This window comes from Paracoccaceae bacterium (assembly GCA_033344815.1).
In the GTDB taxonomy this organism is placed as follows: Bacteria; Pseudomonadota; Alphaproteobacteria; order Rhodobacterales; family Rhodobacteraceae; genus Roseobacter.
Window position 1 is genome coordinate 749,730 of sequence record JAWPMR010000001.1, and the last position, 57,671, is coordinate 807,400.

Annotated in this window: 41 protein-coding genes, 1 tRNA gene, 5 pseudogenes and 1 other annotated feature (2 of these 48 cut by a window edge); of the genes and pseudogenes, 27 read left to right on the forward strand and 20 right to left on the reverse strand. The window is 54.0% G+C overall.

Features of this window, described 5'->3' with window-relative positions; translation table 11 throughout:
- From R8G34_03560 to mobC, 3 genes are all read left to right on the forward strand, one after another.
- Positions 1-348: the final stretch of a hypothetical protein gene (locus R8G34_03560; GenBank protein MDW3221954.1), read on the forward strand. It extends 357 nt beyond the left edge of the window; only the last 348 of its 705 coding nucleotides appear in the window; its start codon lies off the left edge, out of view; its stop codon occupies positions 346-348.
- Between the two features lie 538 nt (positions 349-886).
- Positions 887-1,573, forward strand: a complete 687-nt coding sequence (locus tag R8G34_03565; GenBank protein ID MDW3221955.1) for a hypothetical protein — start codon at positions 887-889, stop codon at positions 1,571-1,573.
- Positions 1,574-1,792: 219 nt separating this feature from the next.
- Positions 1,793-2,098, forward strand: a complete 306-nt coding sequence (mobC, locus tag R8G34_03570; protein ID MDW3221956.1) for a plasmid mobilization relaxosome protein MobC — start codon at positions 1,793-1,795, stop codon at positions 2,096-2,098.
- Here the strand turns inward: mobC and R8G34_03575 are convergent.
- Positions 2,071-2,709: a hypothetical protein gene (locus tag R8G34_03575; protein MDW3221957.1), complete on the reverse strand. Its 639-nt coding sequence runs from the start codon at positions 2,707-2,709 to the stop codon at positions 2,071-2,073. The genes mobC and R8G34_03575 overlap by 28 nt on opposite strands.
- 328 nt (positions 2,710-3,037) lie before the next feature.
- On the opposite strand from R8G34_03575, the gene R8G34_03580 reads away from it, so the two are divergent.
- A complete protein-coding gene (locus R8G34_03580; GenBank protein MDW3221958.1) occupies positions 3,038-3,439 on the forward strand; it encodes a hypothetical protein in 402 nt (133 codons plus the stop codon).
- Positions 3,440-3,733 (forward strand): hypothetical protein, encoded by a 294-nt coding sequence (locus tag R8G34_03585; GenBank protein MDW3221959.1) that lies wholly within the window; start codon positions 3,440-3,442, stop codon positions 3,731-3,733.
- A gap of 28 nt (positions 3,734-3,761) precedes the next feature.
- Here R8G34_03585 and R8G34_03590 read toward each other — a convergent pair whose 3' ends face one another.
- Together R8G34_03590 and R8G34_03595 are read right to left on the reverse strand one after the other, a co-directional pair.
- Complete coding sequence (locus tag R8G34_03590) at positions 3,762-5,486, reverse strand: hypothetical protein (protein ID MDW3221960.1); 1,725 nt, start codon at positions 5,484-5,486, stop codon at positions 3,762-3,764.
- A 527-nt stretch (positions 5,487-6,013) separates the two neighbouring features.
- On the reverse strand, positions 6,014-6,259 hold the full coding sequence (locus tag R8G34_03595; GenBank protein MDW3221961.1) for a helix-turn-helix transcriptional regulator: 246 nt from the start codon (positions 6,257-6,259) through the stop codon (positions 6,014-6,016).
- Positions 6,260-6,341: 82 nt separating this feature from the next.
- On the opposite strand from R8G34_03595, the gene R8G34_03600 reads away from it, so the two are divergent.
- The 11 genes from R8G34_03600 to R8G34_03650 all read left to right on the forward strand — a co-directional run bounded on the left by R8G34_03600 (position 6,342) and on the right by R8G34_03650 (position 21,810).
- Entirely contained in the window at positions 6,342-6,974 is a 633-nt protein-coding gene (locus R8G34_03600) for a hypothetical protein (GenBank protein MDW3221962.1), read from the forward strand.
- A 68-nt stretch (positions 6,975-7,042) separates the two neighbouring features.
- A complete protein-coding gene (locus R8G34_03605; protein MDW3221963.1) occupies positions 7,043-7,597 on the forward strand; it encodes a metallophosphoesterase in 555 nt (184 codons plus the stop codon).
- Between the two features lie 333 nt (positions 7,598-7,930).
- On the forward strand, positions 7,931-10,765 hold the full coding sequence (locus tag R8G34_03610) for a DEAD/DEAH box helicase family protein (GenBank protein ID MDW3221964.1): 2,835 nt from the start codon (positions 7,931-7,933) through the stop codon (positions 10,763-10,765).
- 42 nt (positions 10,766-10,807) lie between these two features.
- Complete coding sequence (locus R8G34_03615) at positions 10,808-12,661, forward strand: DUF262 domain-containing protein (GenBank protein MDW3221965.1); 1,854 nt, start codon at positions 10,808-10,810, stop codon at positions 12,659-12,661.
- On the forward strand, positions 12,658-15,699 hold the full coding sequence (locus tag R8G34_03620; protein ID MDW3221966.1) for a site-specific DNA-methyltransferase: 3,042 nt from the start codon (positions 12,658-12,660) through the stop codon (positions 15,697-15,699). The genes R8G34_03615 and R8G34_03620 overlap by 4 nt, the downstream gene beginning before the upstream one ends.
- Positions 15,700-15,702: 3 nt before the next feature.
- Positions 15,703-15,918 (forward strand): hypothetical protein, encoded by a 216-nt coding sequence (locus tag R8G34_03625; protein MDW3221967.1) that lies wholly within the window; start codon positions 15,703-15,705, stop codon positions 15,916-15,918.
- Positions 15,915-17,951 carry a 3'-5' exonuclease gene (locus R8G34_03630; protein ID MDW3221968.1) on the forward strand — a complete coding sequence of 679 codons (2,037 nt, stop codon included), beginning with the start codon at positions 15,915-15,917 and terminating at the stop codon, positions 17,949-17,951. Before R8G34_03625 ends, R8G34_03630 begins: the two co-directional genes overlap by 4 nt.
- Positions 17,948-19,369, forward strand: coding sequence for a tetratricopeptide repeat protein (locus R8G34_03635; protein ID MDW3221969.1), 1,422 nt, complete (start codon positions 17,948-17,950; stop codon positions 19,367-19,369). Before R8G34_03630 ends, R8G34_03635 begins: the two co-directional genes overlap by 4 nt.
- Positions 19,370-19,514: 145 nt before the next feature.
- On the forward strand, positions 19,515-20,345 hold the full coding sequence (locus R8G34_03640; protein MDW3221970.1) for a phage integrase SAM-like domain-containing protein: 831 nt from the start codon (positions 19,515-19,517) through the stop codon (positions 20,343-20,345).
- Positions 20,346-21,020 carry a tyrosine-type recombinase/integrase gene (locus R8G34_03645; GenBank protein MDW3221971.1) on the forward strand — a complete coding sequence of 225 codons (675 nt, stop codon included), beginning with the start codon at positions 20,346-20,348 and terminating at the stop codon, positions 21,018-21,020.
- Between the two features lie 277 nt (positions 21,021-21,297).
- A complete protein-coding gene (locus R8G34_03650) occupies positions 21,298-21,810 on the forward strand; it encodes a ParB N-terminal domain-containing protein (GenBank protein MDW3221972.1) in 513 nt (170 codons plus the stop codon).
- Positions 21,811-21,917: 107 nt separating this feature from the next.
- Here R8G34_03650 and R8G34_03655 read toward each other — a convergent pair whose 3' ends face one another.
- The 10 genes and pseudogenes from R8G34_03655 to R8G34_03700 all read right to left on the reverse strand — a co-directional run bounded on the left by R8G34_03655 (position 21,918) and on the right by R8G34_03700 (position 34,817).
- On the reverse strand, positions 21,918-22,319 hold the full coding sequence (locus tag R8G34_03655) for a hypothetical protein (protein MDW3221973.1): 402 nt from the start codon (positions 22,317-22,319) through the stop codon (positions 21,918-21,920).
- 374 nt (positions 22,320-22,693) lie between these two features.
- Positions 22,694-23,326, reverse strand: a pseudogene (locus R8G34_03660) (tyrosine-type recombinase/integrase).
- A gap of 194 nt (positions 23,327-23,520) precedes the next feature.
- The gene (locus tag R8G34_03665; protein MDW3221974.1) at positions 23,521-24,636 is read right to left on the reverse strand and encodes an ABC transporter permease; all 1,116 of its coding nucleotides are present in this window, start codon (positions 24,634-24,636) and stop codon (positions 23,521-23,523) included.
- Entirely contained in the window at positions 24,637-27,333 is a 2,697-nt protein-coding gene (gene rbbA / locus R8G34_03670) for a ribosome-associated ATPase/putative transporter RbbA (GenBank protein MDW3221975.1), read from the reverse strand.
- Positions 27,330-28,325 (reverse strand): HlyD family efflux transporter periplasmic adaptor subunit, encoded by a 996-nt coding sequence (locus R8G34_03675; protein ID MDW3221976.1) that lies wholly within the window; start codon positions 28,323-28,325, stop codon positions 27,330-27,332. The genes rbbA and R8G34_03675 overlap by 4 nt, the downstream gene beginning before the upstream one ends.
- Before the next feature lie 170 nt (positions 28,326-28,495).
- A pseudogene (locus tag R8G34_03680) lies at positions 28,496-29,618 on the reverse strand (IS3 family transposase).
- Positions 29,321-29,437 (reverse strand) — a sequence feature (AL1L pseudoknot). (Overlaps the previous pseudogene by 117 nt.)
- 860 nt (positions 29,619-30,478) lie before the next feature.
- Positions 30,479-31,768 carry a TRAP transporter large permease gene (locus R8G34_03685; protein ID MDW3221977.1) on the reverse strand — a complete coding sequence of 430 codons (1,290 nt, stop codon included), beginning with the start codon at positions 31,766-31,768 and terminating at the stop codon, positions 30,479-30,481.
- Positions 31,765-32,352 carry a TRAP transporter small permease gene (locus R8G34_03690; protein MDW3221978.1) on the reverse strand — a complete coding sequence of 196 codons (588 nt, stop codon included), beginning with the start codon at positions 32,350-32,352 and terminating at the stop codon, positions 31,765-31,767. The genes R8G34_03685 and R8G34_03690 overlap by 4 nt, the downstream gene beginning before the upstream one ends.
- Positions 32,353-32,452: 100 nt before the next feature.
- Complete coding sequence (locus R8G34_03695; protein MDW3221979.1) at positions 32,453-33,445, reverse strand: TRAP transporter substrate-binding protein; 993 nt, start codon at positions 33,443-33,445, stop codon at positions 32,453-32,455.
- Between the two features lie 94 nt (positions 33,446-33,539).
- Positions 33,540-34,817, reverse strand: a complete 1,278-nt coding sequence (locus R8G34_03700) for a hypothetical protein (GenBank protein MDW3221980.1) — start codon at positions 34,815-34,817, stop codon at positions 33,540-33,542.
- 1,005 nt (positions 34,818-35,822) lie between these two features.
- Between R8G34_03700 and R8G34_03705 the strand changes: the two genes are divergently transcribed.
- A complete protein-coding gene (locus tag R8G34_03705; GenBank protein MDW3221981.1) occupies positions 35,823-36,449 on the forward strand; it encodes a pyridoxamine 5'-phosphate oxidase family protein in 627 nt (208 codons plus the stop codon).
- 252 nt (positions 36,450-36,701) lie between these two features.
- On the opposite strand, the gene R8G34_03710 is transcribed toward R8G34_03705, so the two are convergent.
- Complete coding sequence (locus R8G34_03710; GenBank protein MDW3221982.1) at positions 36,702-37,499, reverse strand: methyltransferase domain-containing protein; 798 nt, start codon at positions 37,497-37,499, stop codon at positions 36,702-36,704.
- Between the two features lie 124 nt (positions 37,500-37,623).
- On the opposite strand from R8G34_03710, the gene R8G34_03715 reads away from it, so the two are divergent.
- Positions 37,624-39,258 (forward strand): hypothetical protein, encoded by a 1,635-nt coding sequence (locus R8G34_03715; GenBank protein ID MDW3221983.1) that lies wholly within the window; start codon positions 37,624-37,626, stop codon positions 39,256-39,258.
- Positions 39,259-40,500: 1,242 nt separating this feature from the next.
- Positions 40,501-42,252 (forward strand): annotated as a pseudogene (locus tag R8G34_03720) (DUF3604 domain-containing protein).
- A gap of 170 nt (positions 42,253-42,422) precedes the next feature.
- Here the strand turns inward: R8G34_03720 and R8G34_03725 are convergent.
- Positions 42,423-42,743: a hypothetical protein gene (locus R8G34_03725; protein MDW3221984.1), complete on the reverse strand. Its 321-nt coding sequence runs from the start codon at positions 42,741-42,743 to the stop codon at positions 42,423-42,425.
- 954 nt (positions 42,744-43,697) lie between these two features.
- Here R8G34_03725 and R8G34_03730 point away from each other — a divergent pair.
- The 3 genes and pseudogenes from R8G34_03730 to R8G34_03740 all read left to right on the forward strand — a co-directional run bounded on the left by R8G34_03730 (position 43,698) and on the right by R8G34_03740 (position 46,172).
- Positions 43,698-45,059: an amidohydrolase family protein gene (locus R8G34_03730; protein MDW3221985.1), complete on the forward strand. Its 1,362-nt coding sequence runs from the start codon at positions 43,698-43,700 to the stop codon at positions 45,057-45,059.
- A gap of 315 nt (positions 45,060-45,374) precedes the next feature.
- Positions 45,375-45,918, forward strand: a pseudogene (locus R8G34_03735) (YaeQ family protein).
- Positions 45,919-46,043: 125 nt separating this feature from the next.
- Complete coding sequence (locus R8G34_03740; GenBank protein ID MDW3221986.1) at positions 46,044-46,172, forward strand: hypothetical protein; 129 nt, start codon at positions 46,044-46,046, stop codon at positions 46,170-46,172.
- A 248-nt stretch (positions 46,173-46,420) separates the two neighbouring features.
- On the opposite strand, the gene R8G34_03745 is transcribed toward R8G34_03740, so the two are convergent.
- Complete coding sequence (locus R8G34_03745) at positions 46,421-46,954, reverse strand: hypothetical protein (GenBank protein MDW3221987.1); 534 nt, start codon at positions 46,952-46,954, stop codon at positions 46,421-46,423.
- Positions 46,955-47,759: 805 nt separating this feature from the next.
- On the opposite strand from R8G34_03745, the gene R8G34_03750 reads away from it, so the two are divergent.
- The gene (locus R8G34_03750) at positions 47,760-48,173 is read left to right on the forward strand and encodes a hypothetical protein (GenBank protein MDW3221988.1); all 414 of its coding nucleotides are present in this window, start codon (positions 47,760-47,762) and stop codon (positions 48,171-48,173) included.
- A 319-nt stretch (positions 48,174-48,492) separates the two neighbouring features.
- Here R8G34_03750 and R8G34_03755 read toward each other — a convergent pair whose 3' ends face one another.
- The gene (locus R8G34_03755) at positions 48,493-50,613 is read right to left on the reverse strand and encodes a TRAP transporter fused permease subunit (GenBank protein ID MDW3221989.1); all 2,121 of its coding nucleotides are present in this window, start codon (positions 50,611-50,613) and stop codon (positions 48,493-48,495) included.
- A gap of 82 nt (positions 50,614-50,695) precedes the next feature.
- Entirely contained in the window at positions 50,696-51,688 is a 993-nt protein-coding gene (locus tag R8G34_03760; GenBank protein ID MDW3221990.1) for a TAXI family TRAP transporter solute-binding subunit, read from the reverse strand.
- Between the two features lie 598 nt (positions 51,689-52,286).
- Here R8G34_03760 and R8G34_03765 point away from each other — a divergent pair.
- The 3 genes and pseudogenes from R8G34_03765 to R8G34_03775 all read left to right on the forward strand — a co-directional run bounded on the left by R8G34_03765 (position 52,287) and on the right by R8G34_03775 (position 54,319).
- Positions 52,287-53,465: a hypothetical protein gene (locus tag R8G34_03765; protein ID MDW3221991.1), complete on the forward strand. Its 1,179-nt coding sequence runs from the start codon at positions 52,287-52,289 to the stop codon at positions 53,463-53,465.
- A 343-nt stretch (positions 53,466-53,808) separates the two neighbouring features.
- Positions 53,809-54,171: pseudogene (locus R8G34_03770) on the forward strand (transposase).
- The gene (locus R8G34_03775; protein ID MDW3221992.1) at positions 54,140-54,319 is read left to right on the forward strand and encodes a hypothetical protein; all 180 of its coding nucleotides are present in this window, start codon (positions 54,140-54,142) and stop codon (positions 54,317-54,319) included. The pseudogene R8G34_03770 and the gene R8G34_03775 overlap by 32 nt, the downstream one beginning before the upstream one ends.
- A 436-nt stretch (positions 54,320-54,755) precedes the next feature.
- On the opposite strand, the gene R8G34_03780 is transcribed toward R8G34_03775, so the two are convergent.
- Both R8G34_03780 and R8G34_03785 read right to left on the reverse strand, forming a co-directional pair.
- Positions 54,756-54,831, reverse strand: a tRNA-Thr gene (locus tag R8G34_03780).
- A 1,112-nt stretch (positions 54,832-55,943) separates the two neighbouring features.
- Entirely contained in the window at positions 55,944-56,375 is a 432-nt protein-coding gene (locus R8G34_03785) for a YqaA family protein (GenBank protein ID MDW3221993.1), read from the reverse strand.
- A 447-nt stretch (positions 56,376-56,822) separates the two neighbouring features.
- Here R8G34_03785 and R8G34_03790 point away from each other — a divergent pair, with 447 nt between their 5' ends.
- A protein-coding gene (locus R8G34_03790; protein MDW3221994.1) for an alpha/beta hydrolase crosses the window boundary here: on the forward strand, positions 56,823-57,671 show its 5' portion. 621 nt of this gene lie beyond the right edge of the window; 849 of the gene's 1,470 nt are visible here — the first part of the coding sequence; its start codon is at positions 56,823-56,825; the stop codon falls past the right edge of the window.

The window sequence follows — 57,671 nt, forward strand, 5'->3', positions numbered from 1 at the left end:
GTGTCGGCTAGCCTGCAGCAACTCGACGCGATGAGGGCCGAGTTTCTAAGGGATCCTGAATTCAAAGAGGCCTTGCCACGAACTCTAAAGCAAACCAGACCGAGCAGACTGGAAGGGCTTTGGCGGCAATATGCAGACATTCTGCATTACGTCATTCTATGGCGAGCCGGTTATCAGCATGCCCGGCTGCGCAACGATCTTGAACCAGTGCAAGGCGAACAACGTGCCGTAGAGTTCTTGAAAGAGCGATTTGCCGCTCAGAAGAAGACGAACCCAATAAAACGGAAAGAGCCTTTGTACCCACGATTTGTCACGCCGTCCGGCCTGGCTGAAAAAATGGATTCCTGAAAGCTGTTTAAGGAATCCAAACAGCGCTGCATGTGCCAGCATTCGGTCAAATCCAATCTGTGTGGAGGCTCCGAATGCGACCTGACATCTTTGAGAACGACCGAATTTACGATGACAATGACGAAGAACTTGATGTCATCGCGCCACGCAATAAGCGGGCCCAATGGCGACATCGAAGGGTAGGCCCAAGTTTTTTGCGCTTTGAACGAAGAATAAAATACCATGGCGCTGACCTTAACGCATGGGTTCAACAAGCCCGTGTCGTAAACGAAATTCCGACGCCCTAGAACGAACAAAACCCCGCGCAAGCGAGGCTTCGTCCAATGGTTCTAGCACACCAAAGATATCGAAATCTCGCTCGCAAATCAAACCAAACTGACAGGCATATGTGTGGTTGTACGCCGTATGTTGCAGTACCAAGAGCGAAGGATGCAATCTTTCGGGACAGATGAAATTCGTTAAATCGAGAGCTGACATTCACAGATCGGATGGGATGGTTAGTCTAGGAAGTAACCATCCAGCAAGGACAGTCTATTGGATGTCGCGGGTCAATTCGAACTCCGTCTACCTTGGCTTCTATCGTTTTACCCGACGGGAAATGATCAATGATTGTCAGGTTTCAGAGGCCGAGTTGTCTCGGATATTCGACGTGCTCAAGGCCGCAAATTTGATTGACTACGATGATGAATCCGGCTTCGTTCGCGTAGTCGGGTGGTTCTATGAAGAGTACGCGCCAGAGAACAGGTCACAAGTCATCACGAGGTCACGGGAATATCTGACAAATCGGGTCCCTAGAGCAAAAATTACCGCTCGCTCAATAGCAGAATTCTTGTGTGGAAGTGCCGTGCGTGTCAGCGAATATGACCCGGAAAGCAAGCATGGCCCTGAAGTCATAGAAGAGCTCAGAAGGTTCATTGTTCAGGCAAAGCATAAGCATCCGGACCTCGATGCTGCGATGATTGATGACGTTCGCCGCCAGCGGCTCGAAGAGGTGCCGGAGATAAAAGACATTAGCTTTGGCTTGTTCGATTACAGCACGGTGCTCGCACGGTGCCCTCACGATAGCCCCACGGTACTGCCACAGGAAAGGAAAGCAGAGTCAGAAAAAGGAAAAGAAAAAGGAAATCGCGTCACACCAATTGATTTGGCGCAGTATCCGCCGAAATCCGAGACGCTTGATAGCTTGGTGGCGCGGCAGGCCCGAGCAGCTGGGAAAAGCCTATGAGTGGCTCGCCCGAAGACTGTAGTAACGACTTAGCCAGAGAAGCTGTGGACGTAGGGAGCAAGGTTACGCTTTTGCCTACGGCACCGCACCTTGTGGGGGAAAGGGTGTACCCCTTCCCCTCAACCCCAACCCATATCGTTCACGATGCAATGGGCAGGATACGGGATACGTAAAATGGTCATGTTAGCAGAACCTGAGAAACGGTCCCGCCTAGTTCGAGTGCGTTGTACGCCAGCGGAACTGGAGCGCTGGCAAGCGGTTGCCCATTCTCGCAATGAAACGTTGTCGGGTATCGTTCGTCGCCTCATGGACGGCACGCCTGAAAAAGTTCGTGCGCCGGTCCCTCCTGCCGATGCACGCTTACTCCGTCAAGTCGCCATGGTTGGCAACAACCTCAATCAGATCGCACAGGTCGTCAACGAGGCCCGGGTGATTGAGGCTCACGCCGACGCCCGAGACATCCTGGGCCATCTCGTGATCGTTGAACGTACGCTTCGTCAACTGGTGCAGGAGGCATCAGCATGATGATACGTTTGTTCAAACACGGTGACGGAAGTGGGCGTGCGGCCGTCCGATATCTGCTTGCCGAGGAGGTCGCCGCCTATGATGCAGACCGCAATCGCGTCGGGGGCAAGACCGAAGTCCGAACTGTGCCGCCTGAGGTCATGCGAGGCGACCCAGATCAAACCATCGCACTCATTGATAGCAACCACCGAAAGTTGCGGTACGTGAGTGGGGTAATCGCCTTCGCCGCCGAAGACCGACCAAGCCAAGACGAGCAAGCGGCCGTCATGGACGATTTTGAGCGTACGGCGTTCGCGGGGTTGGAAACAGACCAATACGATTGCCTCTGGGTCGAGCACAGACACAAAGGAAATGTTGAGCTGCACTTCATAGTGCCGCGCATCGAACTTTATGAAGGGGCCGCTTTCAACCCGGCACCACCGCGATCTGAGAGCTACTTCAATGCATTTCGCGACTACTGGAACACTGCCAAAGGCTGGGCTCGCCCCGATGACCCCAAGCGGCGGCGAACACTTAGGCACGTCTTTGAAAGCGATGACCGCGTGCAAATCCGTGAAGCAATCAGAGCGCACGTGATCCCAAAGATCGAATTGGACCAAATTCGAGATCACAAGGATGTCCTCGCCGCCCTGAGGGAACTGGAAGATGATGGCATGGAAATCAAACCGCCACGCCCGTCGAAGAGGCCCCCTAAGAAACCGGCATCTAAGGTTGTCATGCGGGCAATCGGTTCCGAGGGCACCTCCCAGACATATCGACTGACCGACAGAATTTTTCACGAGGATTGGACCTACGATGAATGGGTTGCTGCAAAGAATACAAGAGCGAACGGAACGGGAGGTGAAAGCGTCCGAAAACCGGATTTGACAAGAGCTGAACGACTTCGACGAAACCTTGAAAAGGCAGTTGCTCGCCGTGCAAGCCTTAACCGAGCGAGATATGAAAGAAGTCGCCGAGCGCACGCGCTCCGCCTTGAAGCTGCTTCAGAAGGACGTGCTAACCCAAGCCGAAGAAGTCCAACAGACGATGTGCGAGATGCAGGGCCGGCACCAGCTTTGGCGGAGCAAGGGGGAGTGGCGCTTCATCGTGACGCCCATGGGGATCGGCGCGGTAGCGATGCTGATTGGGTCGATGCTGGCCTTCGCGAACATGCCGATCCCAGTCCAAACACGGGTGGAAATTCAACCGCCGATCAACGGGCTGGAGAACTCGGTCCGAGTGATGGCCCTCGGCGGTGCTGGGACGGTCCTGGTCCTGCCGGAGGGGGTGGAGCAGAGACCATGCCCGCTGCGCGTGCCAGAGGGCCGCATCTGCGTCAGAACACCGAGAACGGAGGATTAAATGCCCAACCTGACACCTATGGAGCGCGAATTGCTGAAATCCGTCAATCAGTTGATCGAGCGCTCAGACAAATCAGCGAAGGATATCAGGCTTTCCGCCGACAGGATATCGATGGCCACAAGGCGCGACATGAAGTCTTTGAGCGAGTGCGTGAAGCTCTTGGCCGAGTGTCAGATGCGATTGGTGGATTGGTGTCGCGCCTCCGCCGAGGAAGCAGCAATCGATGGTTCTGCGACGCGCGCGTTGGCGGAAGTGCAGCAAGTGTTAAAGAGGCAAATAAACGAATTGGGATAGAGTCAAAGTCGAACGTTATCTCATTGAACTAACTGTCAGATTGACGCTCGTGGCCCGAACAAGCCTCTTCTTCAGGCCTCGGGAAGATGGGAAAGTGGCTGCTGTATCTCCAGCTTCTTGCCAGGTTATTTTTGCCTGCGATTGTTCTGTCCGAGACGTGTTCGGACCAAAGGGAAAGGAGGGTTCCGCGAGGACCTTCACCATTCGGCATCTCGATTTCGACAATCTTTCCAGTTTCATCCTTCCACATTGCGAAAGCTCTGCAGGGGTCAAACTTACCTAGTTCGTTGGTCCTATTGATAAGGCCATATGAAGTCATTGTCAGAACAGAGCTGCCGGGATCGTCTGCGAGATTTGAAGCATACTGCGCAGGCCATCTGCTCTTGATTTGTGGACCGTCTAAGAGAAGAGCAAAGATCAGGTTAGGCGCAACTGACCTAAGGATTTCGTGGCAAGGGTCAGACCTTGCAAGCTCCTCGCAAATCAAAACGGAAAATACCGAGCGTTTGCGGAAACGGTGAAAATGGACTGATCTTCTTCCTAGAGGGCAATTCTCCCACCAAAACTTGATCTTTGGATTTAAGGCTGTTGACAGGGCATATGTTTCGACTTGAGACCGATCCATTCGCCAACGATGGTGCTTGCGTCTACTAACTGTACGATAGAGGCCATCACCTTCGTCTCCGTACCAGACTTTGGTTAGCACGTGATTACCCGGCTCAGGCGGTCGACCTTCTGCCTCGCGACAATTGTCGCTGCTGCCGGAAATCACAAATTCAAGTTCGGGTTCGAGATGCTTCAATGCTCCACATAGCTCTTCGAAAAGCGCATAATCGAGTGCGAATTCTGGAAGCACAACGCCATTGACCCGCCTAGTCTGTTTTTTCGCCGACTTCAGAAGGCTTTCACATGCGGCAACGAAACTTTGGCGTTTCTCAGGTTCGGAAATCCAAGTCTGCTCAATATCAAAGTAGTCCCAATCCTTTTTCCAGTAGCGGAGTTGCTCGGGCGCGTCTTCGTTGTCAAGAGCAGGTTTAAACGAGTTGGCATCAATTAATGATGGCTCCGGAATGAGCAGGACATCAAGAGTCTCAGAATCTTCTTCTGGTTGTTCTTGCGGTAAATCGAACCAAGAACACCTGACCTCACCTCTTCCAGGTAGAAGGCTGAGGTTGCGTGATAGGTTGCGTAAGGTAGCGCCTACTGGAGAAACACGGACCTTGGGAAGAACGCAAACAACGGCGCGGTCAGCCAAAAGTGTGAGGGACGCGGGTGGCTGTGGGCCTTCGATATCCTCGTCAGAAGATAAGCTGAGTTCTTCGTTTGTTTGGCTCCTAAAAGGAGTCAGATACCAATCCTGAATCCAAGCCTCGAATGGGCTCTTTACATACTTACCAACCTCATCACGCAAAATCCGATTGCACGCCATATCTGCAATTACAGCAAGCGTAAGAGCTGTCTTCCACCATGGCTGCGCGGAAGAGTTTTCGTCAAGATACGTTCCCGGTGTGACGGACTTATCCCAATCAGAGATCAGCTTTCGCCAGAGGTCCTGAACCACTTTCGGTGGGTGTCCGTTGGGGTTTTTTTCGGCATCCCGCCACAAAACACCCGCATCATCTGCCGACTCCCGATCGCTTTGTGAAAGCACAAAATGTCCGCGAGCCAACGCGCTCTGGGATGCATACGGTGAAGGTTCGAAAAATGCGATTGCACCACCAAGCTTCAATAAGTAACCGGCTGTTGCAAACACGTCTGTCGGAAAAAGCGGACAGCTGATCCAATTATCTCTGGAACCATTCTGGGCGGAAGGAAGGCCGTCTAGTGAACCGTTGGGGAGAACAGACCGAATAACGGCACCAACTGATTGATCTTGCACTACAACGACCCCATATAACTGAAAGAGCAGGTAAACGTTGCGTCAACAGATTGTCAACGAAGTTGAGGTAAGCGGTCGTCAGCGCACTGGAAACAGTCGCGTACGCGCCATATTTACGCCTCGGTTGTCATGTGTTACTAGACCAGTGACGCGGCGGCAGCTGCAAACACGAAGCAAAAACAATCAGTCGCAGGTCATAACATGCCAAATAGGTTGTCGAAACCACTCCTGAACTTGCAACAGCGAAGAGCTGCGGCAGGCCAAGATCAGCATGTGAACGCTGTCACGGCCTACGTTGAGTACATCGCTGCTCAAGCGCGGGAGAACGGCACAGATGTGGATGCTGGCTTTTTGGAAAGGGCCCGTCAAGCTGCCGAAGAACGCTTCCTGGCGGCGGCTTCTTAGTTCGCGGCCTTAGTGAGCAGTCGGTCCAACAGGTCATTTGGCTTGGCACCGAGGCTCGATGACCACTCAATGAACTCGATAACATCTAACCTACGTTCGCCTGTCTCGACCTTCGCTATGTAGGACTGCGGTCGATCCAGTCGGTTGGCGAGATCTTGCTGCGTGATCCCTTTCGACTTTCTCGTTTCAACCAGCGCCTGCATCAACGCCTGGTGCCCTGGCGTTCGCAGACTTCTGGTCATGCGGCATCTTCATTCGGGCTAAGCCCTTGCCGCATAATCCTGTTCTGGTGTTATCCCATTATGGGATAACACGGAGAAAACCATGCCTGGTTCCCCAAATAGCAAACTGAGGATGCCGCCCGGATACAAAGTCATCCGTGGCAGTGTCGTAGACATCGTTGATCGTGTTGAGCGGGAGGTGAGCCGCCGAACCCGACGTGTCCAGCTTTCAAGGCAATGGCGTGAAATGACGCTTCGGGAAGCGGATGGGCGAGAGCACACATTTGTCGGCGAAGTGCTCGACCGCGCCCGACACGGCGATGATGTCGCCGTTGTCTTGACACCGGTGGGACGTGAACCAGTGGCGCTGGCGAACCTGACGGGTCAATGCCTTCAACTGCACGGGGCTGCTGATCCAGACACACCTGAAGGTAAAATGTCTGCAACATTTCTGGTTGCACTCATCGGCGCATTGCCTGGTATTTTGGTCTACTATGCGATCCTCGCCGTGCTTTTCCCCAACATGAGCGACAGCATGTCGGCGACGGCTTTGAAGTTCTATCCTTTCGCGCTGCTACCTGCTGCATGGTGGATCTCCACCAAGATCACTCGATGGGCACATGACCGCGCCGAGCGTGTCTCCAAGGAGGTCGAACAGGCGTTGGTGGCCGCTGGAATAACTTCGGACACCAAGGTTCGGGACATCCATGGCGTCAGACAGGTGGCGCTGGCCTAGCCAGAATAGACACTGGGTGCTAGATCGCAGACCCGCCCTTTAGCGCGTTGCAGGATTTGAGTTTAGCCATGAAGCATTGGTACACAGCCGACACGCATTTCGGGCATGACAACATCATCAAGCATTGTGCTCGCCCGTTCGAGACCGCGAGCCACATGGATGCTGTATTGCTCGAAAACTTGGCCTCGAAGGTCGGCCCGCAAGACGCGCTTTGGATCGTTGGAGACTTCGCCTTTGAGCCGAAGGCCAAAGATAGAAAATGGCTATCGAATCTATTTTCCCGCCTGCCGGGCGCTGAGCAGCATCTGGTCGTGGGAAACCATGACGGCGAGGCGACCCAAGCTTTGCCTTGGACCTCAGTCACCCATTTGACTGAGGTTGCAGATCATACGGGCGCGCCCTCCGTACTCTGCCACTATCCGATGATCACTTGGCACAGAGCGCGGAAGGGTGCGCTCCAATTGTTCGGACACGTTCACGATCAATGGATGGGTAGTAGGAATGCTGTGAATGTCGGTGTCGATGTATGGGGGTATGTGCCCGTGTCTTTGCGCGAGATCGAACAACGCGACATGGCTCTTCCAGAGAACAAGCATTGGTCGGATGTCGAGCGCAACCTATGAAGTACCAAAAAGGAAATCGCGCCTGCCTTTTGCGAAGCACAAGCCCTTACGGTTAGTCGCCTTAAGGCTGTGGGTCCAATTGAAAACAAACGAAAGAGGTTGTGGTGAGCTGAACTCGTTGATTTAATGATCCTAAAACAATGAGTTTTTAGGGCGAGCATGACATTTTTTGAAAAACCAATTTTGAACTCGCCTTATTTTGAACCGGGACGCCATTGGGAACTGGATACAGATGGCCGACCCACTGACCAGGTCATAGAGCGCCGTCGTCGCTCTGACCTCATATCTGCAATGCCTCCTGCAAAGAGCAAGAAGGGTGGCAAACAGAGCGAAATGGAACTCAGCGCCGAGGGGCTGTCGGGGCAAGACCTAAGTTACAACGTTACTGAATTCGTGAACGAATTACGCCGCGAGATTGATGTTTGGCGTGCATTACCCAATCCCACTCAATGGCAAGTGTCACCGGTCACTCAGCGGTTGTTGTCGCATTGGCGCGGAATCCAAAAAGACGAAAAACAAGTCATCAGGCCGTTTTTCTGCCAGCTTGAAGCCGTCGAAACCGCCATCTGGCTCGCCGAAGTCGCACCGAAATTGAAGGATCGTGGTAGACGCTTCCGGACGCGCCTTGAGGCTGCGAACGCCGAAGCCAACCCCGACCTGTTTCGGGTTGCGATGAAGTTGGCGACTGGGGCAGGAAAGACGACGGTTATGGCTATGTTGATAGCATGGCAGACACTGAACTCGGTTCGAAGTGAAAATTCAAAGACGTTTTCTCGCGGTTTTCTCATTGTTACGCCCGGCATCACTATCAAGGACCGTCTAAGGGTATTGCTGCCCAATGATGCTGAGAACTACTACCAAAAGATCAATTTGGTCCCTGCCGACATGATGCAAGATATGGAGCGGGCCAAGATCGTTCTGACGAACTATCATGCCTTTAAGTTGCGCGAGAAAGTGAAGCTCGCGACGGGCACACGCACAGCTCTTGAAGGACACGGCGAAGAGCTCAAGACACTCGAAACTGAAGGCCAGATGCTTCAAAGAGTGATGCCTAATCTTATGGGCATCGGGAAGATCAACGTCATCAATGACGAGGCCCACCACTGCTATCGTGAACGGGCTTTTTCTGAAACTGAACGTTTGACGGGGGACGAACTTCGCGAGGCTAAAGAAAACCAGGAAGCTGCGCGACTTTGGATATCGGGACTAGAAGCCGCGAAACGGAAAATCGGCCTTCAAATCGTCTACGATCTGTCTGCAACACCATTCTTTCTTGCAGGATCGGGTTGGGTGGAAGGAACACTTTTTCCATGGGTGGTATCAGATTTCTCACTGATGGACGCCATTGAATGTGGGATCGTTAAACTGCCTCGTGTTCCGGTAGCAGACAACGTGCCCGGCAAGCCTGAGCCTTTGTACCGCAATCTCTGGGCTGCAATTGGGAAGAAAATGCCCAAGAAGACGAAAGGCACTCCCCCAGATCCCCAGAAACTGCCTCTAGAACTGAAGACCGCTATCGACGCGCTCTATGGCCACTATGAAAAAACCTACAAGCTTTGGGAGACTGAAAAGGTTGGGATACCTCCAGTCTTCATCGTGGTTTGCAACAACACGACCAATTCCGAACTTCTGCGGGATTACATCGCCGGATACGAGCCAGAAAACCCAGACGGCAGGATTGAGACGGTTCACGGCAAGTGTGGCCTGTTTTCCAACTTCTCATCCGATGGCGAACGCCTGCCGCGACCTCGGTCGGTTCTGATTGACAGTGCCACGCTTGAGGCGGGAGGGGATATCGACAAGTCCTTCCGCGATGCGCATGCCTCCGAAATCGAGGCTTTCCGGCGGGAGCAGGCCGAACGCGGATTGGGTGGTGAAGACCTCAACGAGGCCGACATTCTTCGCGAGGTGATGAATACCGTCGGCAAGAAGGACAAACTGGGGGAGCAGGTCCGCTGTGTTGTCTCAGTGTCGATGTTGACCGAAGGGTGGGATGCCAACAACGTCACGCACATACTTGGTCTGCGCGCTTTTGGAACCCAGCTCATCTGCGAGCAGGTCGTAGGACGTGCGCTCAGACGCCTCTCCTACCAAATCGACGAAAATGGCCTGTTCCGAACCGAATATGCTGACATCATGGGCATTGATGGCCTGAACTTCTCCGACCAACCGCGCGTAGCGCCACCACAAAAGCCGCGAGATGTAATTCAGGTCCACGCAGTCTCACCAGCACGGGATCACCTGGAGATCACATTCCCACGGGTCCAAGGCTACATCGCAGACCTTCCGCCAGATCGACTAGATGCCGACTTCTCAGATATCGAACCTTATGTGCTTGACCCAGACAAGGTGAACGCGACGCGCGTAACCATGCAGGGCATCGTCGGCGAAAGCGAAACGCTGACAATGGACTACCTTAAGACCCTGCGAAATTCGACCATCGCCTATCACGTGGCCAAGCACATGGTGTTCGAAAAACTGCGCGACGCGAACGAAGCCCCGCGGCTGCATTTGATCCCTGCCGCCAAACGGATCGTGAACCAGTGGCTGAATGAGGGGCATCTCGTCTGCAAGGGCGGCACAGTACCCGCACAACTGCTTTATCGTGAACTGGCCGATGAAGTCTGCGAGCTCATTTCCGGGGCACTGATCGACAAGCCTGGCGGTGACAGTTTGATGCGTGCGGTGCTTGATCCCTACAATCCTGTAGGATCAACACTTGGCGTCAACTTCAACACGACCAAGGCGTCACGCTACGCACCGCGACCGGACAAATCGCACTTGAACTGGATCATCACTGACAGCGATTGGGAAGATAAACTCGCCGCGCGGATCGAACAACACCCAAAGGTAATGTCTTATGTCAAGAACCACAATCTCGGGTTTGAAGTGCCGTACTTGCTGGAGGCAGAGCCGAAGACGTATTTGCCCGACTTCCTGATCCGGCTCGATACACCTGAGCCAACGACACTGATCATCGAGGTCAAAGGCTTCCGTGGCCACGATGCGATGATCAAGGCTGACACCATTGCTAACAAATGGGTGCCCGCGATCAACCGCAACGGCAAATTCGGCCACTGGGGCTTTGCCGAGCTGCGCAGCGCCCATGACTTTGGACCAGACCTCGATGCCGCCATCGGCAAACTGCTGATCGGAGAGACGGCATGATTTCAGCTAACAGCTCGTTTTCAATAGAGAATTTTGCCAACAGTGTTTGACAGTACAAAAGACAACCTTAACCGACTTCTTGAGCAGGTGGACGACCAAAACCTCCAGCTTCCGGACTTTCAACGAGACTGGGTCTGGGACGAGGACGGCATACATGCGCTTTTGGTGAGCATTGTGCGCGGCTTCCCTGTGGGTGCCATTCTAACGCTTGAAGTCGGCGGTGAAGTGAATTTCAAGGCGCGACCGTTGGCAAATGCAAAGAGCAACGGACGCCTGCCAGCTGAATTTCTTTTGGACGGCCAACAGAGGCTGACCAGCCTCTATCAGTCGCTTTTACGCAAAGATGCAGTCAAAACGCGCACGGCAAAGGGTGCTTTGGCGGAGAGGCTCTTTTTCGTGGCTCTTGAAGCAGCGTCGCTTGAAGATAGCGATCCGGCTGACTGGATCATAATGACACGAGGGGATGGTCGCGAAACAAGCAATTTCGGTCGCGACATTGACCGTGACTATTCAACCGCTGAGAAACAGTTTGCGGCACATGCCTTTCCACTAAATCAAGTGTTTGCGCCATTCGATTGGCTGTTCGCGTACAAAAACTACTGGAACGAGCGCGGCGAAGACACGCATGATAAAGAACAGGCTTTGAACCTGAAGGTGGTTAAACCCGTTCAAGCCTATCAGATGCCGATCATTCGGTTGTCGAAGGGGAACAGTCGCGAGGCGATCTGCACGGTCTTTGAGAAGGTGAACACCGGCGGCAAAAAGCTTGACGCGTTTGAGCTTCTAACGGCTGTCTTTGCAGCCAGTGAGTTCAATCTGCGTGAAGACTGGTTGGGGGTGGAAGGAAAGCCCGGGCGGCTTGACCGGCTGCGTGGGCTTGACAAGACAAGGGACATCTACGCGAAGCTGGCCAGTACCGACTTCCTGCAAGCCTGCACTGCTCTCTCCACGATGGATCGACGCAATGAAGCTGTCAAAGCAGGTCGCACTGGTAAAGACCTTCCGCCAGTTACAGTTCGCCGCGATGCTATGCTGAATTTGTCAATCGAGGAATACAAGCGGCTGGCAGATTCCGTCGAGGAGGGGTTTGCTCAAGCGAAGAAGTTCTTCACGTCTCAGCGCATCATCTGGGTGAAGGACGTGCCTTACCCCTCGCAGTTGATCACCCTTGCTGCAGTTTTTGCGAGGCTGCCTGCAAAGGAACGTACTGCGGCTGCGCATGACAAGCTCGATCACTGGTATTGGAGCTGTGTCTTTGGCGAGCTTTATGCAGGGTCTGTCGAAACCCGTATTGCGCGTGACATTCCAGAGCTATTGGCTTGGATTCGTGAAGACGGCCCACAACCTGCGACCATCGGCGATGCGGTCTTCCAGATCGACCGGCTAGATACGCTCCGCACGCGATTGGCCGCCGCTTACAAAGGCGTCAACGCGCGCTTGATGCTCAGCGGCGCGCTGGACTTCATCAGTGGTGAGCCGTTCGAGATCATGACCTATTTTGACAGCCAGGTGGACATTCACCACATCTTCCCGCGCGACTGGTGCCACAAAAACGGCATCCCCGCGTCGCGCTACGATTCCATCATCAACAAGTCGCCGCTTTCCAAAATCAGCAACATTCGGATCGGAGGGCATGCGCCATCCGTCTATCTCAAGCGCATCGAAGAAACGGATGGTCCGACGCCCGAACAGCTGAACGACATCTTGCGCACGCACCTGATCGACCCAGAACCACTACGCGCCGATGATTTCGACGCCTTCTGGACCTCTCGCCAAAATGCGCTTGCCGATCTGATTGGCACAGCCATGCGCCGCGACGTGATCCGCAATTCCCCAGCCGAGCCGGACGTGCAGGCCCCCTACGACCCGAGCGAAGAAGATGAGGCGGCAGCATGACCGATAAGAAAACACCAATCGATCCGATCACCCATGACGACGAGCGGGTGAACATTCCGACGCCGGAACTGGCTCCGATGATGGACCCGGATGATGCCAAGCCGATCAAGGTCGCCTATCAGCAGCGCAACCCGGACCTTGACCCGCAGCTGATCTGGCGCGGCAAGGATATCGACCAAGAGGCGGTGACTGCCGATGCGCCCCCAATCTATTTGCAGGAACAGGTGCATCCCAAGGCGATTATCGAAGACCTGCGCGCAGGCGGCAAACGCAATGGCGAGGGCGGCGGCGCGGACCTGTTTGACCATTTCGGCGTTACGGACGATGACCGCGAGGCGGAGGTGGAGTTCTACAAGCACCACAAGAAATGGTCGAACCGGATGATCCTTGGCGACGGGCTGCAAGTGATGGCGTCACTGGCAGAGCGTGAGGGGCTGAAGGGCCAGGTGCAGGCGATCTATATCGACCCGCCCTATGGAATTAAATTCAACTCTAACTTCCAATGGTCCACGACCAGCCGCGATGTGAAGGACGGCAAGCTGGACCACCTGACGCGCGAGCCAGAGCAGGTGAAGGCCTTTCGCGACACATGGCGGGACGGGATACACTCCTATTTACAATATCTGCGCGACCGTCTGGTGGTGGCGCGGGAATTGCTGACCGAGAGCGGGTCCTGCTTTGTTCAGATCGGGGATGAGAACGTGCACCGCGTGCGGGCGTTGATGGATGAGGTTTTCGGGCAGGAAAACTTTGTAGTCCAAATCACCGTTGTGAAAACATCGGGTTTGTCCGCTTCAAGTCGTATCTCAGCCTCTACAGACTATGTGATTTGGTATGCAAAGTCAGCAGATTCAATTAAATACCGTCCACTTGCGCTAGAACGTGACATCGCTGGTCCTGCTGGTGTCAATTTCAGGTTGAGGCTAAATGAATTCGGTCAGCCTGAGCGAATTAAAGGAGGTGAAACCCCCGATCCAGAGGAAGCTTGTCGCCTAGTTCTTCTAACTAAACCGGGACCGGGCCGAAAGTTCGATTTCAACTTCGAAGGCACGACTTTTGACTCGGGCGTGCGGTGGTGGGGCACGACTGAAGAGAACTTAGGCAGAGTTAAGAACGCCGGGAGGATAGGTCGATCGGGCAGCAATATTGCATACTTGAGGGCATGGATAGACTATGCAGTTGCACCACTTGACAATGTCTGGACCGACACCGGTACCGGAGGTTTTCTCGAAGACAAGATTTACGTAGTTCAGACAATCCAAAAAATCATTCAGCGTTGCATCTTGTTGTCTACCGATCCCGGCGATCTTGTACTGGATCCAACATGTGGCTCCGGCACAACCGCAAATGTCGCCGAACAATGGGGCCGCCGCTGGATCACCATCGATACCTCACGTGTGGCGCTCGCTCTGGCCCGCGCGCGGATCATGGGGGCGAAATATCCGTGGTATCTGCTCCAAGACAGCAAAGACGGTCAGAAGAAAGAGGCAGAGGTCACGCGCTCCGCCCCTGCAACGGCAGACACCTACAACGACATCCGCCATGGCTTTGTCTACAACCGCGTCCCTCACATCACAATGAAATCTGTCGCCAACAACATTGAGATCGACGAGATCTGGGAACAGCGTCAACCCGCCGTCGAAGCCGCCCGCACAGCACTCAACGCCGCCCTGCAAGGCCAGACGGACCTCTTCCCCGTGGAAACAGGTGGCCGCAACGGCCAAAACATCGACTTTACCGCGTCAGGCGAGAATGAGATGCCCAGCGGAGAGATGGCCCCGGCCAACGGTTTCATGGAATGGGAAATCCCCCGTGAACCCGGCACGCCATGGCCCGTCGACCACCGCGCCGCCTACGCCGCCGCGCGCACCATGTCCGATGACCTGACCCCCGCCAAACGCCGCAAAGCCGAAGCGGGCCTGTCTGAGCTTAATGAGCTGCGCGGCACGTCATGGGATTTCGACACGCTCCCCGAACGCTCCGTCACGCCTTGGCCCAAAGCAGCCGAAGAGGCTCTGAAAACCTTCTGGGAGGCCCGCATCGCGCGCCAAACCGAGATCGACGCCTCCATCGCCGCGAAGGCAGATTTCGAATACCTCTACGACAAACCCTACGAGGATAAGAAACGCGTCCGCGTTGCAGGCCCCTTCACTGTTGAGTCCCTGTCGCCCCACCGGACCCAAGCCGTCAACGAACATGGCGAGATCATCGACGAAGTTGACGCTGCCTCCGGCCAACGCATGCGCGGCGCACAAGAGGCCGACAACTACCGCGAGGCGATGTTGGAAAACCTGCGCAAAGCGGGCGTGCAGCAATCTGGCAAAGAAGACGCAATCAAGTTCAGCTCTCTCGTCCCATGGCCCGGCGAATGGATCGCCGCCGAAGGCAAGTACATGGAAGGCGACCCGGACGCGAGCAGCGGGATCGAGCGCCGCGCCGGTGTGTTCATCGGCCCCGAATACGGCACCGTCCAACGCGCTGATCTGGTCGCCGCCGCGCGAGAGGCGGCCGATGCCGGTCTGGACATCGTAATCGCCTGCGCCTTCAACTTCGACGCCCACACTGCCGAGTTCCGCAAACTGGGCCGCGTGCCGATCCTGCAGGCGCGCATGAACCCCGATCTGCATATGGCGGGCGATTTGAAAGCCGGTGGCGGCAACCTGTTCGTTGTGTTCGGTGAGCCGGACATCAAGCTGGTTGAAGAGGATGGCGATTTCCGTGTCGAATTGCTTGGGGTCGATATCTTCAAGCCCTCAACTGGGCAGGTCATCTCCTCCGAGCCGGACGATATCGCCTGCTGGTTCATCGACACCGACTACAACGAAGAAAGCTTCTTCGTACGCCATGCCTACTTCCCAGGGGCAGACATCCCCTACAAACAACTGAAGACGACGCTGAAGGGAGAGGTCGATCAAGAGGCTTGGGACAGCCTGAAACGCACAGTATCGCGTCCGTTCGTACGGCCCAGGTCAGGGAGGATTGCGGTGAAGGTGATCAACCATCTGGGCGATGAAGTGATGAAGGTTTTGGGGGTTTAGACGATGACACTTGATGAAGCCGCGAGGCGCTTAGCTGAGATGTACCACGATCCTGCAACTGGCAAGGTGGTCTCTATCCATTTGTTTGGCATCACCCATGCAGACGCAATCGATGGGATGTCCTTAGAAGAAGTCGTAGTTAGAGCCGGGTTGAAGAAAAGTTATCAAACGGAAGTTCGCAAAGGGATGAACCTTGCCAGGTACGTATCGATAAAATGACCCATCGCATTGCCGATACGTTCTATGATGCCCTAGCAAGACTTACGTCGCAGGAACAGAAGGCTGTCAAAACCACAGTTTTTGACTTTCAAATGGACCCAAGTCTTCCAGGGCTTTCCATGCACCGCGTTGATCGGGCTCGGGACCCCGGCTTTTGGACAGCACGCGTCAATCGCGACATTCGGATGGTCATTCACAAACGTGATCAAGATACGCTTCTAGCTTGGGTTGGGCATCATGATGACGCCTACCGTTGGGCTGAAACTCGACGGATCGAAAGCCACCCCAAGACCGGCGCAATCCAGATTGTGGAGGCGCGGGAAACCGTCGAAGACATCGTGATCCCGAACTACGTCCAAGAAGACATTCCCATGCCGCGGCTCTTTGCGGATGAAACCGACGACACGTTGTTGTCCTGGGGCATCCCTACCGATTGGCTTGAAACGGTCCGTGCTGTCACCGAGGACACGATCCTAGAAATCGCAGGATATCTGCCAGCAGAGGCGGCGGAAGCGATTGTTCAGGCCGCCACCGGTGTTCGTCCCACGCCAGCCGAACCCATTGCTGCCAGTGCAGACCCTTGGAGCCATCCCGATGCAGAGCGTCGGTTTCGGGTTATGGACAATCTGGAAGAGCTCAAGGCGGCGCTCGACTCCCCATGGGAGAAATGGTCGGTCTTCCTGCATCCGGCACAGCGCGAGTTTGTTGATCGCGACTTCAACGGCCCAGCCCGGGTTATCGGTTCGGCTGGGACAGGAAAGACTGTGGTCGCGCTTCATAGGGCCGTGCGGCTGGCGAAATCTGAGAATGCGCGCGTAATGCTGGCAACCTTCAACGAAAATCTCGCACTCAGGCTCGCTGAAAAGGTACCATTGATTGCAAATCTGACGGTTGCGGGGCGGATCGAAGTTGCCGCTCTCCAAAAGACGATAAACCAGCAATATTTCGAACAATTTGGTAGTTTTGAGATCGCATCGGACGACGATCTGAAGCAGTTGTTGCAATTGGTAGCCGACAAACAGGGTAATCCGGTCGACCGAGATTTCCTCTTTGATGAGTGGTCTTTGATCGTTGACGCCTGGAACGTGCAGTCAGCTGATGAATATCGTGATCTGCCGAGGCTTGGTCGCAAGGTGCGCATGGCGGCATCAAGAAAGGATGAACTGTGGAAGGTCTTCCAGGCTGTCCGTTCAGGTTTGGCAGCGCTTGGCAAAAAAACCTCGGCTCAGCTTGCACACGAGCTAAGGAGGAACGGAACGTGGCCGTACACACATGTCCTCGTCGATGAGGCGCAGGACATTTCGGTGCCAGAACTTCTGTTGCTCGGTGAAAAGCTCGGCCACGCACAAAACGGATTGTTCTTCGCAGGTGATATCGGGCAGCGTATCTTTCGAGCGCCCTTCCCATGGAGTGCAACGCGGGTCCAGGTTAGAGGAAGATCGCGTAGCTTGAAAGTGAACTATCGTACTTCGCATCAAATCCGCATGGGAAGTGAAACGCTACTTCCAGAAACGCTCGTCGAGGCGGATGGCGCTGAGGAAAGTAGGCTGGGAGTGACCTCAGTCTTTGAAGGCCCGTGGCCCACGGTTCGGTCATTCAAAGACCGGTCCGACGAGATGCAAAGGGTATCCAGCTGGATCGCAGAATTGGTCGCGAGCGGTTTGGCCGAAGACGAGATTGCGGTGCTTGTCCGAACTGAGGCTTTGCTTGAAGAGTTGTCAGGTTCCTGGATGACCGATTTCCCAAAGTTGAATTGGCTGAGCATGCATGCTGCCAAAGGCTCTGAGTTTCAAGCAGTGGCGGTGGTATCGCTAGATCAATCAGTCTTCCCTGACGAGGAAAGGCTGCTTTCCGCGAAAGACGAGAGCCAATTGGATGAAGTGATGTCTACGGAGAGACACTTGCTCTACGTCGCGGCCACTCGGGCACGAGACCACTTGTGGCTCTCCGGTGTGGAACCGATTTCGGAGTTTGTAACAGATCTCAAGGCGCTGGCAGGTCCACTGGCGACCAATCAAAGGGTGGACAGATGAAAGACTACATCAGCGAGTACCGCAAAAACCGCCCCATCTATAAGGCATTGTGTTCAGTTGTGGCGCAAGTTATCGAAGCTTCGTTCGGGCAGGCCAATGTAAGGTTCCACTCGATTGATCCACGGGCGAAAGACGTCGAGAGTTTTGAACGGAAGGCGTGCAAAACGGACGACGCAGGTGCAGCGAAGTACCAAAACCCGCTCGAAGAGATTACAGATTTGGCGGGTGTGAGGGTGATTGTTTTCACCATCGACGACATCGCAATGGTGACAGAATTTGTTGATGAGAACTTTGAAATTATTGAGAAAAGAGACGTTGGCGAGGAACGTGTCGAAAAGGGTCAGTTTGGGTATCAGAGCATTCACTATTTGGTTCGACTAACCGAAGAGCGGTTGGCTCTCCCAGAATTTGCAGCCTATCGAAATTATGTGTGTGAAATTCAAGTGAGAACAGTTTTGCAGCACGCTTGGGCCGAAATGGAACATGATATCCAGTACAAGGGTAGCAAGAACATTCCTAAAACCGTGAGGCGCAAGTTTCTGTCCCTAGCGGGTCTGCTTGAAATCGCCGACCGCGAGTTTGCGTCAATTCAGAGGGCAGACCGAGAGCTCAAGAGGGGCATCCTTACCGATCTGCAGAAAGATTTAACTAAAGACGCCATAACCTCTCCTGGGGAACAGACGACTTACGGTGGCACAACTGCCAACGTTGAAAAAAATACCTCTGGAGTACAAGTTCGAGATTTGCTCTCCGAGGGGAGATATGCAGAAGCAATTGAATTATATAATAAAAAGATAGAAAGCGAGCCAACTAGCTATACCCTTTTCATAGGTAGAGCCCGAGCGCTGTTTTTGGTGGGAGAAACAGAAAAGGCGTTGAAGGATCTGGACAAGGTCGATGAGTTGCAAGCTGATAACCCACATGCAGCTTCGTTGAGATCAAAGATCGTCGGTGGCCGCGCCCCGCAAACTTTAGCGATCGAACGGACAAATCCGAATGCCGACATAAAGAGAGGGGACGATGCTCTAGCTGACGGAGATGCCGAAGCAGCCTTTTCCCTCTACTCCGACGCCCAGTCCGCTGGCGCGTCTTGGCCCTTTACAACGTTCAAAATGGCACTGGCGGGAGCGGTAGCAGGAGATTTTAAGGGTGCGGAGATTCTACTTGGTGAACTTAAGATCAACCCGGGCACACCAATGGAAATCAACATTCGCGCGCTCAAAACCATCCTTATAGTTTGCCAAGATCAAGAGGGCTTCACCGAAAACTTACAGGGGCTGAAAACATTGGTTGAAGACAAGGGCGACTTCAACTTTGACTTGTCGCCACTTTCGCTGTTGGACGAACTCAGAGATGCTGAACGTTGGGGCGACAAAGCTTCGAGTGTTGCCGAAGTTCTTGATGTTCTGAAGGGGTGAATAGTCCGCCAGCTTCAGTACGCACTGTGGTGCAATTTGTGGTAAATTATCATATATTTCATTTTTTATCATTGTTAAACAGAGTCTTATCTAAATACAGATGCTTCCTTCGTCTCCGCCACTACACCTAACCTATTGACGGATAATGGTGAAATTGGATGTGGTACACGCCGAGCAGTGGTACATGATGGACCACACTACAGCTTTCCCAACAGACCCAAGCGGCAGCGAGCCTGATATGAAGCACCTGACAAAACCGCGTGGCAAGGGGTACACGCTAAGGGTTGTTGCACCTGAGGTTCTGGTCGGCACCAAGAACCCTTGGACTGGGAAGCCTTTCGGACGGGAGATTAAGCTAGGGCTGAACATTCGCAAACACTCTGAAGCTGTGCGCCTGAGGGACATAAGGCTGGGCCAGATCAAGCAGCTCGAAGCGGACGCACTTGCGGCGACGGGGAGGAACGGTGTCGGCAGGATCATTGACCTTTCGCCTGAAAACGCAGCGCAGTGGCGGCAGATGCGGGAGGAGGCAGACAACCCGGACGGTATCGACCACGTCCTCACAGATGAACTGGACAAGGCGGACAGGGCAGGCAGAGGCGAGGATGCGCAACGGTTCGCGGGGATGGTCTTCAGAGGGGCGATGCCTTTGGAAAAGGCACTGGAGGAGTATCTACACGAGCGGCGGGAGGGGAAACTACATGGGTTTGACGCCTTGAGCGTCACGACACCCTTAAACGTACGTTCCACAGTGAGGCACTTGCTGAGGTTCTTTGAAAATACCGAGCCGACGCTGGGCGACATCACCCCAGACACCGTGTTCAAGTTCAGGACAGAGTATCTACCCGTTCAAGTGGGCTTGAAGCCGCAGACAGTGGCGAAGCAAATGACCTTGCTGAGGGGGATGTGGAAATGGGCGATAGTCGACAAACGCTACCTCAAGAACAAGAGTGGTAAACCCATTCGCAACCCGTAGATCGTTGAGCATACAGGCACACCAACGAAGAAAGCGAGGAAGCCAAAGTCTGATAAGAAGCGTGAGGCCTTTGCGCCGGATCAGGTCGAGAAGTTATTACGTGGTTTCGGCGACTGGGGAAGCCGTCAGGGCGACCTGATGCGGTTGGCGTTGGTGACAGGGTGCCGGGTGGACGAGATAGGGTCATTGATGATGGACGATGTAGAAAGCGACGGATCAGGCTTCACTATTCGCGCAGGCAAGACAGACAACGCAGCACGCTACATTCCTCTTGTTGGAGATGCCCAACGCCTGCTTGTAGGCAGAACAGAAAAGGCAGCGCAGTTGCAGGCACAGCTATCCAGTGATCAACGACGGCTTTTTCCTGAGTGGTCCCTCAAGCCTTCGACGGGCAAGGTGAGCGGGGTCTCGCAATGGTTTACCCGTTACAGACGACAAACACTTGGTGCGGAAACAGACGGGCGAATGGTGTTTCACTCTTTCAGGCACACGTGGCGGACTGTAGCTAGAAGGGCTGGAGTAGCTGAGGACCGCATACGCGACCTTGGCGGCTGGGAGGGCGACAAAGACACAGCCGATGGATACGACCACGGGCTGCTGAGGGAACAGCTTGAGAAAGCACAACAGGACATTTGGAAAGCAATGGAGCAACAGGGCTACCTAACTGCGTTTTGATGTAGGCGGGGGTGCTGTGTTTACGTCCGGAACGCTGTAGAGTTATGGCCCACCATAGAAGCCACCCGAAACGTGAGCGTACCTGAGCTTGTCTCTAGGGTATGATAGCGCGGGCTAGCCACGCTTCCCCCATGCTTGACTGCAACTTGTCTGTGTCTTGGCAGGAGGGGGATGAAGCCTCAGTTAAGCTGTAGTGGTATGCCCCAGATTAGACGCAGTGGGTAGCTAGGGGGCGCAGCTGGGGTGTGCAGCTACAAGGGTGTGCAGTCTGCATAGGTTGATCGTGCCCGATACATCCCCAAAATCACAAGCAAAAGTAGGAATTTCAATTAACAATCAATGCGTTAAGCGCAAGTCGAAGCGTGTCGTCAGGCTACAGGAAATCGAAACCCGTCCTAAGGTCTTCCAGTTCCGTCATTGCGAGTTGGATGACAGGCATGTCACGGGCCTTTTGAAGGCGCTACAGAACGGGCAAACGCTAGACCCGCTCACGCTGTGGAAAAACCCGGACACGGAAGCACTGGTTTTGGTCGATGGGCATCATCGGCTTGCTGCTTATGCGCAAATCAACTGGACGAAGAAGGTCCCTACGGTCATTCATCATTGCGACCTAGCCGAGTGCGACTTCGTCACAATAGGTCATCCAGTTGGCAAGAGCGGTTTCAGCTTCGTCAAACCCTTTGGCAAAGAAGGTGTCGATGACCTTGCCAAACTTGGCCGCCACTTCGCGCGGGTCTTGGGTAACAGATTGTTCCTGCAAATCGACGTGTTTGATCTTGAGCGATACTAAGGCCGCGACACGAACGCCCGTAAGGCACAGAAGTGCAAAGACTGCTTTGTCGCGCTTTTGCTGCGTCGTGGCGCTAGGCATAAGTGCAAGGGTACGTTTGGCTTGGTTTATACTTGGCGCTGGGCGGGGTTGGCCGCGCGGGCGTCTGCTTCATCACGTCGGGATAGGTTGAAAGAATCTGCGTCAGCCGCTTTTATGCGACTGCGGAACCCGTCTTGCTGAGAAAGCCACAGGACAAATTCCCGCAAATTGGCCAAGAAAGACCGCATCGTCGATTTGCCAAAAGGTTTTCCAGTCTTTGTCTTGCTTTGCTCCAAGTGCGTGCGGAAACCCATCGCTTGCTCGATGTGAAAGCGAGCAAAGTCCTTGCGCCTGTTCCAGACGTCAAACCGTTCAAGGGCTGAGATCTCACGATCCAGCGTCTTATCCGAAAGCTGGCGGGCGAATTTGCAGTATTCCAGAAAGCGGCGTTTTAGGCGTTCGTTCTTCTCGTTGGGTCGTTTGGCCATGGTAAGCTCCTATGCTTGGGGACAACTTTGGGAAGGGGAATTTTGGTGGGCCAGCACGTCATCCGGCTGTGCGATTTCGAGTTTTTGGCAATCACAGTGCACATACCATTCCTGCGTTGCCCCCACGAGGGTCGGCGCTATGAATAGTCTGAATAGAAGGTTCAAAACTGTGCGGGACGAGTGGTTTTTGACGGCAACATTGGGCAGTGGTCCAATGGGAAATACAGGGGGGCGTATGTCCACCATTATAGTGAGTTCGACCACCTCTTTATTTTGCGCCCGAAGCGAAAGTCCGGTCTGGTTAAGCTGCACCGCAGCACTTGACTACTTTGGCAATGGCCGGTTTGGGCCGCCCCTGTAAGCGGCCCCTTTTGTTAGATTTCGATGGCTTTTGCGATGGTTAAAGCATCTTCAATTTCGACACCTAGATACCGGACAGTGCTATCCATCTTGGTGTGCCCCAACAAAAGTTGGACAGCGCGCAAATTGCCCGTCTTTTTGTAGATCTGGGTGACCTTGGTCCGGCGCATTGAGTCCGTCCCGTAGGCGGTTGCTTCAAGGCCAATTGAGGTGACTCAATCCCGAACGATCCGCGCGTACTGACGGGTTGAGATGTGCAGAAGTTCATGGAAGCGGCCACGCCAGAGATTTTCTGACCCAACCATCAGCGGATCTTCCATCCACTTTGCGACCGACGCTCGGGTACCTTCCGAAATCTCGAACCGCACCGGTTTCTGTGTCTTGCTTTGCAGCACCGACGCCCGTTCTTTGATCTGGCCTGACGCCATAACATCGACGACTTGCATGCGACAAAGGTCACAACCACGTAGCTTGCTATCAATCGCCATATTGAAGAGGGCAAGATCACGATGGTTCTCTGCTAGTTCCAGCCGGACCTTGATCGCCCAAACATGCTTTGGCTTCAATGGGCGTTTCCGGCCGACTATGCGGCCCTTGTTCCAAACGGGACGAAGTACTCGAATGGCAGGTAGCTTTGGTGTTTCCATGACTGATCCTCCGATCCGCCTCGCACTCCCACAACGACAACCCGACGTTGACCAACGTATCTTATCACAAGATGCTGCGATGAATCCGAGGTCTGGAAAGAGCCCAACTTGGACCATGCACGAGCGTATAATTCTGCACTGCAGAAATCGACCGCGCGCTTTTGACGCGCGCTGGCAAAAGATTCATGGACGCTTCACTCCATCGAATTGCGAAACAGGGCTAAACTCGTTCCCAAAAGCGCCAGTCCCAGAAAACCCATCCAAACAAACTCGAACCAAATGTCGTCAAACCCGGCACCCTTGAAAATAATGGCTTGGCTGGCCGACATGTAATGCCGGGACGGGAGAAACAGGGTGCCCGCTTGCAGCCAGGTAGGTTGACCCTCGACAGGTGTTTCGCCGCCCGAGAGCATCAGCATTGGAAGGATAACCAGCATGACTAGCAAAGCAAACTGCGCCATGGACCGCGCGACTGTCGCCAAAAGTACGCCCATTGCGGTCGCGGTGAACAAAAAGAGCGCAGTTCCCACAAGAAATAGTGGCTTCGAACCGGCGATCGTTATGCCAAGTATCCCTTGCATCACAAAGGTCAGAGACAGTGTTGTTGCGACAAGCACCACCGCTGCATTTGACCAGATCTTAGCGACCGCCACATCAAAGGGAGAGACTGGCATAGCTAGCAAGTGCTCAATGGTGCCATGCTCCCTTTCCCGGATCATCGCAGCCCCGGTAAGTATTGTCGTCAGCCACATGATCTGGCCGATGAGGGCTACTATTCCGGCAAACCTGACCGTGTCTCGATTGGGGTTGAACGCGCTGCGCACTATGATGTCGACCATAGGCTGCTCTACGAGATCCGCTCCTACGGCAAATCGGCTTATTTCAGTTCCAAGTATGTTTAGGACGTAATTTGCGCCAATCCCCGCTTGTTCCATCGCCGTCGCATCTACGAGCACTTGGAGTTCGGGTGAGCGGCCCGCGCGCAGATCCTTTTCAAACCCAGGCGGTACCGCCACCACGAACAGAAACTTGCCCTCATCCATTGATGGACCCGCGTCATCCGGTGCTATCTGAACAACCGGTTGAAATTCAGGAGGGAAAAACGCGGTGGCCAAGGTGCGCGAGAGGGGAGAATTGTCTTCGTCTGCGAAGGCGATAGAGGCGTTGTTGACAGAACTGGCAACACCAGTGGCTTCCATAACGGGTGCCAGTGTGAATGACCAAACCAACAGAGCCATCAAGACCCAGTCGCGGCGCAAGCTCATGACTTCTTTTAATCCGAGCCAGAAGATGATGGACACGCGCTGCATCTACTTCTCCTGAGCGCGAAGTGAAAGGGCAGCGATTGCTGTGAGTATGGGACCGAAACACGCCAGCGCCAAAACATCCGGCAAAAGCGCGTCCCAACCGAGACCTTTGGTGAACGCGCCTACGTTCAGGTGCAAAAAATACGAAGCGGGCCAAAGCTGACCAATCGTCTGCGCGCCCCCTTCAAGGGTTGAAACCGGCTGCAGTAGCCCGGAGAATTGTATAGTCGGAACGACCGACGCAATAGCGGTCGCAAAGGTTGCCGCCACCTGGCTCGATGTCATAGTTGCAACGACAAGCCCATAGGAGGTGGTGGCCCAAACGTATAGCAACGCACCAATAGCCAGGGGCACTGGGTCGCCTTTGAGCGGCACACCGAAAACCATTATCGTCATCCACGCCAAAACTAAAAAATTGAGATAAGCGATAACGATGTAAGGGATCTGTTTTCCAATCAGAAACTCAAGGCGCGTTGTCGGCGTCACGTAGAAATTTATGACCGATCCAAGTTCACGTTCGCGCGCAACGCTAACAGCCATCAAGACAGCCGGTAGCATGATGAGCAGGATGGCGGGCATGGCAGGTGCCATGGCTGCAATGCTCTCGAAGCTTTCGTTGTAGCGAAAGCGTGGCTCGATCCGCGCAATATCTGTGTGAGTAACGCCTTTTTCCCGGGCCTGAGCACCCAGAAAAGTCTGGTGCAGACCGGCAATATACCCCTCAATCGTCTCTCCTTTGAATGGAATTGCGCCGTCTACGATTGCAAGAATTTCCGTGGGCTCACCAGCACGCAGCTTTTGGCCGAAGTCGGGCGGTATTTCGACAACCAGTGAAACGTCTCCTGTCACCAGCCGCCGTCTGCCGTCTTCCACGTTACTCAGGCTTTCGGTCAATTCGAAGTATCTCGATCCATCGATTTCTGAGATGTAAGCGCGGCTTTCCGGTCCCTGAGAAAGATCAAGAACGGCAAAGTCCAGTTCTTCAATATCCAACGTGATACCGAAACAAAAAACGAGCATGAGGACAATCGAGCCAAGGAAGGCAAAAGCGAGCCGCACCGGGTCTCTCAGGATCTCGACAGTCTCGCGACGGGCATAAGCGAAGATGCGTTGCATTGGGTCCGACCCATATTTCCCGTCCGGCTGTTCCTGCGCTCTTGGGGCCACTATAGGTGCGGATGGCTCGACATCCTCGAGGATCTTGACGAACGCATCTTCAAGGCTGTTTGCGAAGTGCGATGCGATCAAAACCTCAGGTGTTCCTTCCGCGAGGACTTTTCCCTCGTGCATAAAGGAAACCCGGTCACACCGCTCCGCTTCGGCCATGAAATGGGTGGATACAAAAATTGTCACACCTTCGTTGCGCGACAGTTCTAGCAACAAGACCCAGAAAGCATCTCGCGCCTGCGGGTCCACGCCAGAAGTCGGCTCATCCAAGATGAGAACCTGAGGTTTGTGCAGGACTGCCACAGCCAGTGACAGACGTTGTTTGATCCCGAGCGGCAAAGCCGATGCTAACGTGTCGCTGTAATCATCAAGGTCAAAGCGGTCTGCCAGTGCGTCGAGACGTGCGGCTTGATCGGGGACGTCGAATATGCGTGCATGCAACTGCAAGTTTTGCCGCACGGTCAACTCACTGTAGAGCGAAAAGGCTTGGCTCATGTACCCAATTTGATGCCGCATCTTGCGGTTGCGCGCGTCAACCGGATCACCAAAGAGATAGGCCTCACCCGAGCTTGCTGGTAACAGTCCCGTGAGCATCTTCATTGTCGTCGATTTGCCGCACCCGTTAGAGCCCAGAAAACCGAATATCTCGCCACGATCGATTGAAAAATCAACAGCGTCAACAGCCGTAAAGTCGCCAAAACGCTTGGTGAGACCTTGCGCCATGATAACTGGGGCGCAGTTATGGTTCCTTGCTCTGTCCTCTGTGGAGAAACTCGGTGGCTCCTGTCGAGACTGGAGCTTCCGATAGGCCACTTCAATGTCCGACGCGTCGCCAATGAGGGCTTCAGGGGGCCCGTCGAAGAGAATTTTGCCCCGATCCAACGCAACGATCTTGTCGAAGCTTGCCGCTTCTTCCATGTAAGCCGTAGACACCAAGACGGTTATCGTCGGCGTCTGCACTCTGATCGCGTCAATCAGAGCCCAGAACTGGCGGCGCGCCGAAGGATCAACCCCGGTTGTCGGCTCATCCAAAACCAGAAGCTTTGGGTCGTGAATCAACGCGCAGCACAGCCCAAGCTTTTGTTTCATACCGCCGGACAAATTCCCCATAGGCCTGTCGGAAAAGGAGAGCAGGCCAGTGGCCGTCAGCAGCGCACCAATCCGGTGTTCACGCTCTTCTTGCGATTGCCCAAAAAGGCGTGAGAAAAATTCGAGATTTTCCTGCACCGATAGTTCAGAGTACAAATTGCTGCCCAAACCTTGCGGCATGAAAGCGATAGCGGGACATATCTGCCGCCTGTGAACGGCATCAGCCATCGACCCACCGAATACATCGACCGCCCCGATTTGCAGTTTTTTGGCGCCAGTAATCAGCGCCAACAACGTAGATTTGCCGACACCATCTGGCCCGATGAACCCGGTCAGCTGACCTTTTGGCAATTCAACGGTCAAGCTGTCCAGAGCTGTGAGCTCTCCGTAGCGATGAGAGACCTTATCGACTCGCGCTACAAGATCATCAGGGTCGGAATTCATTCGAACAACTCAGGCGGGATGCGTCGTTCCAAGTGTTCGGGCCAGGCGTTTTGCGCATTCAGACGAACAATCGCCTCGCCGCGCAAACCTGTTTTGACATGCTCAATCCGTCCTTCGATAAGCTCTTGTGGAATCCGGACACGCACACGAAAAACAAGCTGTTCCCGTTCGCTGAGTGTTTCAACTTGTTTTGGCGTGAACTGCGCTTCGGGAGAGACAAAAGAAACTGTCGCCGGGATGGCGTAGTCAGGCAACGCATCCAAAACAATGCGCGCTTCTGCTCCGATCGGCAGCAATCCTGCTTCCCGCGCGGGCAGAAAAACATCCATATAGACTTTGTCGAGGCTCAGGAGTGTCAGGATTGGTGATCCCACTCCAACAACTTCGCCTGGCTCCGCTAGCCGGTATAGGACACGGCCCGCCGCAGGAGCGATCAAAGAGCTGTCTTTTATTTGTTCCTGAATGCGACGGGCTTCCGCTTCCGATGCAGTAATTCTGCTGTTTTCAGTTGCCACTCTTGCCTGGGCAGCTCCCAGGATTGCCTCTGCAACCTGATGCGCAGTCTGGCGGTCTTCGAAAATAGTCTCCGAAATGTTATCATTCGACAGTAAAGAGTTGGCACGCTCCAGTTCGTGCTCGGCGCGAAGCAATTCGCTTTTGCGCCGGACAACGATGGCCTGCGCTTCGATTTTTGCCTGATGCGTTAACGCAACCTCTGCTTTTGCCTTGTCAAGTATGGCGGATAGCTCGTCCGTATCCATAACAACCAAAACTTGATCTTGAGTGACAAGACTGCCTTCGGCGACCATCACATCCTCGACGCGTCCGGCAAGTGTTGGAGCAATTTCGATTTGCTCCGCTTCTATTCGACCGTTTCCTTTGACAAACCCCTTCGGAAGCGCGTCATCGCTACCCGGTATGAACATCCAGACGCCTATGACGGTAATTGTAGCAACCGCGAAGGCAGCAATCCTCAATTTTGCTTGCTTCATTGCATATTATCCCGACTTGCTTGTATTCGGCATTATAACTAAGCGCGCAGCGAGCGGCTTTGTTCAGGATCAATATCTGGGCGAATTGCAGTAAACTAACTTTAGGCAAGACGGAAAATCTGTCATTTCTGAACCGCCTCAATTTTACAGGAGGCTGTTAAGCTCGTATTTCAAGCTGCAATGTCGTCTGTTTTCAAGACTTGATAGAATGCGTCCTCTGCTTCTTGCGGCGTAATGTATCCCAGTGGCTCGAGAAGCCGCTTGGTGTTGAACAAATCGACCCACTTGAGGGTTTCCCACTCAACTTGGTCTTTGGACTTCCATGGTCCCAAGCGGTTGATGACCTCGGTCTTGAACAAGCCGATGATAGTTTCGGCGAGTGCGTTGTCATACGAGTCCCCGACGCTACCGACAGACGGTTCCAACCCTGCATCAACCAACCGCTCGGTGTACTTGATTGATACCCATTGAGATCCCCGATCAGAATGATGGATAAGATTTTCGGCTGGACGACGGGCGTGGATCGCCTGCTCCAAAGCATCCAAGACAAACTGCGTGTCCTGTGATGTCGAGACCTTCCATCCCACAATCTTGTTCGCAAAGGTGTCGATGACAAAGGCAACGTAGACAAAGCCCCGCCAGGTCGAGGCGAAGGTAAAATCCTACACCCAGAGCTGGTTGGGCTGAGAGGCACGGAATTGCCTGTTCACCTTATCCAGCGGACAAACCTCTGCAGGCTGACCATAGGTTGTTTTGACCTTCTTGCTCCGCCGAACACCCTCAATTCCTATGTCACGCATCAGCCGCTCAACCGTGCAGCGGGCAATATCAAATTGCTCCCGCTTCACCGCGTGCCACAGCTTGCGTGCGCCATAGACCGAACGGTTGTCTTGCCAAACGCGCAATAGCTCGCGGCGCAGTTCCCTGTCACGCTTGGCACGATCTGAAGCCCAGTCCAGATCACGCGCAATGGCCGGATGTTCATAAAAAGTCGAAGGGGCGATCTGCAAAACCCGGCATATCGGCTCGACCCCATGTTGACCTCGGTGGTCCTGAATGAAGGGGATCATTTCCGAAACGGGCGGTCGAGCTCCGCCTGAGCAAAATAAGCAGATGCCTTTTTCAATATCTCATTCGCCTGTCGCAACTGCCGGTTCTCGCGCTCAAGTTCCTTGATGTGATCCCGTTCAGCCCTGGTCACTCCCCCACGCAGACCGCTATCGGTCTCATGCTGCTTTATCCAACCTCTCGGGACATTGCTGCGCAATGCCCTGCCGGTCAGCGGATGCGCAAGCTGTCCCGACTGCATCCAACCTTCTGAGAAACCGATGAAATCGCGGCTGACCTACTTCGATATTCGCTCTAATGATCCAAGACCATGCGCACAGCACGCACGCGCAGTTCGCCCGGATATCGCTTTCCAAACTTCTTCTTTTCTTTAACCCAGTATCCTTACTTCTGGGTCTCCGGCAAACAAGGGGCGGTTCATTCTTCAAAAAGTTGGCCAGTCTGAAAATTTTTTTTTCGCCGCGCAGCAGCGAATGACTGTTTAGTCCGCGACCTGTGAATTCCCTCCTCAAAAAATGCTGCGTTTTGCATGAATGGCCGGAAATCCCGCCGCACCGCGACAAGAATAATTGCGCGCCCGCAGAAAAATCCGTGCTGCGCGCGAGTGCAGCAAGAAAATATAAGGTCCGGTGAGGGCTCATTGCGGTCATCGGATGCGTTGCAGCATCAGGCCATTCAGCGCCACTTTCACTGTAACGGACAGCCCAGAGCGGACCTCCACCACTTGGTCAACATGCTGCGACGCGGCCCGTCGAACCGGCCATTCGCCGCAGGTGCTAAACGATCCGAAAGCCGAAGGTCGGGATCTCGGACACAGCTGCCTATTGCTGATGCAGCGGCCGTCTCGCCTGAACTTAAGACCGTGATAGTTTACGATTGTACAGCAAAGCTTTCCAGTAGCGACCATTCATGCAAATCATTGTTTCCTCGAACTTTGAACCCCATCTCAGAGGCGGATGATATTGCCGCTGGGCAGCTATTTCTAATACTTGCGAAACACTCCATGATCTTTGAGCTTTCTGCTCTCAACCGGTTAGGGGTGTAGGTTCCATTTTTGCGACACAAGCCAGTTGCCCGGGCATGCTTCAATTCCGAAGCAGATTTGGCAGCCAGGTGGCAAGTCCCGGCACGGCTATTGCAAACAGAAGGAACCCAACTATTCCTAGAAAAAACGGGGTATTCGCCTTCATGACCCGGATCTGATCAACATTGGCGATCTTCCCTGCGATAATAAGCGCAATAGCCATGGGCGGAGTAACCTGACCAATGACGACCGCAAGCACCATGAGCACTCCGAAGTGCACCAGATCAACATCATAAAAAATGAGTGTCGGAAGAATGATCGGCATTAAAACCGGGATGAGCGGGTCAAGGATCATCCCGGCAAGAATGGCCAGTACCAAAAGCACGAGAAGCCTGAGATACATGCTGTCGACCACCGTCGCCAAATCAATGAACTCTATTAAAAACTCTGGCAAGCGCGCATTCGTCAGGGCTGAACCAAGGGCAAAGGAAAGCCCCACGATAATCAGTAACTCACCACTGAGCTGGACCGCGTTGGACAAAACCCGATACAGCCCCTTCAAGTTGAGCACACGATATACCAGCATCGCAAGAACAAGCGCATAGATGACGGCGAAGGCTCCTGCTTCTGAGGGTGTAAATATCCCGACCACAAGCCCTCCTACGATGATCAAGGGCATGCCGAAGGACAGGATGGCGCGGCGTCCTGTGCGCATCACCTCCTCGAACGAGAAGACCGCATAGGCCTTCCATCCGTTGCGGCGGGCAAGCCATGCAATGATCAGCATCAAAAGGACACCAAGCAACAAGCCCGGTATAAGGCCTGCAAGAAACAGGGAACCAAGCGACACGCCGGTCATAGCCGAATATAGAATCATGGGCGAACTGGGCGGAATCATTGGGCCGATGCCAGCTGATGATGCGGTGAGCGCTGCCGAAAAATCAGCAGGATAGCCGTTCTTGCGCATTTCAGGAATGACGATCGATCCAGTGCCGGCCAGGTCAGCTGTAGATGAGCCGATCATTCCGCCAAAGAACATACTAGTCACAACGTTTACATGGGCCAGACCGCCCCGCAACGACCCAACGAGAGCACGGGCAAATTCAAACAAGCGCCCTGATATCCCTCCCGCGTTCATGAGGCCACCAGCAAGTACAAAAAGCGGCAGCGCGATCAGCACGAAACGTCCAATCCCGGACATCATGGTTTGAGGCAGGGTTATCAACCAGGCCCCAGAAACAAAGTTGCTGAAGAATACGACCGCCATGATCGCAACAATCATCGGGATGCGGCAGACCAGCAAACCGCAAAGCATGACGATCGACAGACCTGCGCCGACAAGTGGTGTCATTGGTGGTCTCCATCAGCATTATGAGCTTTGCGACGGAAAGCGCCAACAAAGGCCGCCGCATAAGCCATCGCCACGCCAGCTGCCCCGAACATGAGCGCTGACGTAGAAGCTCCGGTTGGTAGCCCCACGTATAGCGTCTTGTCACCGCCAAAGAGGCGCACAAAATCGTAGGAAACATATGCCAGTGTCGCCAAAACCAAGCAGTTGAATGCGAGGCCGGCGCGCGCAATGAAAGGTCGTATCTGCGCAGGCATCTTTTCAAAAAAGAAGTCGATCCGGATCACGGTTCCGCGACGCATCGACAAAAACACCCCCGACATCGCCAGCCAGGGCATCGTCATCTGCACCATTTCCTCGGCCCAAGTAAAACTGTAGTTCATCAGATAACGCGATGAGGCATTCATAAACACGACCACGACTATGGAGGTCAGCGCGAGCACGCCAATGGCTTCGACACTTCGGTTGATCGCGGTGTCAAGACGCCCCAATCCCTCATCAGGGTCAGCCAGTTCCATCTTGCGTGCTGTCCGGTCGATTTGTTCTGCGACAGCTTTTGCGTCATGGTCTTTGCTACTTTGCGTCATGGGAGCCCCTCTGCCGCGTGATCTGCAATAGAAACCGCGCACAAACACCTGCGCGCGGTCTGGAGAGTGCGACGTACCTGTCGCTGCTCATTCTAGCTTGTCACTGAGACGCTGCTTCGACAAAGCGGGCGGTGAACTCGGCCCCGGCGGTCTCGCCGATTTCTGCACCGATCGCTTTGGCGATATCGCTAAAGCTGGCGCCGTCGATCTCATTGAATTTGACGTCCGGGGAGCGTTCACGGATAACAGCCTCGAGTGACGCGTCGTTCTCAGCACCATAAGCGCGGCTCGATTCCACAGCGACCCGGGCTGCTGCATGTACAGCTTCACGCTGTGCATCCGTAAGGCTCTCGTAGCGCCGAAGGTTCATCACCAGCGTAATTGGCGTATAGACGTGACGTGACAACGAAATGTAGTTCTGCACTTCATCCCAAGACCACTTTGCGATGTTGCCAAAAGGGTTCTCCTGACCGTCAATGACGCCCTGTTGGAGCGCAAGATAAACTTCTCCGATATTCATCTTGATCGGGGATGCGCCAAGCATTTCGAACGACATGATCCGCGTGCTGCTTCCTGGCGTCCTAAGCTTCAGCCCTTCAAGATCGGCGGGTGTCACAACCGGGCGGATATTGTTGGTGATGTGGCGAAAGCCGATCTCACCAAACCCCAGCACCTTCAGACCAGCGTTTTCCTGGAAAGACTTGTCCAGTTCTTCCCCGATCGGGCCGTCCAGAACTGCGGAGACCTGCTCGCGGCTGGTGAAAAGGAACGGGATGTCAAAGACCGCAAACTTAGAGTCGAGTTGTACAGCGTCCGATCCGATTGGAATGACGTCCAATTGGCCGGTGCGCACCTGTTGCATGTGCACAATCTCATCACCTAGCGTGCCACTGTCGAAATACTCGATGGCAACCGCATCACCCATCTCTTCGTTGAGGGCATCTCGAAACGCTCCAAGAATTTGCTGCGTTGACGCTCCGGGGGTGCTTTCGACAGACATCCGCAGATCCAAAGCATCCTGTGCGGTTGCGGTCGTGGCGCATAGCGTCGCTGCCATGGCGAGGCCGATCGCCGACCTTCTTTTGAAACTCATCATCTTTTTTCCTCCCTTGGTATGTTACTGGTTAGTGCCGTTCCTTGTTATTGTTCAATCGCTCCTCATTGGGCCGTGCTTTTTGTCTTGGAAATTATGCCGTGGTCGGCGGAACCGCTGCCAAGAAATAGGATTCGTTGCCAACGCCGCATACGGTGCCAGCAACCGACCCAGCATCAATATCGATCAGCCAAACGAGACTGCTGCCTGAGCCCCCTTTTGCGCCGCCGATCACACAGGCATATCGACCACAGATTGCAATCCCTCTTGGTCTGGACGGGCCGCCGGCAGGTGCGTCGGGATACAGTCTGTGCCTTTCCGCGGGCTGGCCGGCGATGGCGGCATCGACATCGAGGATCGAAATTGCGTTGGTGCGGAAGCACGAAGCAATGAGCAGCTTGCCATCTTGAGAAAACGCGACGCCGAATGGACGGCTGTGCATACTATCCTCACTGCCGCCCACTTTAATGCGGGCCATTTCTGAATCGGGGCGCCCCGCAGCAGCGCGTGCCACATCAATGATGGATACGGTTTCGCCCTCATAAGGGCGCGACATGCTTTCACGGGCCGCAACTGCGACGAGCTTGCCATCAGGGCTCAAGGCCATACCGAAGGGTCCGGTTTCGGTGGGCACACGGTTGATCTCTGCGTCAGGTGCACCGGACCGGGCTTTGGCAAGATCAAGAACAGATACGTCGCTGAAACCACCGTTGCCAATAAAGACGACACCACCAGATATCGGGGAGATCACGATACCGGTGGGATTGGGGTAATGACCGAACGTCTCATGTGGACTGTCGTGGCTGCTGGGAACTCTTGCGGTGTGATCGGGGTTGAGCACCAATGATGTGCGAGCGGTTACCTGGCGTGCGCCGACGTCGATCACCGTCAATTCATCCCCGCCGTCTTCGCTCCCCGCCGCCTCGCCACAATTGACGAGCAGTGCTTTACCATCCGGCGTGAGCGCACAGCCCACTGGTCCCGTGCGTCCGGTCGAGATGAATTCGACGACAGCGCCAAGCGTGTCATCATGCGCAGGATCCAGTGCCGCATTGACATCCAGCATCGTCACCAACCCCGGGTGACCGTGTTGATAGGCGCCTGCTGCTTCCGGCGTCGCGGCACCTGAATGGCACACGACATAGGCATATTGCCCGGCAGCATCCACGGCCACTGTGACCGGTTGGCCGCTGGCACGGGCGTCTGCATTCCCGTCGCCGTCAAGATCAAGGTCAGGTGTTGCGCGAGGGCGCGATACAACTGCATTGGACGTACCATCATTTTCCGGCAGCAACGCCTTTTCGATATCCACAATCGCGACGTTGTCGTCCCAACGCCCACTGACGATAAGATGCCCCGATGAGCCTGTCATTGGCGGCGGCCCCTGTTGGAATTGTCAGCAATGATCCTATGCTGTATTTCAGGCTGCGCCTGATTGCTGCCAGAAATCTCGCAACAGGCCGCGGTTACAGAGAGCAGCCGGTTGTCAGAAGCACTTGTTTCCCCGCAAGAACGATTAAGCAGGTCGCGGATTGATGTGTCTTCCGGAGACGAATTCCATAGAATACAGTACGCATTCGTATAGTTCACGTCGTCAAATTTGACGGTCAAGCTATCCGCATTCATATGATTTTTAACCCGTCCCCGGTCTTTAGAATGGTAACGGCTGAATATCGCAAGTCAACTTGAACGTGGTTGCCGTCGCTGGAGATGTCGATGGAATTCCATCAACGGTATGGAAAAAATTAGGCTTAGCTAGTGCCAAAACTCTCCGGAGTCCAAGTGCAAATTTAGGAAAAACAGTGGCAAGGGTAGACTGATACTCAGAGGTCTTTAGCTGGCTGTCCCAAGATAGATAAGGTTTTCCTGCACGACCTGAAGTCATTCAAAGCCAGACGACATTGATTGTCGGGCGCGCGCGCCAAAACCGGATTTCTCGTTGCATGCGGCGCGGGTTCCTTATGTCCCCTTCAATTAAGATAATCAAAATGGTCGCCTGTTATTCGGCAAAACGAATTTTTGCCGCTGCTACTAGGCGCGTCATTCGAGAAGCCAAATTTGGTTGTTATGCTGCATGCGCGAGCGTCATCGATGAAGCATTTCCGATTTGGGCTGATAACTGACCTCGGGTGTAGTGCAGCACAATCAGATGTTCTGGAAACTTGCCCATCAAGGACGGCCCAAAGCGGTCGCTCGAAACGGTATTCGTATGCTGCGGTCGCAGCCCGCATTGCCGACATTCGCCGCAAGCGCAAAATCCAGTGATGGGCGAATTCTCACATCGCGGACGAAACCGCCTCCGGTTAGCAGCACGTTTCGATAAGTATCCCTGATGTGATACCATCGCTAAGAAGCTTTTCATAAGTTAGGGGGTAATATGTACCAGGCGAAGAAGGTCGTAAAATCTGCAGAGGAGCTGCAAGCAATTCTGGGCCCCGAGTTTCCGAGCCAGACAGCCAAGGTTATTGATCATATCGATGTACACTGTCGGGCATGGATTGAGCGGTCAACTTTCGTAACAATTGCAAGCGGCGACTCTCGGGGGCAAATGGATGTCTCACCAAAGGGTGATCCGGCGGGGTTCGTCAAAGTTCTTGATCGCAATACACTGGCAGTGCCGGACCGGATCGGCAACCACCGCGGCGATACATTCATGAATGTCCTAGAAAACCCCCGAGTCGGGCTCATGTTCATCATCCCGATGAGAAAGGAAGTGGTGCGTGTCAACGGCTCCGCTCGCGTGGTCATGGATGAAGAGCTTCTAAGTCTTACAGAAGTCAATGGGCACCGTCCCGATCTTGTTCTACTTGTCCGCGTTGAAGAAGCCTTCTTCCACTGTGGAAAATCAATGATCCGTTCGCGCATGTGGCAACCAGATCGATGGGGATCAATCGATGGCTTGCCGAGCTACGCGCAGGCCCTAAAGGACCATGGCGAGCTTGACGATGCTGTAGACGATCTCGAAAAGCGTATGGCTAATAATGAAACAGACAGGCTGTATTAGGTAGTGTTAGGTTTGGGCTCAGAGCCGCCGAATGTTAACGCAGAGATCCGCGAAGGCCTTTTTTCCTGAAACCGACCTTTCACCGGGCCATTGTGCTTTTCGGGGAAACACCTGTAAATGCACTATTTTTTCGAACAATCAGCTGATCGCGGGACGTTCGTTGTTTGACGATGTGCATTGGGGCTGTGGGCGGCGAAATCTAGCTCCGAGCCCTATAACGGACACATCGATACGCTTGATACTGCGCCGTTTCTATACAGCTTTGCGCCCAGTCACCACAAACTGTGGCGAAACAACCAAGTACGTGCCATCGGAAAGCGTCTGCTCTACTTGCGCCACAACCTGATCTACCTGTTGGTGATCAATCGCCCCACTTTCGCGAGCGTACGTTGCCATGTTGCGGATCGTACTAAGAAGCCGGCCGTCCACATCGGCATTGGTCATGATTGAAACTTCAACATCTTGGAAACCCGCCTCGATGAAAGCCCTACGCAGTTTCCTACCCATGTCCGAATTGCGACACGCATGCGATGCGGCTTTGACAAACTCCCTCCAAGTGCCATGTAAAACTTGCTCCGCGACCATCATGTACCAATCTCCATCGATGGCATGAGCCAAACCATTCGGCCGACGAACTCGATGAAATTCCCGCAAAGTGTCCACGGGGTCATCGACATACATGATCATGTTTCGTGCTGAAACTCTATCAAGCGTTTCGTCAGTGAGAGGTAACGAGTAGCCATCATTTAGAAGCGTTGTCACTTGACCGGAAACTCCTGCAGCAGCCGCGTTCGCACTTACGATTTCGAGGAACTCGGCGTTGATGTCGATTGCGTGGATGTGTTTATTGGGACCAACTTGTATGGCAAGCTCCGTTGAAACCTTACCCGCTCCGCATCCGAAGTCTGCGACCACCTGGCCGGTCGAGATTTCGGCAGGTCTGAAAAGAAGCTCTGTTGTTTCGTCCCAATCAAAGCCTTCCTGGTAAGCAGACATCCTATCAGGTTCTATTTCATGCCAATGCGTCTTGTAGAATGGATCAGCTACCATTTCCTTTTTCCATTTCGAGCCTCAAGACAAGCCATAACATAGAATTCTTGCTACGGCATGCAATCGATCCATTTGGGTGCGCGAATTGGCTGTGCTAAACTCCTTCCATAGGGGGAATAATTCAATGGTCGAATACTTTGATCTCGGTGACTACAGCCGTCAGGTAACCCGTGATGATGTCGCACAAACATGGTTCGACAGGGGGCTTGTCTGGCTTTTTGCGTATAATCATGAGGAAGCAATTGTCTGTTTCGAAAAGGTCTTGGAAGCAGATGCATCTTGCGCTCTGGCGCATTGGGGTATCGCCTATGCGTTGGGCCCCAATTACAACAAGCCTTGGGAAGTTTTCACCCCGGAAGAAAAAGCGCCCGCATTGCAGCGCGCGCACGCAGCACTTGAAGCGGGATTGGCATTGAACGATGCAAATCCTGCTGAACGCACCCTCATTCAAGCATTGGCGTCTCGATATCCGACAGACCCTGGCATCGAAGATTATCAACCGTTCAACGATGGATTTTCAGTGGCGATGAAGCCTGTTTACGAGGCGCATCCCGATGACCTCGATATCGCCTTCGTCTATGCCGAGGCCTTGATGAACCGCACGCCTTGGCAGCTTTGGGATTTCCACAAAAGCGTGCCGAACCCGGACGCATCGACACCCGAGGCCATGGCCGTCATGGAGCGCGCATTTGAGCAGACACCGGGCGCATGGGACCATCCTGGGCTTCTACATATGTACATTCACATGATGGAAATGTCGCCACATCCCGAACGCGCCCTGCGACATGGGGACCGGTTAACGACTTTGGTTCCCGACGCGGGGCATCTTGTGCATATGGGAACGCATATCGACGTTCTTTGTGGTGATTATCAGAATGTGCTTGATCGCAATCTTGCGGCGGCCAAAGTTGACGACGTCTTCAAGGATTACGCCGGAGCCGCCAATTTCTATGCCCTTTACCGTATCCATAATCTTCATTTCGCCTCTTACGGCGCGATGTTCCTCGGGCAAAAAACGGCTGCCGTAGCTGCCGCCAAACGATTGCGTGAAGAGGTCCCCGACGAGGTCGTCAGATCATACCCAGATATATTTGAGACCTTTGTTGCCGCCGCACCACATGTCTACATTCGTTTTGGTATGTGGTCCGAAATCCTTGAACTTGAACAACCCAAGGACAAGGAACTTTATGTTACAACGAACGCTTTGATCTACTATGCAAAGGCCATCGCTTTTGCAAACCTGGGGCGTCACGACGAGGCAAAGGCAGCGATGGTCGATTTCACGGCGGCCTACGCCGAGGTCCCAGACACGCGTATGCTTTTTAACAACACGGCTCGCGATGTGCTGGCGGTTGGTGAGGAGATGATGAAGGGCGAAATCGCATTTAAGGCTGGACGTCAGGACGAAGGGCTTGACCATCTTCGCAGGGCGGTTGAACTGGATGATAATCTTGAATACGAAGAGCCGTGGTCGTGGCCCCAGCCGACCAGACATGCCTTGGGAGCGCTTTTGTTGGAAGCTGGAGAATATGCAGAGGCTGAGGCGGTCTACCGTGCAGACCTGGGTCTCGATGGGCAGTTACCGCGCCCGAGCCAGCATCCGCGAAATGTCTGGGCTCTTCATGGCCTGCATGAGTGTTTAGTGCGCCGCGACAATAAGACCGAATTGCCCCATGTAAGCCTGCTGCTTCATCAAGCTGTTGCCCGCGCCGATGTTCCTATCAACGCCAGTTGCCTTTGCCGCGCCAACGCGACCTAGCGGGCCGCGACGCAAAAGCAGACCTCTTGCGACAAAGCCGCTGGGCGATGCGTTGAATAAACGTTTTGAGCCCGAAGCGGATATTCGAAGGAAGCATGGCGTTGGGATGCAGCTCCACAAATACAGGATGATCTCGATAAGAGTGTTGTGTCGGATGAGCTGAGACGCACGGGAGTTTTATTTGCCGCCGGCTGATCGAAATCTATCTCTGGCCAGTTCTTCTTGGTTTTCTGGTTCCTCAATGGCGGCTTCAGGGCTAGGTTTGAATGATTAACCGGAGAATGGCGCCATCGACTGATTGGGAACCATTACTAGTGGACCATTCGAGATGTTTGCTCGTGCGCAATCTGCACGTGATCTTGCGCGCTTGCTTCCTCTGCTTGGGATACAAGATCGCTCACCACTAGATAAATTGGTAAAGGCGTATTCAGAAGAATCAAAAAAAGCTCCGAGCTTTGACGGCGGATGGGGCCGTCTAGACATTGCTAGGCTGTCAGGGCACGCCGAACTAGGCTCTCGAGCTTGATCGCAGAGCGCCCTCCTTACGCGTGTGAAACCTAACAGCCCCAAAGTGACCAGCAAGCTTTGAGAATGGGAGTGCATGCTGCAGGTGCAAACACAGTGCCCCGACTTCCCCAGAGCGGACCTTCAAGCCGTCTAAACCAAATGTTGGCTATCGATGACGGCTCAGAGCCCATACCGGAATTGCCAGCTTCTTGCTGCGCGCTCTCATAACATGGGCTTTGCGGCGACGGCGAAAAACATTAAATTGCTGAGCAGCGAGAACAGCAGACGTTCCCGAATGCGGGGAATGAAATCGAAGTTGGCAACGACTTTGACAGAAATTCTTCGCCGATATTTTCGGCGTGCCAGAAGTCATCGCCTAACGATCAGAACAACCACTGGATCAACTATCCGGGCTCCAAAAGGCGAGGCTCGATACCCTACGACTCTCTCCGGTCTGCCACTGTACGTGGCAACGCAGTTTTTTGTAGACAGCAAGAAGGTTCAAAAAATTTAACCAATGTGCAAACATTGGCTGAATGTCCGCCCCCACTTAAGAGGTGATTTTCGATGTTTCGACTACTAACTACAGCAACACTTCTGGCTATGTCGTCCACTGCATCGTTTGCTCAGTTCATTCCGTCAGAAGAAAGCCTTAAGGGATTGTACCCTGGCAAAGCCTACTCCCCCTATGCTCAGCGAGCTTTTCCAAGTCAGGTTTTCTGAGGCGACACACACCTTCACACGGGGCTGTCGATGGATGCCGGGCTGTTTGGCAATACAACCTCTGTGGACACAGCGTTTAGATTTGCGCGTGGAGAAGAAGTAACCTCGGCCTCAGGTCTTCCTGTCAAGCTGGCACGTCCATTGGACTGGATGGTCACCACAGAACACACAGATGGCTTGGGGATGATCGATGACTTCAGACGGCAAACCCCCAATATCATGTCCAATGAGCAGGCCCGCCCCATTGCTGAAGGGCTTGCACAAGGTGGCGATGCGGCAGCCGCTGCCGCGCTTGAACTCATTACACTGCACTCTCAAGGATTAGCTGACCCTGCTATTATCGAAGATTATGCGCCGGGATCACCGATCTATGCGAGTGTTTGGGAAAAAATTGTCGATGCAGCAGAAAAATACAATCAGCCCGGGCAGTTTACCGCCTTTATCGGCTATGAGTGGACTTCAGACTATGCCGGAAACAATCTGCACCGCAATGTGATTTATCGCGACGGCGCTGACCGCGCTTTGAAGATCCCTCCAATGATCACAACACCGCCAATAGGCAGCGTTGATCCCATGGATCTATATGATTGGCTTGAGCAATACGAAGCCGAAACCGGAGGGCAGGTTTTTGCCATCGCGCACAATGGCAACTTGTCAAATGGGACAATGTTCCCGACAGACACCCGCTTTACCGGGGATCTGGTTGATGAAGCCTATGTCATGGCCAGGGCTAAGTGGGAGCCACTCTATGAAATCACCCAGATCAAGGGTGACGGCGAAACCCATCCGGTCTTGTCTCCGGGAGATACTTTTGCTGATTTCGAGACTTGGGATGTGGGGAACATGGATCTCTCGGCAGCAAAAACAAATGATATGCTGCATGGGGAATATGCTCGGGAAGCACTGAAACAAGGCTTCCTGCTGGAAAAGAAGTTTGGTGTTAACCCCTACCGGTTTGGGTTTTCCGGGGCCACGGACAGCCATACGTCGCTCTCAACCGCTGACAGCGATAATTACTTTGGAAAAGCAACCAACGCTGAACCATCTGCGAACCGAGTAAACCACCCATTTACCAAGACGGATCTAGGTGAGTTTCCAGGCTGGGCTCTTTCGGCATCCGGATACACCGGCGTCTGGGCCGAAGAGAACACGCGCGAAAGCCTTTGGGACGCGATGGTGCGGCGCGAGGTCTATGCAACCACCGGCCCGCGTATGATGGTCCGCTTCTTCGGAGGCTGGGAGTTTTCCGCAGCAGACCTCAGAGGCCGCCAACCCGCCTTTGCCGGATACCAGAAAGGTGTTCCAATGGGGGCGGACCTACGCCGTGCAACCGCTGATGCTCCGAAGTTCATGATCTATGCGTTGCGCGACCCCATTGGGGCAAACCTGGATCGTGTCCAGATCGTAAAAGGTTGGATGGATGGTGACGACGAGCTCCATGAACAGGTTTATGATGTTGCGTGGTCTGATTCCCGCGAACCAGACGCAGATGGGACGCTGCCTGACGTCGGAAACACAGTCGATCTGGATGGTGCGACCTTTACCAACTCTATCGGAGCCTCTGAATTGGGTGCGGTTTGGACCGATCCCGACTTTAATCCTGACGAACAGGCATTTTACTATGCGCGCGTGATCGAAGTTCCCACACCGCGCTGGGTTCTCTACGATAAAGTGAGATTGGGCGCAAATATCCCAGATGAAGCGACCCTTATCGTTCAGGAACGGGCTTATACAAGTCCAATCTGGTATTCGCCAGAAAGTTGAAACCTAACAATAAACAATGCCATGGCTTCAAAACTCCGACGCATGCAGTGATTTCTGTCGTTGGTTTCCGTAAGATTTGACATAGGCTGCTGACTTGCCTTGGAGCTTGCGACAGATGAAAACTACCTCTCATCGGGATTAATGCACTGAGACGGCCAGCCCAATTCTAGTCAGTTAACTTGGGAGACGTTTGATGCATCAAAACGACGATGCGAGCTTTCCGCTTCAGCAGAGTTTTCAATGACCGGTTTGGGTAGATCCGCAGCGATGCCAAACAATTTGAAGCAACGGACGCGAGCGTATTTAGGCAAGCATCGCTGTAACCGCATCAGGTTGCTTTGTCCGCGACCTATTTCGCGATTCTCGCCGCAACGAAAAGATGGTTTGGGCAAAGCTTCGAACACCGACTGGCAATGACTGCTTCGACGACATCGGCTGTGACGCAGCAAAAACTTTGCCGCAACTGCAAAAAAAAGCTGCGTCAGCAGCATGGCTAAAGGCCAATGTCGGAAAAGTCCGCGCTGCCAACCTACGGCCTAAATTTTGCTGCAGAGGTCAGTCAATGAAAGCATTTCATGCGGCACCGCAGAGAATTCAATCCAGATGGCGCGACGAAGGCCAGACTTTGCAAAGGTCGCTATCTGCGCTTCGCAGACATATGCGCCGAGCGCAGCATCGCCCTGGCCAGCTGCGCGGACTTGAAGGTCGGCTTTCGCGCTTGCAGCAGAGTTTCGCTGCGCCGTGCGTGAATGTCGAGTTTGGGCTGGCACCGGTCAACCGACAACAGCAGTAGGACGTCAGCCTTTCGCTCAAAACTTCGACCTTTTCAACATGTAATTCGCCCGAAATTCATCTGGCCGCGAAGCGATATACGCGTTCACTTCCATCAATCTAGAGATTAGTGGAATGTGTTGCCAACCAGAATGCGCAGAATACTAGGCTTCTATTTCAGCTGTGCCGCTTACTTCGCCATAGTGTTTGGCGTCGGTCTGCTGTTGAGCGGATTGTTGGAGTTAACAAACAATGAGGCTCTGGGACTTTCACTTCATTTCGCGTTGATGGGAACACTGCTCTTGGGCCTTGGAATTGGTCTCCGAAAATGGGGCCAGAGACTTCGGTGTCGGCAATAGCTATTAGTCTTGCGAAAAACACCGGAGTTGAACCAAAAGGTCAGAAGTCCGCTTTGGGCTGCCTGCAGCCATCTGGCAGCAGGTTCCAGACGCAGATTCGCTGCAAGCCTGCTGCTGCATCGCCGCAAGGCGGCTTTGAGCCCAAAGCGGACCCGTCATCCGCCCGCTCAAATGCCATGACAGCCCCTGCAAAAAAACGCAATTTGTTCAATTGTCGCCGTGAGGGAAAAACAACTTACACGACGATGCCAAAAGGAAGTGTTTCAATGCGATTTTTGTGCTTTTGTCTTATGAACGGCTAGGGGAGAACAACAAATGACGAAATCGGCCAGCATCAGCCGTAGGAACCTATTGATCGGTGGCATAGCCTTTGGTGCCACTGCACGCGTGCCAGCTCGCGCCCAGCCAGCTGCACCCTTAACATTGATTTCGAACGTGACTATATTCGATGGCTTGAACGATGCGCTTATAGAAAATGGCAGCGTTCTCGTAGAAGGTCAGTTCATCTCGGCAGTCTCACGCGAGGCCATCGTGGCGCCAGACGCAATGCAGATTGATGGCGGCGGCCGCACCCTGACGCCTGGCTTGATCGACTCGCACCAGCACATAATGTTAGGCCCTACCACCGATCCTTTGCGGGCGGTATTGTCAGAAACGATCTACACAACGGCGTATTCGGCAATTCCGCAGGCAAAGAAACTCATCGACATGGGCGTAACCTCGATCCGAGACCTCGGCGGCCCTTCAATTGAATTGGGTCGGGCGATCGACGCAGGTCATATAGACGGACCGCGCATCATGTCTGCGGGGCATTTCGTTGGCGCGACGGCGGGTCACGGAGACTTTGGAGGGTTCCGGTATCTCGGAGGAACAGAGGCATTAAACAGCGATGCAAACCGCGCTCTTACATCTGGCTGGTCTATCCTTGCCGATGGTCCAAGCGATGTTCGCTGGGCAGTACGAACTGCTTTGGCCAACGGGTCGGCTTACATCAAGGTTATGGCAGGAGGCGGAGTTGCGTCGGTAAAGGATCCGCTGGAGTCCGTAGGTTATTCGGAGAACGAATTCCGTGCTGCGGTCGAAGCTGCCGCAGACTACGATACTTACGTGGCGTGCCATGCGTACAACGATGAAAGCGTCCAGCGAATGATCCGCGCAGGAGTGGCTGACAATGTACACGGCCACTTAATGTCTGAAGAAACCGTTGCGATGATGGGTGAAGCTGGCATGTGGCTGAGCAGCCTATCGAACCCTGTTGGCCTTATGGATGTTCCGTTCTTTACCGATGAAAACCGGCGTAAGGCCGCGGAGGTTATAAATGGATATGAGCAAGTTATGGGTTGGGCCAAGCAGTATGGTGTCAAAATTGGGTGGGGAACCGATGCGGCGTCATCGATGCTGGATACGGTTTTGTTAGAGTTCCAGCAGCGTTCGCCGTTCTTCACACCGACGGAGATGCTTAAGCAAGCGACATCAGCAAATGGCCAGCTATTTGAGCTCGCTCGCTCACGCAACCCATATAGAGCTGCCAAACTCGGTGTCATTGAAGAGGGCGCTTGGGCAGACATGCTGCTCTACAATGGCAATCCGACAGAAGACATCGGTGTTGTTATTGACTACAAAAACACCCTCGATCTGATCATGAAGGATGGCAAAGTCCATATGTCTAAGTTCTGATCTTTGCCCCGCTTCCCGGGCACCAATGATCTTCTGCAAAGGCCGAAGCATTGGTTTGTTATCGAAATTTTGACAACGGCGAGGCGCACCTGTCAGTACATAGTCGGCCATGCGTCGTAAATGAATGCTTTGTCCCGCGAACTGTGAGTTCGAACTGACCAGAAGTTTGGCAGTGCAGCGAATGGCCGCTAGGCGGGCTGCGACGGCGGCATCACGAGCAACTGCTGGATGTCTTCTTTTGGCCGGTTGTTATCTCTTTCCAAACAATCATCAGACGCAGTAAGGGTCTCAATGTTCGAATTTCGGGGGTAAATCATGGCGCAAAAAGCCACCATCTACAAAGTTGAACTGTCAATTTCCGACATGGATCGTCAATATTATGAGACCCAAAATTGACTATCGCGAAACGTCCCTCAGAGACGGATCAACGGCTGATGGTGCGCATCGTCGCGTTTGCGTTAAATGCCCACGAGCATTTGGAAATGGCGAAAGGACTGTCTACGGATGAAGAGCCGGACATCTGGCCAAAAGGCCTGAGCGGTGAACTTGATTTGTGGATGGCACTTGGGTTGCCCAGTGAAAAGATGATGCGCCAATCCTGTGGCAAAGCTGACAAGGTGATTGTCTATCCTTATGGCGGTAGGACGGCAGATATTTGGTGGGACAAAGTCAAAAACAGCACCACCCGTTTTACCACCTTCAAGTGATAAACCTTGCTCCGAACGAAACAGACGCATTGTCAAATCTGGCCAGCCGCGCGATGAAGCTGCAAGTCAATATTCAGGACGGTGATGTAATGGTTAGTGTTGACAACGGCATCGTCTACGTGACCCACATAAAGTGGAAAATTGTTGGGTAATTCTTGCATGACTACTGCAGAGACAGCCTCCAAAGAACTGTGCCCGCTTTAGTTGGACGTCGCGAACCAAGGTTCACATTGCTGAAGCCGCAGCACAGCACCGATTGCTATGACCAACGTCCGCAATGGGCCTTGCAGAACTGGAACTTGCGATGATTTCGGGGCGACAAATTGGCAAGCGCCACCGCTTGTCGGGCCCAAACGTGGTTGATGTTAGCGAGGCAGACGGCACGGCCCTCAATCCGGTCCTGTGAGAAGTGAGATCACGTGAATGCAGGAGTCAGAATCTACAGCCGAGTAGTCCTTGCGCCCTACTTAAGCGTGGTCTACATTTGGCCGCGGCGGAATAGAGCCAGATGTCGGCGTTGGTGTCTGAATAGTCTTCAGAATACTTCACGCCAGTGGTCATATCCATAACTTGCCGGACGGTCGCTGTCACAATGGCGCTCTCGCCAATCTCGGGAATGATGTCACGCACCAGAGCGGTGTCGTCGAGCGTACCTTAGACCACCATGATTTCGGCCAGAAGGCCGGTGAAAGACTTGGTCATCGACATAATGGCGTGCTTGCGGTCCTCTTCGAGGCAGCCGAAGTAGCGCTCGTAAACCACTTCGCCCCTGTGCAGGATCAGCACACCATCAGTGTAGTTTGCGCAGAGCGACTCTTCCCAGGTCATCTCTTCTTCGCTGTTTTGCGGCGTGAAGGTGACCGCATCGATCTGCGTTCGAAGATCGGCAAACTTGGAGGTCGACGGATAGGCCAGTGGAACCGGCGCGCCGATACCGCGGCTGATCTTCTCGGTGGGTAGGAACTCCCTCAGATGACAGACTGACCAGCGCAGCCTCGGGAAGCTGAAGTAGACGCTGTCAGGTTGCGTGATCATCTTGTCAGGCGGTGGCGGAAAGCCCTGCATCCAGCCCATGACCTTGGGATCAGAGTCGCGTGCAGACAGGACATCTGACTGCGCTTGGACCGAGCCGAAAGAGATCAATACAATGAGCATGGCCGCTCTCAGCGTTGCGCCTAAGTTGTTCATGCCCATTTTTCTTTCTATTGCAGCGTTCTGTCGCCTCTTTAGCATAGAGCGAACGATTGTATTGTCCTTCTGACGCGACGTTCGTTCCAGGGATTTTCGCCTCTTTTAACTCCTGCTGGTCATTCAGGTCGCTTCCAAAACCCGCTCAGCATACAACGTCGGCTTGTCACCTATGACGACTATGCCGATGGATACGTCGCAAAGGAAATTGAAACCATTGTGGGCGCCACAGAAAGTACCGCCCAACAATCGGCAGAACTATCAAAACAGGCAGGCGCAGTTGGCGCAAAACAATCGCGCAAGCGCCGACTAACCAACTTTGCAGCAAGAATACAGGAGATTGAAAACCTCGAGGTTGCTACTGACCTTATCAATGAGCATCGCATCGTAGAGCATGCCTTCGACACACCGCGCTCGCGTGCAAAGAGCATGCCAGAATCTTCGACGATGAACGTGTCCACCTTCCCGAAGACCCTTAGATGCGGGTGTTCAGCTCAATCGAAAAACTCGCGCAATGGCGGCACTTTGTGTGCGTGCTAGCCTTGATCCGCATCGGGCGGCGGATCAGGTACCATGGCACGGACTTGAATGCCCAACTGATCGCGCAACGCACCGATCCCAGCACACAGTTCGCACCATGAGAACCCCAACACCGCAAACAGTTCCGGGGCATCTCAAGTGACATCAACTGTTACCATGACCAATCCAGCTGATGCCACATCCGGCCCCACTCCCGCCACGAAAAACAAAAAGAGATTTCACTGGTGCGGTCGTAGCAGTTCCGTTCAGAAGCTGAAGCTTCTTCATGGGAGCATCGATCGTAACTAGTAAAGCCTACAAACACGGGACGCGCGGGGCGACACAGTTTGTGCAGCTCACAGAATGCCTGCAACGGACGGAGGCTTGGGCAACGCTGAAACTCTGCCCCCGCGCGCTCTATGTCGAGCTCAAGCGACGGTACAACGGGCATCATAACGGCCAGATATTCCTCAGCCAGCGCGATGCCGCCAAAGCACTGAACGTGCACCGCAACGCCATTGGCCCGTCGTTTGGCGCGCTGGATGAACCCGGCTCTACCCTCATGACCAAAGGTCCGTTTCATAGCCTCTCAGGCGTCGGCATAGCGGCGCAATGGGCGCTGACAGAGATCGCTTTCATTTGCGCGAGAAAAGCTCGGCAATGCTGTCATCACCGCGCAGGCCATCCAGCACGATCCTGATCTTTTATCCAGAAGAATAGTGCTGACGGGTTACACGCTTGATGTCTTTGACGATCTTCTAGCCAAGGGTCTTCGTTGTCTTGCACATGGTCCACTCCTCGGTGGCTAGGATGAGCAACAAACACTCTATTGGCAAATAACACTATTTGGACCCGTAAATGTCTGACAGCGGACAGGGGATAGTCAAGACATTTCAGATACAATCCAAGTGTAGCTACATTGAAGCGCCCATTGGCGCAACCGCAACGAAAGCCCGGATTGTCCGCCAACCTCGGGTCAATGAGTAACAACCTGAGTGGGTCTTGGCCCTGTTAGAGGATCACTTCGCGGCTCTTTTTTCCTGCAGACCTCTGGCCATCAACAGGCCAGCTATTGCGATGCCCAGCAGGTCTGTCCGCCAGTCTCCCGAGATCATACAGATCGCGCCAACCAGCAGCGCGATGCGTATGACCGGGCCGGCCGGTCCGATGAACCACGCCTGCACAGCACCTGCCAGCATGTAGACCCCTACCAGTGCCGTGATCAGATTGCGCAGGCTGATGTACCAGGGCGCCTCCATCAAAAGGCCGGGGCTGTAAAAGAACATGAAGGGCACGATGAACGCGGCCAGCCCAACCTTGAAGCTGGTAATTGAGGTGCGCATCGGCTCGGACCCGGCGATTGCGGCGCCGGCGTATGCGGCCAGTGCCACCGGTGGTGTGATTGCGGAGACAACTGCGAAGTAGAAGACGAAGAAATGTGCGATCAGGGGGGTGATGCCGATTTCGATCAGGCCGGGTGCCACAACTGAAGCGGCCACCGCATAGGCGGCAGTCGTCGGCATGCCCATACCCAGGATGACAGAGATCATCATTGCAAAGATTAGCGCCAGGAGGGTGCTTTGCTGTGCCAGTTCAAACAGAAGGCTGGAAAACCGCGCGCCCACGCCTGTCAGCGAGATCACCCCGACAATGAGCCCGGCGCAGGCGCACACGATGATGATTTGCAGAGACATGCGACCGCCATTGCCAAGCGCTTCGTAAATTTCGCGCGGGCCCATGCGGTAGGGTGTCAGCCAGCTCACCACGGCCGCCGAGGCGATGGCCAGCGTGCCCGCGCGGATGACCGAGTAGCCTGCAAAGAGTGCACCAATCAGGATGAAGATGGGAAGAAACAAGTAGGCTTGCCGCACCAGATCTGACAGTTTGGGCAGCTCTTCGGGCCTCAGCCCGCGCATACCGGTTCGGCTGGCTTCGAAATCGACCATGAAATAGATCGATGCGAAATAGAGAATGGCCGGGATCAACGCGGCGACAACCAGTTCGGTGTAGGGGATACCAGTGATCTCGGCCATGATGAAGGCGCCGGCCCCCATGATGGGTGGCATGATCTGCCCGCCCGTCGATGCGGCCGCCTCGATCGCGCCCGCCGACTGTGGGCGGTAACCGACTTTTTTCATCAATGGTATGGTCAGCGAGCCGGTGGAGACGACGTTGCCTGCCGACGTGCCGTTGATCATGCCCATCAACCCGGAGGCAAGGACAGAAACTTTGGCCGGTCCACCGCGCGCGCGCCCGGCGGCTGCAAAAGCGAAATTCACAAAATAGTCGCCGACCTTTGAACTTTGAAGGAAGGCCGCAAAGATGATGAACAGAATGATATATGTCGACGAGACCGCCGTTGTCGGGCCCAGCACGCCGTTGTCGGTAAAGATGTAAGTAAAAAAGCGCTTGGCGTCATATCCTTTGTGTTCGAGGAACCCGGGCATCAGCGGGCCAAGAAAGGCATAGGCTATAAAGATTGCGGCAATCACGACCAGTGTCAGGCCGGCCAGCCGCCGGGTGAGTTCCGCGATGAGCAGGACAATCACAAAGGCCGCCCAGCCGTTGTTGGGATCCGCAAAGGGTGTGCCGGCGCGCAGCCGCAACGACAATGTGTCCAGGCTGAACAGAATGAACCCGCAGCTTGCCAGGGTGGCGATGATCAAGGCGATATCAGCCAGCGGCAGATGGCCCTGACGCGCCGGGTAGATCCAACCTGTTGCAACGGCGAGCACTGCCCCTCCCGCCAGAACCCATCCATAGTACGCCATCGTCCAGTCGGGAGGTGCCGAGGCTCCGGGTTCGAGCAACATCATTGCTGCGCACAAAAGCGCTAGCGCGGCCGCAGTGGCGGTCAGGGCCAGCGCGCCCAAATAGACGGATATGCGCGCCGATGTTCCCTCCTGCGCGGGACGAATGGACAGCGCAGCCGTTGTCCCAAAACCAAGCATCAGCGCGCCGGCAATATGCATGATCCGAAAAGTCCACGTTTCCAGCGGAGCGATGTTCAGCACATAAAGGTGCCATGCGCTGTAGAGCGCACAGAGCAGAAAGCCGACCCGGGTCAGTGCAACCGTTGGCGCAGCGTCACTCTCTACTGTGTCCGTGGTCGCGTCACGGGGCTCGCGCACATCAGTCATCGGATTATTCCATTAGTCACAATAAAAAGGCACCCCGCCCGGAAGGCAAGGTGCTGAATTGGCTTGGCGGTGCCGTCAGGCGTCAGCCCTGCAAATCGGCTGGAATGTCGATCCCTTGTTCGCGGAACCATTTTACGGCACCGGGATGCCAGGGCAGGAACGTGTTCTTATCCGCATTCTCCGGCAAGGTCTCGATCGCCGCCTTGTGGATCTCAAGCATTTTTGGATTGTTGCCCATTACCGTGTCGACCACTTCGTAAACGAAACTCTCGGGCAGATCCGCATGCGCGATCGCGAAGTTCCACATCGACACGCTCAACTGGTCCTCGCCCAGCGAAGGATACGTTCCCGAGGGAATCGTAAAGGAGGCAACGGGCTGCGAGTCGATCACCGCGCCTTGCTCTTCGGGAGTAAAGCCGAAATAGGTCACGTCTGTCTGCGCGTCCAACTGGCTGAAGGCCGGATAGGGCAAACCGCCCGCCCATGTGTAGACGTCAATCAGGCCATCCTGAAGCTGCCCGGCCAAATCTGCCGCGCCGCCATTGCGGAACTCGACATCCTTGCCCATCCCCTCAAGGATACGAGGCCAGTAGGTGCCTGGCGTACCACCTGCGGGGCCCACACCCACAACCGATCCGTCTGGGATGTCGGCAAAGTTGGTAATTCCGGAACTTGCGAGCGTCACGGCGTGAAACCCGGTCTTGTACATCGGAAACATCGCGCGGATTTTGTCATGCTTGAGGCCCGGTGCAAGTGCGCTGTTGCCATTGATTGCGTCAAAGGCCGGACCCATGGTGACCATGCCCATGTCCAGATCGCCCGTTTGCACAAGCGCTGCGTTCTGCACCGGCCCGCCGGTCACTTCTGTACCGCCGGGAATGCCAAGCGCCTCTGAAACCATGTTGGCCCATCCGGCACCGTAGACAAAATATGTCCCACCTTGGCTTGCTGTTCCGACGGAAAAACTGTCGGGCCAGTCGCTTCGATCTTCTGCGGCGACAGCGGATGCGGCCAAACCTAGGGTGCCTGCGACCGCGAAAGCGGCAAGGGTGCTAATTGAACGCGTGATCGTCATAATGTCCTCCAGTCAGATAACGAAAATCATTGTTGACGCGTCTTGGGTGCGCGCCATTGCTTTAGTTAGATAGGCACGCACTGAGCGAAGAAAAGAGGTCGGACACGATACGGATGGGCCGCGGTAGCTGAAGCCCGAAAATCAGCCCATTCTACCGCGCAACTTTCCGTGAACGACCTGTGATGAACCCGACCTAAGTACACTTGGCCAAAAACATCTATGAGAAGGCCCTTTGTTCGGCGCCAAGAGCAACAAAGGTTTCGCCATTGTTTGCCATCGATATTTTCCGAATAAACCCGCGAGCTCCGCCTCAGGTTCAAGAGCATAGATGTTTGCTCCAAAGGCAAAATGTCAGCTTTGAGAGCAAAGCAAAGTCGTTGATTTCGTTTATTTTCTCGCCGGAAAACAAGAGACTGCGCGACAGCAACCTCCCAAATATGCTGAAAAAATGTTATGCTGATCTGTAGAACGCCAGTCTTCTGGATGTGGAATAACTATGGGGCGCACCAAACTTCTACAGCCGCCGGGAAAATGACCACTCCACCGTCCAGTCAGCTCAATGGGTGTTTTGGTTTCACTAAGCGAAAAGGACGAAGTCATGTCACAACCACCAAAGTACGGACCATTGGTCCTAGGCGCAGCTTTATCAGAAGGCGGCTACAACATCAGCTTCGGTGTCGGTACAAACCAGCGTGTGTGGCACGCGATGTTGCTCGACACCGGGTCAAGTGCGACGGCCTTTCTGGGAAGCGCTTACTCACCCGGCGCAGATACGGGGCGGACGACAACGCGCTTTTCACAGCGCGTGAATTATGTACAAGCGCCGAGCTGGCAGGGTTCGGTCGTTAAGACGCAGATATCCGTTTTCGGGTGGGACACCACAACAAAACAAAACACAGAGGTGCCTCTGCAGCACGCAAACGTTGCGATCATCTGCGAGCCGGGAGATTACTTCGATGGCGCATCGGGGATTCTCGCGCTTGGACCAATGAAAGAAGACGAGGCAACCCAGCATGAATACCCAACTTATCAGGCTGATCCGCAATTTGGATGCTTCATTGCGCACAATCCAGTCATTTCGGGGCAGGAAAAAATCACGCCCTATTTCACACAACTTGTAGCGGAGAATTTCGAATTCGATCAGTTTGCATTTGGTGCCGAACGTTCGCGGCCACGCGCTGATGGGCAATATGGCAAGGGTGTGCTTATCCTCGGTGGCGGACTAGGCTTGACCAACAAGTTCATTTCAGTCGACACCGTTGGACTCAGTGGCTACGAAGTCAATGTGCAAGCCTATTCCATAGGCAGACAGTTTCTGAACAACGGTCAAACACCTGCGCTTTTCGATATCGGCAGCAACAAGGTCACTCTTCCGATATCGCAAGACGCGATGATCGACGCATTCAACAGCCACAACACGACGTGTGGCAAAATCGTATCACGGTACTTTGCGGACGAGCAGATAACGGACGCAGAAGTGGCAGCGGCGGACTGGCCATTGCTCTCCTACCAACTTGGCAACCCGCAGGGCCAGTCGTGGAACATGTCATTGACTCACAAGCAGTATTGGCAAAGCAGCACAAAAAGCGCGGGCCAAGGGTATTCCAATCTTGTCCTGGCGGCTGAGCAAGGGACTATCTCATTTGGCTTGCCGGTTTTCTGCGCGTATTTCATCGTTTTTGACCGATCTTCGGCAAGTATCACCGTAGCCAGCCCGTATTACAATTTCGCCCAACCGGCTCTGCCGGACACGCTTTGGGATTGTCAGCCATCCTGAGGTTGTCCGCAGTGGTCCACCGGGTACGTTTGCATTGATCGGCTGAGGCTGTGTTTGGCTTAGGTACTGCCCTGGAATAAGTGGCCGCGACAAGCTGGTTGATGAACTGCATTCCCCTCGCGCACCTAGTTCCTTGTGATGGGGGTGACAGAGCTTGATGGTTCGAATTGCCTGGATTCTGCCAAGGGTTGATTTGCCTGATCGCAAAGATCTGAAGCTTAAACGGAAGCCGAGTAGCCGTTTCAATGAAGATCACATCGAGGCTCTAACAGAGCTGCTCTGGACCCGTGGCGGTTTGATGCCGCTGCTTTGCTAGCATTTATTGCACCAAAGGAGATGAACTATGGGACTGAAACGGACGGACGAATTTCGCCAAGATGCGGTACGTATCGCGCTGAGCAGTGGGGTGACGCGTAAGCAGGTGGCTGATGATCTGGGTGTTGGCATGTCGACGCTAAACAAGTGGATCACTGCACATCGAGACACGGACGTGGTGGCGAATGAGGATTTGGGACTGGCCCAAGAGAATGACCGGCTCTTCGGCGCGAGAACCGCATTCTCAAGGAGGAGAGGGAAATTCTAAAAAAGCCACGGTGTTCTTCGCGCGCCAAAAGCCGTGAGGTTTAAGTTCATCGAGGAGCACCAATCTACGTTTTCCATTGGCCGGATGTGCCATGTCATGGACGTCAGTCCGCGCGGTTTGCGTGATGCTGAGTTACATGGACCCGATTTGGTCGAAAGCGCATCCGAACGGCGATTTCTGGCAGGAGGTCTTTGGCGGGACGCTTTTGGTCCTGAAACTGTTTGAGGACATCTATCCAGAGATTGACCTTTTACGCCAACTTCGCGCTTGAGGCGTTTCAGTTCCTGCTTTGCCTCAGATGGGCCTTCGCCATTGGAGACCATTGAACGAGCTTAATCCTGCAATTTTCTAGCTTGTTGCAAAGCCACCGCTGGGTAAACGCCGATTGACAGCGTTTTCTCACGCCCGTCGAGCCGTTATTTCATCTGCCACAGCTTCGAACCGTTGGGTTTCACCACGACATACAGGCTATCGAAGTCAGCCACTTTTTACTGCTTTTCGCGGGCTTTCAGGTTTCGAACCTCGGCATCTGTCAACGGCATTTTGGAGGTATCGTGATTTTAGTGTTTTTCGGATACCCCCAAAAATACCCCAAATCTGGGGGTATTGTGTCGGACGGCAAAAAACGTGGCTGGACAAATGAGCTCATGAAATCCCTTATATACAAGGCATAATTGGATGTCATTGGGCTTTGCAATATGGTGAGATGGTGCCCCCACACGGACTCGAACCGCGGACCTATTGATTACAAATCAATTGCTCTACCAGCTGAGCTATAGGGGCACACGGCGGTCGTTTAGTAAGTTTGGACGCAGCGCGCAAGAGCAGAAATGACTAAAACAACGTTGTTTACAAATCTGACAGCCCCGAAGTGGTTAGAACCAACAATTTCTGACACAATAGCACCACAGGTTGGTATTTTTGCCGATACCAGTTCTTTAAAGTGAAGTCAGCATTCAATTTGCCACTTAAACACTGGAATGAACGAGAAGTGCTCGTGTCTGTGTCACCATGTTTCCGGAAACTTCGGCTATTCTTGCCACCAAATTCACCCAAGACGTAATTTGTACTTTGCAAAAGGGTACATAGGTCAATTGATCAGCCTTTGTGTCGGAAATACCTACGCAGAGAAACGGCATCGATAGCTCCAACAGGAGAATGAAGGACGGGTGTTTGACGAAGCATCCGTTTGACCGCCAACGGCTAAAGCGCGCGGTTCTCCCCAAACCATTTCACCGGCGACATGGATGAACCGTCATCGCTGAGCAAGCGCGGTTTTTGCCGAGCTGTGGTCTTATCACAGCCCGACACCGCCAAAGCCAGGTCCCTCATATCACCGGCCTTCATCGACTTTCAATACTGCCAGAAGGCTTTCGATCACGCGCATTTTCGTCCTATCTCCTTGATGATAGTCAAGCGCAAGAAACCCTCACATCTCGACAAAAACGAAGGTGGGAGGCAGCTTAAGAACCTGTCAATGGCCGCGTGAAGACACGAGTTGATACGGTTGTGACGATTGGTCTGGTCTTGATAAGACTGATGATCGCCTTAATCGGTGGTGTCGGTCCCGCAAGCGAATTGGCGCGCGAGAAATGGTTTTTAGCCCCGTTGCTTCTTGTGTGGAAATTAAGCTGACGGCGTCGGCCAAAACGAGACTCTTTACGTGGGCAAGCATCGCCGGAATTGACATGGTTTGGAGAGAAACCAAAGTGTGCGCATCCCTGGAAATAGAAGTACATCAAATACGACCGACGCCTTGTTCGTTAAATGTTCAAAACCTGAGAGCCATCAGTCCAAAAGCCAATTTCATTGACGGCTTGCCAGCTTGGAAAACCGGACGCGGCATTCGCAGAAAATTTGATTATGGTACCGGCGCCAATACAACGGCCATCAGTTCACTCCGACCACGTAAGGGTTAGAAGTACCACGACGCAGTAGCGGCTGCCTTTGGCCAGAGTGACAAAGATTAGGAACGATCCAAGCGGTTCGCGCATTACCCCGGCAACAACCGTCAAGGGATCGCCCAAGATCGGCACCCAGCTTGCCAACAATGACCAGCGCCCATAGCGGTGATACCATTGTTCAGCGCGCTCCAGTTGTTTGCCGGAGGCCGGGAACCAACGTCGGTCCTGAAAACGCAGCAGAAATCGGCCTAGATACCAATTGATGACAGAACCGAGCACATTGCCGACCGTCGCAACACTAAAAAGCGCAAGAACCGGGTGTTGATCGCCCGCCAGAAGAGCCACCAAAATCGCCTCTGATTGTAGTGGCAAGAGGGTTGCGGCCAAAAAGGCAGACATGAAAAGACCGATGTAAGAAATCATAGAACGGCACGCACTTTGAGCCCAATGTCAAACCGCACCATCACTGTTTCACCGGGAAACACCTGACGCCAAAAAAGACCTTCCGCATCCAGATGGATCGATCTGTGCAATCCCCCTGACGGGCAATGTGACAGATCTTGTGAGGTGAAAGAGCGGGAACGGTTTGCCGGGCAAGAGATGACAACCGCTCCTGTGGTCCTGGGGTATTGGCAAAGACGATCTCCATACGTTTTCGCGAAACGGTCCCTCAGTGCCTGCGCTTGCCTGCGATCCGCGTTGGCATTTTTTCCATTACTGCCACTTGTCTTTGGCCGGTTCCGTGACACGTTCAGGGTTCATTCCTCGAGCCCATAAAGTCCATTGAAAAGTAGAACGCAATGCTGGTGAAAGAACTCAAATCACTGATGACCCAAGATGTCGCGTCTATGGCTTTGCGCATCCGCCACAATGTCTGCTGATCCACACTCAACGGCAAACCCGTGGAGAGCGTTGGTTGCGATGATCGTTGTTCTGGCCTCGGTCTGGATCCTGGAAGCCGCCCGATCAGACGTTGAGATCACGCAGTTTGATGTCGCGCAAACTCCGGTCACACAATACGCTCACGAAGATGGACATGGATCGGTGGTTGTTATTGCCCATGGTTTTGCCGGGTCTCAGCAAATGATGCAGGGTTACGCTTTGCCGCTGGCGCGCGCGGGCTACCGGGTGTTTGCATTTGAGTTTTTGGGACATGGGCGTCATCCAAACCCGATGACGGGCGATGTCAGTACCATCGACGGAACGACCCGGCTTCTGGTCGATCAGACGGCTGAGGTGATTGACGCGGTTGCCCCAGACACGGGCCTTGTGGCCCTGCTCGGGCACTCCATGGCAACTGATATTTTGGTCCGCACATCTTCTGAGCGGAAAGACATTGGGCCCATTGTGCTGATCTCGGCCTTTTCAAAAGAGATCACAGCGACGCAACCTGGCAATCTTTTATTGATAACTGGAGCGTGGGAAGCAGGCTTGCGCGCTTTTGCGCAACAGGCTGTGCAGATGGTGAATGCAGACGCCTCCGAAGGCGAAACTGTGACAGCAGAAGACGTGACAAGGCGCGCCATTGCTGCCCCCTTCAGCGAGCATGTTTCCGTGTTGCAAAGTCGGACGGGTCGCGGCGAAGCGCTCGCTTGGATTGATCTGGCCAACGCGCGGACATCAAACGTTGCGATCCTGCCGACCGGATGGGCCATCCTCGGATTGCTGGGGGGGTTGGTCATGATCTTCCACGCCATGGCGCGTTTGCTGCCCCTGCGC

Excerpts from the sequence above, each read along its gene's own strand:
- R8G34_03705 (MDW3221981.1), top strand. The coding sequence starts at position 35,823 with ATGTACCAGGCGAAGAAGGTCGTAAAATCTGCAGAGGAGCTGCAAGCA.
- rbbA (MDW3221975.1), bottom strand. The coding sequence starts at position 27,333 with ATGAATTCCGACCCTGATGATCTTGTAGCGCGAGTCGATAAGGTCTCT.
- R8G34_03665 (MDW3221974.1), bottom strand. The coding sequence starts at position 24,636 with ATGCAGCGCGTGTCCATCATCTTCTGGCTCGGATTAAAAGAAGTCATG.
- R8G34_03625 (MDW3221967.1), top strand. The coding sequence starts at position 15,703 with ATGACACTTGATGAAGCCGCGAGGCGCTTAGCTGAGATGTACCACGAT.
- R8G34_03655 (MDW3221973.1), bottom strand. The coding sequence starts at position 22,319 with ATGGCCAAACGACCCAACGAGAAGAACGAACGCCTAAAACGCCGCTTT.
- R8G34_03585 (MDW3221959.1), top strand. The coding sequence starts at position 3,440 with ATGCCCAACCTGACACCTATGGAGCGCGAATTGCTGAAATCCGTCAAT.
- R8G34_03765 (MDW3221991.1), top strand. The coding sequence starts at position 52,287 with ATGTCACAACCACCAAAGTACGGACCATTGGTCCTAGGCGCAGCTTTA.
- R8G34_03565 (MDW3221955.1), top strand. The coding sequence starts at position 887 with ATGTCGCGGGTCAATTCGAACTCCGTCTACCTTGGCTTCTATCGTTTT.
- R8G34_03715 (MDW3221983.1), top strand. The coding sequence starts at position 37,624 with ATGGTCGAATACTTTGATCTCGGTGACTACAGCCGTCAGGTAACCCGT.
- R8G34_03600 (MDW3221962.1), top strand. The coding sequence starts at position 6,342 with ATGCCTGGTTCCCCAAATAGCAAACTGAGGATGCCGCCCGGATACAAA.
- R8G34_03595 (MDW3221961.1), bottom strand. The coding sequence starts at position 6,259 with ATGACCAGAAGTCTGCGAACGCCAGGGCACCAGGCGTTGATGCAGGCG.
- R8G34_03700 (MDW3221980.1), bottom strand. The coding sequence starts at position 34,817 with ATGACAGGCTCATCGGGGCATCTTATCGTCAGTGGGCGTTGGGACGAC.
- R8G34_03695 (MDW3221979.1), bottom strand. The coding sequence starts at position 33,445 with ATGAGTTTCAAAAGAAGGTCGGCGATCGGCCTCGCCATGGCAGCGACG.
- R8G34_03730 (MDW3221985.1), top strand. The coding sequence starts at position 43,698 with ATGACGAAATCGGCCAGCATCAGCCGTAGGAACCTATTGATCGGTGGC.
- R8G34_03760 (MDW3221990.1), bottom strand. The coding sequence starts at position 51,688 with ATGACGATCACGCGTTCAATTAGCACCCTTGCCGCTTTCGCGGTCGCA.
- R8G34_03745 (MDW3221987.1), bottom strand. The coding sequence starts at position 46,954 with ATGAACAACTTAGGCGCAACGCTGAGAGCGGCCATGCTCATTGTATTG.
- R8G34_03775 (MDW3221992.1), top strand. The coding sequence starts at position 54,140 with ATGTCATGGACGTCAGTCCGCGCGGTTTGCGTGATGCTGAGTTACATG.
- R8G34_03690 (MDW3221978.1), bottom strand. The coding sequence starts at position 32,352 with ATGACGCAAAGTAGCAAAGACCATGACGCAAAAGCTGTCGCAGAACAA.
- R8G34_03635 (MDW3221969.1), top strand. The coding sequence starts at position 17,948 with ATGAAAGACTACATCAGCGAGTACCGCAAAAACCGCCCCATCTATAAG.
- R8G34_03605 (MDW3221963.1), top strand. The coding sequence starts at position 7,043 with ATGAAGCATTGGTACACAGCCGACACGCATTTCGGGCATGACAACATC.
- R8G34_03740 (MDW3221986.1), top strand. The coding sequence starts at position 46,044 with ATGGGCCTTGCAGAACTGGAACTTGCGATGATTTCGGGGCGACAAATT.
- R8G34_03640 (MDW3221970.1), top strand. The coding sequence starts at position 19,515 with ATGGTGAAATTGGATGTGGTACACGCCGAGCAGTGGTACATGATGGAC.
- R8G34_03685 (MDW3221977.1), bottom strand. The coding sequence starts at position 31,768 with ATGACACCACTTGTCGGCGCAGGTCTGTCGATCGTCATGCTTTGCGGT.
- R8G34_03725 (MDW3221984.1), bottom strand. The coding sequence starts at position 42,743 with ATGCTGCTGACGCAGCTTTTTTTTGCAGTTGCGGCAAAGTTTTTGCTG.
- R8G34_03620 (MDW3221966.1), top strand. The coding sequence starts at position 12,658 with ATGACCGATAAGAAAACACCAATCGATCCGATCACCCATGACGACGAG.
- R8G34_03610 (MDW3221964.1), top strand. The coding sequence starts at position 7,931 with ATGGAACTCAGCGCCGAGGGGCTGTCGGGGCAAGACCTAAGTTACAAC.
- R8G34_03755 (MDW3221989.1), bottom strand. The coding sequence starts at position 50,613 with ATGACTGATGTGCGCGAGCCCCGTGACGCGACCACGGACACAGTAGAG.
- R8G34_03580 (MDW3221958.1), top strand. The coding sequence starts at position 3,038 with ATGAAAGAAGTCGCCGAGCGCACGCGCTCCGCCTTGAAGCTGCTTCAG.
- R8G34_03675 (MDW3221976.1), bottom strand. The coding sequence starts at position 28,325 with ATGAAGCAAGCAAAATTGAGGATTGCTGCCTTCGCGGTTGCTACAATT.
- R8G34_03630 (MDW3221968.1), top strand. The coding sequence starts at position 15,915 with ATGACCCATCGCATTGCCGATACGTTCTATGATGCCCTAGCAAGACTT.
- R8G34_03750 (MDW3221988.1), top strand. The coding sequence starts at position 47,760 with ATGGGAGCATCGATCGTAACTAGTAAAGCCTACAAACACGGGACGCGC.
- R8G34_03785 (MDW3221993.1), bottom strand. The coding sequence starts at position 56,375 with ATGATTTCTTACATCGGTCTTTTCATGTCTGCCTTTTTGGCCGCAACC.
- R8G34_03710 (MDW3221982.1), bottom strand. The coding sequence starts at position 37,499 with ATGGTAGCTGATCCATTCTACAAGACGCATTGGCATGAAATAGAACCT.